This is a genomic window from Haloimpatiens lingqiaonensis (assembly GCF_901447495.1).
GTDB lineage: Bacteria > Bacillota > Clostridia > Clostridiales > Clostridiaceae > Haloimpatiens > Haloimpatiens lingqiaonensis.
Genome location: NZ_CABDWS010000017.1, coordinates 1 through 46648, shown reverse-complemented (window position 1 = coordinate 46648; position 46648 = coordinate 1). Strand labels below are relative to the sequence as shown.

The 46648-nt window shown below is 30.4% G+C and carries 42 protein-coding genes and 1 other annotated feature; of the genes, 9 read left to right on the top strand and 33 right to left on the bottom strand.

Annotation, left to right across the window (positions count from 1 at the left end):
* Nucleotides 1-267: 267 nt before the first annotated feature.
* A complete protein-coding gene (locus FGK85_RS05190; RefSeq protein ID WP_138204395.1) occupies nucleotides 268-1335 on the bottom strand; it encodes a CPBP family intramembrane glutamic endopeptidase in 1068 nt (355 codons plus the stop codon).
* 308 nt (nucleotides 1336-1643) lie between these two features.
* Here FGK85_RS05190 and FGK85_RS05185 point away from each other — a divergent pair, with 308 nt between their 5' ends.
* Nucleotides 1644-2138 carry a spore coat protein gene (locus FGK85_RS05185; RefSeq protein ID WP_138204393.1) on the top strand — a complete coding sequence of 165 codons (495 nt, stop codon included), beginning with the start codon at nucleotides 1644-1646 and terminating at the stop codon, nucleotides 2136-2138.
* 76 nt (nucleotides 2139-2214) lie between these two features.
* On the opposite strand, the gene FGK85_RS05180 is transcribed toward FGK85_RS05185, so the two are convergent.
* The 5 genes from FGK85_RS05180 to FGK85_RS05160 all read right to left on the bottom strand — a co-directional run bounded on the left by FGK85_RS05180 (nucleotide 2215) and on the right by FGK85_RS05160 (nucleotide 9152).
* The gene (locus FGK85_RS05180; RefSeq protein WP_138204391.1) at nucleotides 2215-2556 is read right to left on the bottom strand and encodes a PqqD family protein; all 342 of its coding nucleotides are present in this window, start codon (nucleotides 2554-2556) and stop codon (nucleotides 2215-2217) included.
* Between the two features lie 425 nt (nucleotides 2557-2981).
* Nucleotides 2982-4898 (bottom strand): OPT family oligopeptide transporter, encoded by a 1917-nt coding sequence (locus tag FGK85_RS05175; RefSeq protein ID WP_138204389.1) that lies wholly within the window; start codon nucleotides 4896-4898, stop codon nucleotides 2982-2984.
* A 616-nt stretch (nucleotides 4899-5514) separates the two neighbouring features.
* Nucleotides 5515-5874 (bottom strand): hypothetical protein, encoded by a 360-nt coding sequence (locus tag FGK85_RS05170; protein ID WP_138204387.1) that lies wholly within the window; start codon nucleotides 5872-5874, stop codon nucleotides 5515-5517.
* Nucleotides 5875-6137: 263 nt separating this feature from the next.
* Nucleotides 6138-6632, bottom strand: a complete 495-nt coding sequence (nrdG, locus tag FGK85_RS05165) for an anaerobic ribonucleoside-triphosphate reductase activating protein (protein ID WP_138204403.1) — start codon at nucleotides 6630-6632, stop codon at nucleotides 6138-6140.
* Nucleotides 6633-6995: 363 nt separating this feature from the next.
* Nucleotides 6996-9152 (bottom strand): anaerobic ribonucleoside triphosphate reductase, encoded by a 2157-nt coding sequence (locus FGK85_RS05160; protein WP_138204385.1) that lies wholly within the window; start codon nucleotides 9150-9152, stop codon nucleotides 6996-6998.
* Nucleotides 9153-9565: 413 nt separating this feature from the next.
* Here FGK85_RS05160 and FGK85_RS05155 point away from each other — a divergent pair, with 413 nt between their 5' ends.
* Complete coding sequence (locus FGK85_RS05155) at nucleotides 9566-10408, top strand: DegV family protein (RefSeq protein ID WP_138204383.1); 843 nt, start codon at nucleotides 9566-9568, stop codon at nucleotides 10406-10408.
* Nucleotides 10409-10463: 55 nt separating this feature from the next.
* Nucleotides 10464-10652: a hypothetical protein gene (locus FGK85_RS05150; RefSeq protein WP_138204381.1), complete on the top strand. Its 189-nt coding sequence runs from the start codon at nucleotides 10464-10466 to the stop codon at nucleotides 10650-10652.
* 174 nt (nucleotides 10653-10826) lie between these two features.
* Here FGK85_RS05150 and FGK85_RS15280 read toward each other — a convergent pair whose 3' ends face one another.
* From FGK85_RS15280 to FGK85_RS05080, 15 genes are all read right to left on the bottom strand, one after another.
* The gene (locus FGK85_RS15280; RefSeq protein WP_171011333.1) at nucleotides 10827-10973 is read right to left on the bottom strand and encodes a hypothetical protein; all 147 of its coding nucleotides are present in this window, start codon (nucleotides 10971-10973) and stop codon (nucleotides 10827-10829) included.
* A 124-nt stretch (nucleotides 10974-11097) separates the two neighbouring features.
* Nucleotides 11098-12501 (bottom strand): chloride channel protein, encoded by a 1404-nt coding sequence (locus FGK85_RS05145; protein WP_138204379.1) that lies wholly within the window; start codon nucleotides 12499-12501, stop codon nucleotides 11098-11100.
* Between the two features lie 234 nt (nucleotides 12502-12735).
* Complete coding sequence (locus tag FGK85_RS05140) at nucleotides 12736-13587, bottom strand: Mrp/NBP35 family ATP-binding protein (RefSeq protein ID WP_138204377.1); 852 nt, start codon at nucleotides 13585-13587, stop codon at nucleotides 12736-12738.
* A gap of 236 nt (nucleotides 13588-13823) precedes the next feature.
* Nucleotides 13824-15014, bottom strand: a complete 1191-nt coding sequence (locus FGK85_RS05135) for an ABC transporter permease (RefSeq protein WP_138204401.1) — start codon at nucleotides 15012-15014, stop codon at nucleotides 13824-13826.
* 62 nt (nucleotides 15015-15076) lie between these two features.
* Entirely contained in the window at nucleotides 15077-15769 is a 693-nt protein-coding gene (locus FGK85_RS05130) for an ABC transporter ATP-binding protein (RefSeq protein ID WP_138204375.1), read from the bottom strand.
* A 10-nt stretch (nucleotides 15770-15779) separates the two neighbouring features.
* Nucleotides 15780-16934: an efflux RND transporter periplasmic adaptor subunit gene (locus FGK85_RS05125; protein ID WP_171011332.1), complete on the bottom strand. Its 1155-nt coding sequence runs from the start codon at nucleotides 16932-16934 to the stop codon at nucleotides 15780-15782.
* 264 nt (nucleotides 16935-17198) lie between these two features.
* A complete protein-coding gene (locus tag FGK85_RS05120) occupies nucleotides 17199-18053 on the bottom strand; it encodes a YhfM domain-containing protein (protein WP_243122807.1) in 855 nt (284 codons plus the stop codon).
* Nucleotides 18054-18071: 18 nt separating this feature from the next.
* On the bottom strand, nucleotides 18072-18836 hold the full coding sequence (locus tag FGK85_RS05115) for a prolipoprotein diacylglyceryl transferase (RefSeq protein WP_138204370.1): 765 nt from the start codon (nucleotides 18834-18836) through the stop codon (nucleotides 18072-18074).
* 81 nt (nucleotides 18837-18917) lie between these two features.
* A complete protein-coding gene (locus FGK85_RS05110) occupies nucleotides 18918-19523 on the bottom strand; it encodes a hypothetical protein (protein WP_138204368.1) in 606 nt (201 codons plus the stop codon).
* Between the two features lie 58 nt (nucleotides 19524-19581).
* Nucleotides 19582-20943, bottom strand: a complete 1362-nt coding sequence (locus tag FGK85_RS05105) for a hypothetical protein (protein ID WP_138204366.1) — start codon at nucleotides 20941-20943, stop codon at nucleotides 19582-19584.
* A gap of 73 nt (nucleotides 20944-21016) precedes the next feature.
* On the bottom strand, nucleotides 21017-21856 hold the full coding sequence (gene rsmA, locus FGK85_RS05100) for a 16S rRNA (adenine(1518)-N(6)/adenine(1519)-N(6))-dimethyltransferase RsmA (RefSeq protein WP_138204364.1): 840 nt from the start codon (nucleotides 21854-21856) through the stop codon (nucleotides 21017-21019).
* Nucleotides 21849-22400, bottom strand: a complete 552-nt coding sequence (gene rnmV / locus FGK85_RS05095; protein WP_138204362.1) for a ribonuclease M5 — start codon at nucleotides 22398-22400, stop codon at nucleotides 21849-21851. Before rnmV ends, rsmA begins: the two co-directional genes overlap by 8 nt.
* Before the next feature lie 93 nt (nucleotides 22401-22493).
* On the bottom strand, nucleotides 22494-23537 hold the full coding sequence (locus FGK85_RS05090; RefSeq protein ID WP_138204360.1) for a 3D domain-containing protein: 1044 nt from the start codon (nucleotides 23535-23537) through the stop codon (nucleotides 22494-22496).
* A 204-nt stretch (nucleotides 23538-23741) separates the two neighbouring features.
* A complete protein-coding gene (locus FGK85_RS05085; RefSeq protein WP_138204358.1) occupies nucleotides 23742-24503 on the bottom strand; it encodes a TatD family hydrolase in 762 nt (253 codons plus the stop codon).
* A 91-nt stretch (nucleotides 24504-24594) separates the two neighbouring features.
* On the bottom strand, nucleotides 24595-25707 hold the full coding sequence (locus FGK85_RS05080) for a DUF362 domain-containing protein (protein WP_138204399.1): 1113 nt from the start codon (nucleotides 25705-25707) through the stop codon (nucleotides 24595-24597).
* Between the two features lie 684 nt (nucleotides 25708-26391).
* Here FGK85_RS05080 and FGK85_RS05075 point away from each other — a divergent pair.
* From FGK85_RS05075 to FGK85_RS05065, 3 genes are all read left to right on the top strand, one after another.
* On the top strand, nucleotides 26392-26808 hold the full coding sequence (locus FGK85_RS05075) for an NUDIX hydrolase (protein WP_138204356.1): 417 nt from the start codon (nucleotides 26392-26394) through the stop codon (nucleotides 26806-26808).
* Nucleotides 26809-27055: 247 nt separating this feature from the next.
* Nucleotides 27056-28183, top strand: coding sequence for an RNA-guided endonuclease InsQ/TnpB family protein (locus FGK85_RS05070; protein ID WP_138204354.1), 1128 nt, complete (start codon nucleotides 27056-27058; stop codon nucleotides 28181-28183).
* A 222-nt stretch (nucleotides 28184-28405) separates the two neighbouring features.
* Nucleotides 28406-28681: a GNAT family N-acetyltransferase gene (locus FGK85_RS05065; RefSeq protein ID WP_138204352.1), complete on the top strand. Its 276-nt coding sequence runs from the start codon at nucleotides 28406-28408 to the stop codon at nucleotides 28679-28681.
* A 514-nt stretch (nucleotides 28682-29195) separates the two neighbouring features.
* Here FGK85_RS05065 and FGK85_RS05060 read toward each other — a convergent pair.
* From FGK85_RS05060 to yedE, 4 genes are all read right to left on the bottom strand, one after another.
* Nucleotides 29196-30713 (bottom strand): DUF445 family protein, encoded by a 1518-nt coding sequence (locus FGK85_RS05060; protein WP_138204350.1) that lies wholly within the window; start codon nucleotides 30711-30713, stop codon nucleotides 29196-29198.
* Between the two features lie 246 nt (nucleotides 30714-30959).
* Nucleotides 30960-31196 (bottom strand): putative Se/S carrier protein, encoded by a 237-nt coding sequence (locus FGK85_RS05055; RefSeq protein WP_138204348.1) that lies wholly within the window; start codon nucleotides 31194-31196, stop codon nucleotides 30960-30962.
* Nucleotides 31197-31199: 3 nt separating this feature from the next.
* Nucleotides 31200-31403 (bottom strand): sulfurtransferase TusA family protein, encoded by a 204-nt coding sequence (locus tag FGK85_RS05050; protein ID WP_102401644.1) that lies wholly within the window; start codon nucleotides 31401-31403, stop codon nucleotides 31200-31202.
* Nucleotides 31393-32481, bottom strand: a complete 1089-nt coding sequence (yedE, locus tag FGK85_RS05045) for a YedE family putative selenium transporter (protein WP_138204346.1) — start codon at nucleotides 32479-32481, stop codon at nucleotides 31393-31395. The genes FGK85_RS05050 and yedE overlap by 11 nt, the downstream gene beginning before the upstream one ends.
* Nucleotides 32482-32866: 385 nt before the next feature.
* On the opposite strand from yedE, the gene FGK85_RS05040 reads away from it, so the two are divergent.
* The gene (locus FGK85_RS05040; protein ID WP_138204344.1) at nucleotides 32867-34021 is read left to right on the top strand and encodes an aminotransferase class V-fold PLP-dependent enzyme; all 1155 of its coding nucleotides are present in this window, start codon (nucleotides 32867-32869) and stop codon (nucleotides 34019-34021) included.
* 347 nt (nucleotides 34022-34368) lie between these two features.
* Here FGK85_RS05040 and metG read toward each other — a convergent pair whose 3' ends face one another.
* Complete coding sequence (gene metG, locus FGK85_RS05035; RefSeq protein WP_138204342.1) at nucleotides 34369-36318, bottom strand: methionine--tRNA ligase; 1950 nt, start codon at nucleotides 36316-36318, stop codon at nucleotides 34369-34371.
* A 218-nt stretch (nucleotides 36319-36536) separates the two neighbouring features.
* Nucleotides 36537-36773: a binding site (T-box leader), on the bottom strand.
* Nucleotides 36774-36954: 181 nt separating this feature from the next.
* Nucleotides 36955-37569, bottom strand: coding sequence for a hypothetical protein (locus FGK85_RS05030; RefSeq protein ID WP_138204340.1), 615 nt, complete (start codon nucleotides 37567-37569; stop codon nucleotides 36955-36957).
* Between the two features lie 370 nt (nucleotides 37570-37939).
* Here FGK85_RS05030 and FGK85_RS05025 point away from each other — a divergent pair, with 370 nt between their 5' ends.
* A complete protein-coding gene (locus tag FGK85_RS05025) occupies nucleotides 37940-39292 on the top strand; it encodes an MATE family efflux transporter (RefSeq protein ID WP_279232904.1) in 1353 nt (450 codons plus the stop codon).
* A gap of 327 nt (nucleotides 39293-39619) precedes the next feature.
* Here the strand turns inward: FGK85_RS05025 and FGK85_RS05020 are convergent, their stop codons facing one another.
* From FGK85_RS05020 to FGK85_RS04995, 6 genes are all read right to left on the bottom strand, one after another.
* The gene (locus tag FGK85_RS05020) at nucleotides 39620-40267 is read right to left on the bottom strand and encodes a lactate utilization protein (RefSeq protein WP_138204338.1); all 648 of its coding nucleotides are present in this window, start codon (nucleotides 40265-40267) and stop codon (nucleotides 39620-39622) included.
* Between the two features lie 86 nt (nucleotides 40268-40353).
* Nucleotides 40354-42030 (bottom strand): putative ABC transporter permease subunit, encoded by a 1677-nt coding sequence (locus FGK85_RS05015; RefSeq protein WP_138204336.1) that lies wholly within the window; start codon nucleotides 42028-42030, stop codon nucleotides 40354-40356.
* A complete protein-coding gene (locus FGK85_RS05010; protein ID WP_138204334.1) occupies nucleotides 42023-42748 on the bottom strand; it encodes an ABC transporter ATP-binding protein in 726 nt (241 codons plus the stop codon). Before FGK85_RS05010 ends, FGK85_RS05015 begins: the two co-directional genes overlap by 8 nt.
* A gap of 210 nt (nucleotides 42749-42958) precedes the next feature.
* Nucleotides 42959-43477: a spore maturation protein gene (locus FGK85_RS05005; protein WP_138204332.1), complete on the bottom strand. Its 519-nt coding sequence runs from the start codon at nucleotides 43475-43477 to the stop codon at nucleotides 42959-42961.
* A 105-nt stretch (nucleotides 43478-43582) separates the two neighbouring features.
* The gene (locus tag FGK85_RS05000; RefSeq protein ID WP_138204330.1) at nucleotides 43583-44158 is read right to left on the bottom strand and encodes a nucleoside recognition domain-containing protein; all 576 of its coding nucleotides are present in this window, start codon (nucleotides 44156-44158) and stop codon (nucleotides 43583-43585) included.
* A gap of 850 nt (nucleotides 44159-45008) precedes the next feature.
* Nucleotides 45009-46106: an iron-containing alcohol dehydrogenase family protein gene (locus tag FGK85_RS04995; RefSeq protein ID WP_138204328.1), complete on the bottom strand. Its 1098-nt coding sequence runs from the start codon at nucleotides 46104-46106 to the stop codon at nucleotides 45009-45011.
* A 343-nt stretch (nucleotides 46107-46449) separates the two neighbouring features.
* Between FGK85_RS04995 and FGK85_RS04990 the strand changes: the two genes are divergently transcribed.
* On the top strand, nucleotides 46450-46635 hold the full coding sequence (locus FGK85_RS04990; RefSeq protein ID WP_138204326.1) for an H-type small acid-soluble spore protein: 186 nt from the start codon (nucleotides 46450-46452) through the stop codon (nucleotides 46633-46635).
* Nucleotides 46636-46648 lie beyond the last annotated feature (13 nt).

The window sequence follows — 46648 nt, the reverse complement described above, 5'->3', positions numbered from 1 at the left end:
GTATACCTTATTAATATAAGTAAGTAATTGTTTTAAATAACTTTTACTCATTTTATCAGCATCCTTTTTAAGTTGGTTTCTTGTCAAAACTATTATAAAAAGGATGCTTTTATTATGCAAATTTTTTCTCTAAAATTTCCAGCAAAAATCAGAATTTATGGTTTTTAACCTAACCCTCAATCATTCATTATAAATCAGCGGGCTCACGCCCCAAAAATTTTTAAGCGCTAAACTTCTGTTAAAATTTTCAAATTTCTTTTCATGTATCTAACTAAATATTTTATATAAACTTATTGAATTAACTATAATATATATAGCAATAGTAATTATAAATGGTACATCCATTATTTTTTCTTTATTTTCTTTAGTGGAACTCATCTCCTGCTTTGAATAAAAATCCTCGGTACAACCATCATTATTATTTTCATATATTTTTTCAATGCTTTGAGCACTTCCAAATTCATCATTATTGAATTCAACATTACAGCATTTAGTTTCATTAATATTATCAAGATTTTTTAAATCCATTCCATGACTTTCTGCTAATTTTGTCATAAGTATTTTTACTATTATAAAGGATATAATAGCCACTATACCTAAACCAAGTACAAAACCTATTTTCATAGCCACAGATCCATTAAGTATATCAGCTGATGACGAAACACTTTGTCCAGCTTCCATAGCCTTTTTAATAGCTCTATCTGCCATGATAATTTGAGTTCCATTAACTATAAAATGGCTTAGCATTGAAGAAAATATTGATCCTGTTATATGCACTAAATATGCAAATAAAATACCCATAACAAAAGTGTATAAGAACATTTGAATACTCATGTGTAAAATAGCAAACAATAATCCTGTTAATATGGCCGACTTTTTAAGTCCTATATGCTTATAATTAGATAAAACCACTCCTCTAACAGAAAATTCCTCTAAAACAGCTGGCATGACAGCTATAACAAAAAGTCTAATCCATATTGACACATCACCACTTCCAGAAAGCAATGCTGATACATTATTAGGAAGTATTAATGCCACCACTCCAGATAAAAAATTAAGCAGCGGCTGAATAAATATAGATATTAAAATTACAAATAATAAATCCTTTCCGCCTAAAAACTTTATCCTTAAAACATCTTTCGCTGATTCTCTGTTTACTATAAAGTATACTGTCAGTGGTATTGCTAAAAATACCAAATTAGCTATAAACATTAATGTATAATTGCTAAGTTTAAATACTTTGTTTAAAGGACCTGCTAAAATGGAAAAAACTATATTTAAAATTACCAAGCTCAGTATAAATAAGTTTCCTTTATGCACTCTATTTTCCACCATATTCACCCCATTATATCATATTTATTTAATTTTTTTATTTTTCATTATAATACATATTAGGTATTAATTCAAATTAGTATGATTTAGTATAAAAAAACTTTTTTAACACAAAATATTAATAACTCAACTTTCGCATATAAATTTTAAGTTCTACACTATACAAGGTAAGAAATAAGATATTAGGTTCTAGGTTCTAGGTAATAAGTAAGAAGTACTACTTACCTACAAATTTTATATTTTTATTTTATAACTGCGAAAGTTGGATTAATAAATATATAAAATATGTACTTATTGAAAGGAGAATTCTCATGAATTTATCTCAAAAGGAAAGAATGCTTTTACAAGATCAAAAATCTCATGAACAATTATGCATTGAAAAATACACAAATTATGCAAACATGGCTACAGATCCTCAATTAAAGCAGCTTTTTTCTAACCATGCATCTCAAGAACAGCAACACTTAAATACCATAAATCAAATGCTAAATGGTCAAGTACCTAACCTAAATCAACAAAGCAGTGGTAATGCTCAAAATTCTGCAAGTAGTCCTATGCAAAATAATACTACCTCTACAGCTAATGCAACTTCTGCAGCTGGAATGGGTAATGTTTCAGATGCTAAATTATGTGAAGACCTTCTAATGACAGAAAAATATGTCTCTAATACTTATGATACTACAATTTTTGAATTTAAAGATTCCCACGCTAGGGAAGTATTAAATCATATACAAAAGGAAGAACAAAAACACGGAGAAAATTTGTTTAACTATATGAATTCTAGAGGTCTATATAATGCTCAATAAATTTCACCCTGTATAGTTTTCAATTTTTAAAGGGGCTTCAGAACCAAACACCACAGCCCCTTTATTTCAATACTACCTACGTTATTTTTATTAAATTATTATTAATAAGTATTTTTATGTACGTAAGTAGCCTTTCCATTGCTGGTTCTGCACCTTTACCAAATTTTTCTTTTAGCGATTCACATATATCCTTAATATTACTTATACCATCACATTTTTCCCAAACAAAAGACCCCAATTCATCCAATTGAATATTTACTGATTTAGGAGTTCTAAATATTTTTTGCATAATCCTATCAATAAGCTTGTCTCTATTAATAATTAATATTATTGAATTCTCCCTCTTTTCCCACTGTATTTCAGGATTTTTATATGGAACCATTAGTATAGCATTTTTCTTTAATTTTTTATTTTTCAAAATTACACCTCCAAAATTATTGCATGCTTACTGAACTTTAACACATAATTTTGAAATTCACATTAAATTAATAAATGAAATACAAATACGGTTTTAATTTATAATTTTATAACTGCCAAAGTAAATTACTTACAAAAATTCATAATATAATTCCAATATTTAATTATTAAAGTAATTTGTACTATTTTTTTATATAACTAGATGCTAGGAATTTCTAGTACCCAGCATCTAGTATTTAATTAGGTACATGAAAATAAATAACAAGTTAAAGATGCTGGTATATTTTGTGTCAGACAAGGAAGCAGGTTCCGCCGCTAGTAGAACTATCGGTGGGTTCTGCTGACGCAGTATGACTCAAAATAGACTAGCATACTGACTTGTTATTTATTTGAATGTGCCTTAGGTTTCATTTATAAATAAAATCACTATTTAGAATTATTTACTACTTTTTTCTTTTTCCAAAATACTTGATACAATAGCGTTAGAGTAACTAATAAGAAGAAGATTATAGAAACCCATTGACCTAATATAGGCTCTTCAGGTCCAAAGCTACCCCTAACTGCAACTATAGCTGCTATTATAACGCCCATCAAGCCTTCACCAGCTATAAGTCCTGATGAATACAATACTCCTCTTTCTGACTTTTCTTTTAATGTTACTTCATCTTTAACTTTCTTATCTAATATACCTTTTATAGCTCCACCAACCATTATTGGAGTTGAAAGATGTATTGGTAAATATAATCCTATAGCTACTGGAAGTGATGGTATTCCAAATATCTCTATCATTATAGAAGATGCTATTCCAACAAACACCAAATTCCATGGTAAGCTTCCTTTCATTATACCCTCTATAACCATTTTCATTAAACTAGCTTGAGGTGCAGAAAGATCCTTAGAACCAAAGGTATACGCTTTATTAAGAGTAATCAATATAAATCCGATAAATGCTGCTGATGCTATTACTCCTATAAGCTCTCCTATTTGTTGTTTCTTTGGTGTTGATCCTACTAAATAACCAGTCTTTAAGTCTTGAGAAGTATCTCCAGCTATAGCTGAAGCAGTACATATTATTGCACCTACGCAAAGAGCTGCTACCATTCCTTTTGTATTAGACCATCCTGCAGCTTTCATTATAATTGCTGTGAATAATAATGTAGCTATGGTCATACCTGATACTGGATTAGATGAACTTCCTACAAGTCCTACTATTCTAGAAGATACAGTTACAAAGAAGAATCCAAATATAACTACAAGTATAGCTCCAAGCCATCCAACCTTTATTTGAGGAAGTGCTACCATTAAAACTATAGCTACTATTATAACTATTATTATAAACTTTGAACTTAATTCTTGATCTGTTCTTAAAACAGAAGCCTTTCCTTTATTCTTATATCCCTGAATAGCTTGCTTAAATGATGATACTATAGTTGGAAGTGACTTAATTAAGCTTATTATTCCTCCTGCTGCCACTGCTCCTGCACCTATATACTTAATGTAGCTTCCCCATATGCCCCAATAATCCATTGATGCAATAGCTTTAGTAGCTGGTGCTACTATATTGGCTCCTCCAAATAAAGCAATTAAAGGCATAAAACAGAACCATCCTAAAATAGCTCCTACTAGCATATAAGCTGAAATCTTAGGTCCTATTATAAATCCTACACCAAGTAATGCAGGATATACATCCATACCTATAGCGGCTCCATTTAAATTTCCTTTAAATCCATAACTAATTTCTGTTGGGAATAATTTTATTCCATCGCCTATAAACTTATATACTAGTCCTATCAATCCACCAGCAAATACTAGTTTTGCACTAGCTCCTCCCTCTTCACCAGCAACTAAAACCTCTGCACAAGCTGCTCCTTCTGGATAAGGAAGTTTTCCATGTTCTTGAACTATTAAATATCTTCTTATAGGAACCATAAATACAACTCCAAGTACACCACCAATTAAAGTTATAAGTCCCATATCTAAAGCACTTGGACTTTCTCCCCATAAAAACAAAGCTGGAAGTGTAAATATAGCCCCTGCAGCCAAAGATTCTCCTGCTGATGCTATAGTTTGAACCATATTGTTTTCAAGTATAGACTTTCTTCTCAATATGACTCTTACAATTGCCATAGAAATAACCGCTGCTGGAATTGAAGCAGATACCGTCATTCCCACTTTAAGTCCTAAATATGCATTTGCTGCACCAAATACAACGGAAAGAATAATACCTATAATTACAGAAAGCACAGTGAATTCGGGCATCACCTTATCACTTGGTACATAAGGAATATATTCTTGTCCTTCCTTTAAGCCGTATGCTCCATCGGGCAACCCCTTTTTACTCATATAAATCCTCCCTTTTATTTTTGCTTATACTCAAATATATTCAATTATATTTATAAAAATACCAAAAATAAGAAAATTGTGACGGAGGTGCATAGGAAAAATCTGCTTTTAATTCCGTGATAAATGTGAAATTTTGGACTGTGAACAATACGCCAAGAACTTCTAATATTTGTCCATTTAAAGCCCCTAAAGTTTTCAAACTCACTCGTGCCTCGTTCAGGCAATGAAAACTTCTTAACGGTTCTTTAAATGGACAAATAAAGAAGTTATAAGGCTAGTTCAATAGTCCTAAATTTCACATTTATCACTCCATTAAAAGCAGATTTTTCAGATCATGCGTATATCATCACGGGGAGAGAACAGCCTACTAAAGGATGATTTTCCGCCGCTTCGCTATGGAAAATCTTTAATTTATAAAAAAAAGCGCTCATAATATTTTTTAGGCGTAGCCTTTCGAAAAGTTATATGATACTTATCAAAATAAGATAATAGCTAAAATTGAATTCATTTTGCCGTGAGACATAGGGTTGTATAAATTTTAGTTTTAGTATTTTCGCTGGCTATCGCCAATAAAAGATTTAAGTTAAGCCAAAAATTGCGGCATTTCTGCCGCAATTTATGCTTTCTGTGGATTTTGTTTTAGGGTAAAAACTTGTTCATTCTTTCTCATTTGTATAGAAATCTTTCCTTCCTTGTATAACTTGTCCGTTACTATTCTAGAAAACTGTAATGGATTTTCCACTTGAACTCTCTTTCTGCTCCAAAATACAGACGTAGAAACTCCTTTTATTAAATTTTGTACATCATTTAAACTAGCATATTCATTTTTATTTAAATATTTAAGAACTTTTTCTGAACACTTTGTACAAAGCTTATTAGTAAGTCCTGCTGCTAGATTTCCTTCTTTTATGGTTCCTATGTACACCATAATCATTGTTATCACTATAACGCAAATAAAATATATAAAATACCTCATAGAAGCTCCCCCCATATTTTATAATTGTTAATTTAATATTATGCGGGAACATGTAAATTTATTATTGGTACTATATAAAAAAGCATATATATTGCTGAACATTCAACAATATATATGCTTCTAATTAAGATTTTCACTTTTTTAAATTTAGAGTTTTATTCTTAATTTCCCATTATCATCGTTCAATAACAATTACTGTAACACTCCACATTTATAAGCAAATAAAAAAATAAATTTAAGACTTTGTGCTTTAAAAATTAAAATTACTTAAGTATTACCTTTTTCTGCATTAAGCTAGCTTTAACATCTATAATTCTTTGATTTTTAGAACCAGCATACTTAGGCGCATCCTCTGTAAGATTTATATCAAATTTTCCATCTATCAATACATCAATTGATTTTAATAAATTTATTTTGTCTTCATCCTTACCTTCAAATATTTCTTCGAAAGTATATCCTGTATAACACCATATATTTAATTCTAATTCCTTAATGCTCCTTGCTAATTCTGTTAATGCTTTAGCCTTTTCAAAAGGTTCTCCCCCTGAAAAGGTAACACCTTTTATTATAGGCACATTATTCTTTATACGGCTTAATATCTCTTCTTTGCTTACATCTTCTCCATAATTAAAATCCTGCATAACTTCATTATGACATCCAACACACTTATGATTACAGCCAGATACAAATAAAACGCTTCTTATCCCTTCACCATTAACTAATGAATTATCTAAAAAACCTGCCACTCTAATATTCATATTATCAATCCTTTTCATAGAATTGTGGCAATAAAGCCACCCTTGCATGTCTCTATAGTAATTGAAATAGTCAAAGGAGATTTATCTTTAATTAGAAAAATCTCCTTAAGTTATATACATTCTATTTTTACTATATTAAATATTAATTATTAACTCAACTTTCACATATAAATTTTAAGTTCTAGACTATACAAGATAAGAAATAAGGAGTATTACTTACAAATTAATTATAAAAAACTCCTAGAGTTTTATCCTTAACTCTTACTTCTTACTTTTTACTTCTTAGCTAATCCGATTACTTAACTGCAAATTTTATATTTTTATTTTATAACTTCGAAAGTTGAATTATTAATGTTTTATACACTATACATTATAAAATGCTCTATGAGCTTCTGTATGAGAAGTTCTATCAGCTCTCTCAGCTACTTTACCACTGCCGAATCTTTCATCTAAACTTAGGTATCCTGTAACCCTTGATATACCTTGTATATTTAAGCTTCCACATTTAGTACATTTATGCTCACCGTTATTTAAATAAGTTCCACAATCTCTGCAGTATTTAATATGGAAATTTATACCCATATAGCTTATATTAGTATTCTTGTACGCATAATCTATGATGCTCTTAACATCTTCTGGTTGTGGATAATCATCTAGTTCTATGTAAGTTATATGTCCACCATTACATAGTTTATGATAAGGTGCTTCTATATCTATCTTTTCCTTTATGGATATAGGGAAATATACAGGTACATGGTAACTATTAGTATAATAATCCTTATCTGTAACCCCAGGTACTTCTCCGAATATAGCTTTATCTTGAAGTATAAACTTACCTGATAATCCTTCTGCTGGAGTTGCATAACAAGAATAATTTAACCTATCTATTTCTTTATACTTATCGCAAAATTCTCTTATGGTACTTATAATTTTTATACCTAATTCTTGAGCTTCATTACTTTCTCCGTGATGTTTTCCTATTAAAGCAGTTAATGTTTCAGTAAGACCTATAAATCCTATTCCCCAAGTTCCTTGTTTTAAAATAGGTTCTATAAAGTCGTTATCTCCTAAGTTTTCAGATCCTTTCATTAAGCGCTGTCCTGCCACAAATGGAAGGTCTTTAACTCTTAAAGTTTTAAGTACACCATATCTATGTAATAAAGCTTCCCTTGCCATCTCTAATCTTAAATTTAAAATATCAAAAAACTTATTCAAGTCCCCTTTTGCTAATATACCAATTCTAGGTAAATTCATTGTTACTGGTGCTATATTTCCTCTTCCTTGAGGTCCTTCTTCACCGTTTATGTTAGAACATACATAGGTTCTACAACCCATAGTTGCTGGCATTATTCCTCTATCATAATAAGCCTTATTAAAGTCAGCATCTATATTCATAAACATAGGATTCATTCTCTTAGCTGCAACCCTGCAAGCTAATTGATATAAATAGTAGTAAGGATCACTTTCTTCTCTATTTACCCCTGCTTTTACTCTGAATATTATATTAGGGAATATAGGTTGTTCTCCTTTTCCTAATCCATTTTCATATTCCTCTAAGAAAATTCTACATATAAGTGCTGCATCATCATTTTTAGGAATTCCAATATTAATAGATGAAAATGGTACCTGAGAACCAGCTCTAGAATGCATTGTATTCAAATTATAAACTATACCTTGCATAGCTTGATGAATTCTTTTTTCTAGTTTTTTATTAACTAATTCCTTAATACGAGGATTTTTATCTATATTCTCTTCTGTTACACCCTCATATTCCGGTACATCCCTAAGTACTGCTAATACTTCTTCTATAACTTCTTCTCTTGTGCTAGGTATAAAATCAGCCATATCATTATCAAAATTCACATGAGCCTGACCACCAAACATATCATTTTGAGTGCTTTGAAGAAGTATACATGAAAGTTCTGCAGCAGTTTCTATTCTTTTAGGTGGATTTATAGTACCGTATCCTGTGTTAAAACCTCTTTTTAACACTTTACCCGTTTCTATGTTTAGACAATTAGTAGTTAAATTATAACTATCTAAATCATGATAATATAAATCTCCATTCTCATGGGCTTTTGCTAATTTCTTAGGCATCATGGCTAAATTATGCCACTTATTAGATTCAGAAGCTATTCTTAAAAGCTTAGATGAAAAATTATTGCCAACATTAGCATTATCCCTATCTGTTTCCACTCCAATTTTCTCTATAGCTCTCATCAAATCAGACTTTATGTCTCTAATTTTTGTTCTCTCTCTTCTGTAGTTAAAATACGCTGCCCCAATGTCCTTATAACCTTGTGCTATTAAAGTATCTTCTACTAAATCTTGAATTTGTTCTACATTTACCTTTTGATCTTTTATCTGTTCTACCCTTTCTATACACTTTTGTGTAAGCTCTATTATTTCACTTTCTTTAAGTTTAGAACCTATTTCATCTGCAGCTCCTCTTATAGCTCCAGCTATCTTAGAAGCATTAAACTCAACGGTTCTCCCGTCTCTTTTAACAACATGTAGCATTATTTAACCCCTCCGACCACTATATATTGTACTGTGCTATTATACTGCACTTACACATTTATATCAATCTTAAAATTAACTTAAAATATATATAAAGTTAATTTAGAACTTCGTAGCTAATTTTTATACTGTTTCTTGTACCTATTTGGCAATTGAAAATATATAATAACACGTTACTTATTGATTTAAAAGGGATAAAGGCATGTTTTTTGAATAACTATTTAATTTAACACAAAAATAAATTGAACTTAACTATTAGAATTTCTCCATACTCCATAAATACCTTATAACTGATTAAAAATACTACGTAGTCATTTACCTTTAGTAACTACATGGGTTTTTTAACTAAAGTATTGCCATTAATGTAAATTAATTTTATAATTAAAGCATCAACAGGTTAGGAGGAAAATATTTTGAATAAAATAGCTTTGATAACTGATAGCATTTCTGATTTAAATAAAGAAATTGTTGATAATTATAATATAAAGGTTTTACCTTTAAAAATAATATACAAAGGAAAAGAATTTTTAGATAGAATAAATATAACTCCTAAAGATGTTTATGATAGAATGCCAGAAGAAGTCCCTACCACTTCACTACCATCTATGGATGAAATCAATAATCTGTATATAGATCTAGAAAAAGAGGACTACACTCATGCTATAGCAATACCTGTATCTTCAAATTTATCTGGTACATTTAATGCTATAAAATTAATAAGTGATGATCATCCAAAAATAAATACTCATGTATTTGATTCAAAACTCATAAGTATCGGTGAGGGAATTATTGTTGAACAATGTGCAAAACTTATATCTGGCGGCAATCCCTTTGATAAAATAATAGAACTTTTGCCTAGTATAAGGGATAAAGTGCACTTATACTATTTAGTAGACACCCTTGAATATTTGAAAAAGGGTGGGAGAATAGGAAAGGTTTCCGGTGCAATTGGGCAACTTCTTAATATTAAACCTATAATATCTCTTGATGAAGAAGGTACGTACTACACCGTTGCAAAAACTAGAGGAAAAAAACAAGCTATAAATAAGCTATTGTCCATAGTTCAAGAAATTGTAGAAAAATGCAAATGTAAAGTGTACGTTATGCATGGTGGAGCAGAAGAGGAATGTAAAAAATTATTTAATGTTGTTTCTAAATTTCCTAATATAACCTCCTTGTATACAGGAGAAATAAGTCCTGCCGCTGGTGTGCATACTGGACCTGGTTTATTGGGTATAGCTTTATTTGAAGAATAAAAAATGGTAAACTACATAAAATATCATTAAATATATTTAAGAAAGGTGATATTTTATGATTGGTAAAATAATAGATATGAACGAAACAGATGCCTTTATAAATTTTGAAGATGGTACCACTATGGATATTTCTGTTACCAGACTACCTAAAGACTCAAAAATAGGAGATAATGTTGATATTTCTATGGGCAGTTCCCTATCCTCATCTTCAACTTCAAACAAAGTAATTGATTTCTTTATATAATTTAAGTGACACTCTAAATCTTAATTTGTAGGAAGAAAAGGGAAGATATAAGTAAGATATAAAAAGTAAGAAGTAAGATTGACGGATAAAACTCCTGAGGGAGTTTTAAGAAAATATAAATTTAAGAAATTCCATAGGAATTTCAACATTATTTGATATTTTATATTTTATATTTTATATTTGATGTTTGATATTTAATATTTCTATATTTTCGCTAGCTATCGCCAATAAAAGATTTTTAAACCCTAAAAGAAAAGATATAACTGCTTTGTTTAATGAAACAGTTATATCTTTTCTTTCTATACCGTTATTCATATTCAATTAAAGATTTTCCATAACACAGTGGAGGAAAATCATCCTTTCCTAGCACCTAGTACCTGACACCCAGTACCTAATCTTTTCACTCTTACCTCTTACTTAATTCTTAATTCTACATTGTCCATTGTCAATTGTCCATTGTCAATTGTCCATTGTCACTTCCTACTTCCTCCACAAACTCCAATTTATCCAATTCCATAACCTTTCCTAAAATATTCTTACGAGAATTATTTATTTTAAATTCTCCTCCTAATCCTATCTCACAATCTTCCTTCATACAAATAGATGGAGTTTTAGATATCTTTAATACTTGTGTTGGATAAATACTCTTATGTCCTACTATTAAATAACCTATAACACATACTATGGAAGAATAAGTGCCAACCTCGGCTCCAAATAATTCCATACTCATTATTATACCTGCCAAAGGTGTATTGGAACATGTTGCTAAAAAACATACCATTCCCATAGCTGCATAAAAGGATGCATGTCCATGTATCAAAGCTGCCCAAGTACTACCTGCTGTAGCCCCTATATACGCCATAGGGGTTAGTATTCCACCATTTCCTCCAGAAGCTAAGGTTACAGATGAGGTAATCATTTTACCTATAAATGCAAACCTACCAACACTTTCTCCTGTTACAGCCTTATTTATTATTTCTTCTCCCATGCCAATGGAATCCGTGCTTCCACTTATAATTACAATTGCTATTAAAATTATTCCTCCTATGATACCTTTCACAGGTTTATATATCTTTAATTTCTTAAAAAATGCTTCAATTGAATTTACTATAATTATAAATATATTAGCTAGTATCCCAATGAACACTCCAAATGCTACCATTTTAATAAACATCATGCTTGGATTAGATCTTTTAAAATCAACTAAATATATTAAAAGTGGTTTAGTTCCTAAAAATCTTCCCACAGAATAGCTTACATAAGATGAAATTAAAGCTGGCAAAAGGGATAAATAAGAAAATCTACCTATATATAAAACCTCCGCAGCAAAAACTGCAGCACCTACAGGAGATCCAAATACTCCCACAAATCCCGCACTAATTCCACATATAACAAATCTCTTTCTATCTATATCATTCATATTTAAGAATCTGGAGAAAAATGATGCTATACCTGCTCCTATCTGAGTAGCCGGTCCTTCCTCACCTACAGAACCTCCAAATATTATAGTTAAAAATGTAGTGAATAATTTTACTGGCATAGCCTTTACATCCATCTTGCCAGCTCTTTTATGTATAGATTCTATAGCCTTTTCCGTACCATGTCCTTCTGCATCCGGAGCTAATTTTAAAACTATTAAGCTACATATGAAAAATATAACAGGTAATAGCAGATAATAATATTTAAATCCCTGTTGTACAATACCTTCTCCTGCTGCTACTATTTTTACAAAAATGCCAATGGCAAATCCCACAGTTAAACCTACAAATATAGATAACAAAATCCATTTTATAGTGCTTCCAATCATTATAGATTCTTCTACCATGTCTTTCTTAAGAAATTTCTTCATTTTATTCCCCCTTATCGCATTTATTTACTATTTTCATCATTAAATTCCCCTTTTTTATTATAAACCTCTTTTAACGTCATTTTAAATATTGTAAGAAAATTTTTTCAATATTTTTTTCAAATAAAAAAGAGCCCCATCCTCTGCAGCTCTTTTTTACATCTACTATTTTTTATTTATTTTTTTACCTCTTACCTCTTACTTAATTGTCCATTGTCAATTGTCAATTGTCAATTTTTACTTCCCATATTGCTCTAACATATTTTCTACTAATTCATCATAGTTTTTATTATCCCCTATGTATTCCTCCGCATTTCCACTTTCCATGTTTTCTACCAAATCTAAATCCACAGGCATCTCTGCAAGTAATGGTATATTTAAATACTTTGCATGTTCTTCCCCTGATTTTTTACTAAATATTCTTGTCTTTTCTCCGCATTTTCCACAAACTACATAAGCCATATTCTCAACTACACCTAAAAGATTTATGTTAAGTTTTTCAGCCATAGTTACAACTTTCTTAACTATCATAGATACCATGTTTTGTGGAGTGGATACTATTACCATTCCAGTTACAGGCATAGTTTGCATTACTGTTAATGCCACATCTCCTGTGCCTGGAGGCATATCTATTAAAAGGTAGTCTAATTCCTCCCACATAGTATCCCTGTACATTTGGTTTAGCACGCCAGTAATTACAGGTCCTCTCCATATAACCGGCTCATCCTCTTGTTCTGTTAACAAATTCAAAGAATTTACCTTTATACCTAACTTTGTAGTAACTGGCTCAAATTTAACCTCATTGCCATCCCCTGCAGGATACATAGCAGCTCTTTTATTATTTATTCCAAAAAATCTTGGCATAGATGGTCCTGTAATATCTGCATCCAAAACCCCTACTTTATAACCTTTTTTAGCAAGTTTTGTAGCAAGTATTCCTGTTACTGTAGATTTACCAACGCCGCCTTTTCCACTTATAACCCCTATAACGTTCTTTATTTTACCGTACTTAGGTAGCAACTTAGCTTCTTCACATTTATTTTTAGTATTGCAATTTCCTTTACTTGGACATGTATCACATGTACTCATACCTTCCGCCTCCTTTTCTTAGTACCACTAACCCCTCAAAATGCCTAATATACCAATTCCGTATATTTAAAATTATACCACCATAGGCACTAAACTTTCCAGTATCTATTTACTCCTACTTGAGCTTTTACACTAATAAAGTAAAATTTTTAAATTTAAAATCAAAAAATTCCTTAGGAATTTTAACCTTCATTCTATATTTTACATTCTAAATTTTACATTTCAAATTAAAATAATTACTCATATCTAAGTGCGTCTATAGGATTTAATTTAGCAGCTTTTTTTGCTGGATATATTCCAAAGAAAATCCCAACAGCTGAAGAGAATAATATGGTGCCCAATATTACTTTTAAAGAAATATTAGGAGAAATTTTCGCTGCCATACCTATTAATTCTGCTCCACCGATTCCCACTAGCATTCCTATTATTCCACCTATAAGGGATATTATCACAGATTCTGTTAAAAACTGCATTAATATGTCCTTAGTGGTAGCTCCTATTGCCTTTCTTATACCAATTTCCCTTGTTCTTTCCGTAACTGAAACAAGCATTATATTCATAACTCCTATACCGCCAACTAATAAAGATATAGCAGCTACAGCTCCTATAAATGCTGTAAATATACCTAAAACCTTATTTACCTGTTCTAATTGCTTTAATACATTTTCTGCATTGTATACATTTTTGCTTCTATTGCCATGTCTACTATATAATATGTTCATGGCAGCATTTCCAGCGTATTCACTTGTCTCTTTTGAGTTTGCCATTATAAATAAACTATCTATATAAAAATCATTAGGATAAATAGTTTGAATAAAAGTTATTGGAGTATATATAAATAATGTCATTTCTTCTTCCTGTTCTTCACCCACAAATGGGCTTTCAAAGCCTTTTATTACACCTACTATTTTAGCTTTTTTCATAGAAGTTTTTTCTCCTACCTTTATGCTTTTCCCAACTACATCTTCATATCCAAACAGTGATCTTGCAGACATTTTATCTATAACTACCACCGGTTCCCCCTGAACATACTCTCTTTCATTAAAAAACCTTCCGTACAAAACCTCTACATTTTGAACATATGCTAAATCAGTATTTCCACCAGTAAGAATAGCAAATCTATTCTTTTTATCCGAAGCAGCCTTTCCTCTCTTTTGTATCACTGGGGTTACATATTTTATTGAGTCAACCCTATCCTTTAATACTTTTACATCTTTTAATTGTATATAATCATTTCTATCCGCCTTAGAACTATCCACTTTAATATTTACTATAGAGGCCCCTATCTTTTCAAATTCTCCCGTTATGCTCTCTCTAGCTCCATCTCCTAGGGAAATAATAGTTATTACAGAACTTATGCCTATTATTATCCCCAGCATTGTAAGAAAGGATCTTAACTTATTAGCTTTTATACTTTCTATAGCCATTTTTAAGTTTTCATATAAATTAAAATTCACCAGAAATACCTCCTTTCTCTACCCGAATTTATTTACAAAATTATCCTATTTCCCACCATTTTATCTAAAACTATCTCTCCATCCTTAAATTTAACAATTCTTTTGGTATATCTAGCAATATCCTCCTCATGGGTAACCATAACCACTGTGGCTCCCTCTTCATTTAGATTTTGAAATATCTTCATTATTTCAACAGAGGACTTAGTATCTAAGTTACCTGTAGGTTCATCTGCCATTATTACTTTAGGATTATTTACTATGGCCCTTGCTATAGCTACTCTTTGCTTTTGTCCTCCAGATATTTCATTAGACTTGTGTTTAATTCTATCTCCTAATCCTACCTTTTCCAATGCCTCTACAGCTTTTTTTCTTCGTTCCTTAAGTGGTACACCTGCATATATCATGGGAAGCTCCACATTTTCCAATAATGTCATTCTAGGTAGCAAATTAAAAGCCTGAAACACAAATCCTATATCTTTATTTCTTATATGGGCTAAATCATCATCTTTTAAATTTGATATATCGTTTCCATTTAATATATACTCACCTTTATATTGATTATCTAAGCATCCAAGTATATTCATAAAAGTAGACTTTCCAGAGCCAGATGGACCCATTATAGAAGTAAATTCACCCTTTTCTATTGTTAAATTTATACCTTTTAATGCTGTAAAATCCAATTCACCTGTAACATATGTTTTTACTATATTTCTTACCTCTAACATATTTCCCCTCCTAAACTTCCTCTACCAAAACACCATTTTTAATAGATTCATTAGGATTTAATATAACTTTTTCCCCATTGCTTAATCCACTTAAAACTTCTGTTTCTGTATCAGATTGAATACCTACCTTTACTTTTATTTCTTCCGCCTTGCCATCCTTTACTATATATACAAAGCTAGTTCCCTTTTTATCAAATTTTATAGCTTCTGTAGGTACCTTTAAAGTTTTTTCTGTTTTTTCTACTAATATATCTACATCCACATCAAATCCTATTTTTAAATCACTACCTTTATCTAAAATATCTAAATAAACCCCAAGAGAATTTTCTCTTCCGGCAGCAGATATTTCCTCCTTTGCCACTGGATCCATAGATGATATTTTTCCCTTATACTTATTTCCTCCACTTATTACTATAGCCTCTTGACCTACCTTTACCCTTAAAGAATCATATTTATTTAAAGACATAACTACTTCTAGATCACTAATATCTTGTACCACTACCACTGGCTGAGCTCCGCTATCCATAGCTCCCTCTTTTGCATTTAAGGCCGTAACTATACCATCTTTTTCACATACTATGCTACTTTTACTTTTGTTTTCATTCTCTTTTGCATTATTTAAAGCTATCTTAGCCAATTCTACTGCATTATCCGCTTGTTTCATTTTTTCATCTGAAATATCTTGAAGTTTACTTTTGGTAATCTTCAATTCTTCAATAGCTTGTAAATCTTGTGGTTTTGTACTTCCTTGAAGGTTGGATATTTTATCATCAATATCTGCTTTATTATTTTTTATACTATCCCTTTGTGATATTAACTCTTTTCTTTGAAGAACTGCATTATCATATTGAATTTCTGCCTGTCTTACGGCTAAATTTAAATTAGGCACATCATATTTTATAAGTACTTGGCCCTTCTTAACCTGTTGCCCTACTTTAACATTAACTGCCTTAACCTTTCCCTGAGTACCAAAGTACTCCTTTATACTTTTAGATCTTATTTTTCCACTGGTAGATAAATAAGCTTCCAAATTTCCTGTAGTTGCCTTTACTGTTTTAACCTTGTTATGCTTGTTTCTGTTCTTATTAGCCATTCCCATATAAATGAAAATACCTATAATTACAACAGGTATAAGCCATAAAATAACTTTCTTTTTCTTAGCCATATTATTCCCTCCATAAAATCTCATTATAATCATTTGAGCATAAACAGAACTCTTAGCTTCAGATGGAGTTTTTACTCCAACTGAAGGTTAGAGATCGTTATCCAGGGACGTAGCTGCCGTTATCTCCCACTTTGTTAGAAGTGGGAGTGTTACGGCAGGTAGTCATCGGATAAAATAATTGTAATATTAAATTATATACCAGTCAACTTACACACCTATTTCTAAAGCTCTCTACATATAGAAAAAACCAGATTTGCATCTGGTTTAAAATTCTTTATCATCTATAACAGGCGCTTTATCTTGGAAAATTCTTATTTCCCAGTCTCCTTTATCATATACATTCCATATATAGTATTTTTTATTTTGATTTTTAGTATTATCCTCAAATTGTACTATTCCCTTGTATAAGAAGGACTTATAGCCTTCTGTACTTATCTTCATAACTATATCATATTTCTTATTTTCATCTTCTACTATTTCTGCATTTATTTTTTTACTTTTTATATCTTCTTTAAATTGTTCTATATCTGAAGATAATAAAAACTTTCTAGCTTCCACATCATCATTTAATTCTATTCCAATAGTTGAATTAGGACTATAGGTATCACTATATTTTTTCAGTGTTTGAATTAATGATCCATAATATACTTTAGAAAATTTCTCTGGAACTCTTATGTTCCAAAAATTCTTTATTATATCATTATCAAGTCTTCCTGAAACTATGTATACATTATTATCCTCATCATATAAATTTCCGCCACTGCTTTTTCTATCTATACCAACTATATATTTAAATTGATGCACACTTTCATCATTTTCATACATTTCAAATATATAATCTGGCTTTAATGTAGTTTTGGTATTTACTTTCTTAGCTGAAGATAAAATATCATACATGCCACTTATGGCTTTTTTATCCTCTACTATAAATCTAAAACCTTTATCTCTAGTACTTTGAATTACTATTTTATTGATTCTTCCATCCTTAATATACTGAAAATCTTCATTCATAAGCCCCATTTTAACTTTTAATTTATCTATTTTATTACACCCAGTGAACGCAAAAGGCAATGTTAGCACTATAATGGTTGCAATGACTTTTCTCCACTTTTTTAACAATTTTAGTTCCTCCTAGTACTAAATTTCTTCCTTTTTTCTTTTTAAAATCTTATCTATATTAAACACCAAAATCGCAACTATAACCATAATTATGCTAATAAATTGTGAAGTTGAAAGTATTCCTACATTTCCTCTTGGGTCATCTCTTAAAAACTCCACTAAAAATCTTCCTATGCCATATAATATAAAATACATAGCAAAAACTCTTCCCTCTTTTTTATTTTTCTTGTCATACCACAATAAAAAAATACAAAGAGCAAAATCAAAAATTGAAGAATATATTTGAGTTGGATGTACATGTATTCCTGCTGGTGCAAAATCAGAATTCATAAACTCCACACCCAAACAACTATCTGTGGCTCTTCCATAGCAGCATCCTGCTAAAAAACATCCTATTCTTCCAAAACCTTGAGCCAATGGTATTGTTGGTATTACTAAATCGAATACATCTAATATTCTCCATTTATTTTTTTTGCAATAAATATATACCCCTAGAGTTCCCCCTAATATGGCACCATATATAACAAAACCATATTGTAAATCTTTAAGTATGGATATATCCTTTATAATGTTCTTAAATTCAGTAATTACAAATAATAGCTTTCCACCTAATACACCAGATATTATTGCTATAATAGTCATGTTGCTTATCTTGTCCTCATTATACTCTCTTTTTTTCACCCTGTAATTCAATAGTATAATTGCCGCTAATATTCCTATAGCTATCATAGTTCCATAGCCATATACTTTTATACCAAACACTTCAAATAATATAGGTCTCATGATGCCATCCTCCTATTAAATAAATAAAGAGAAGTTAAACTTCTCTTTTCCATTATATAAATTATAATACTTTACTAAAATTTAATCAAATGTTTTATTCATACCTGTATTTTCTAAAGTGCTTACTATTGTTCTAAATACAGAAAGCATGCTATCTTTAAATTTATCATTATTCACAAAGAAAGAAAACCTAACAAATCCACCTTTTCTAGGAATAAAATACTCAAAGGACCTATATATATTCTTTTCTTTATCCTGTATTAGATATGTTACTTCATATGCTTTATTTCCGCCTAAATCTATGCTTTGTATCTTGTAGTCTTTAATAATGTTTTGTTTTAAAGATACTTCTTTACTATTTTCTAAAAACTTTTCTAAACTAATATTTATATTCCAAACCTGAACTAATCCCTTTATAACATTATCTTGTGAAATAAATTCATTATGATATATTATTTCCTCACCAGGAAATTCTCTTAGTCTTGTATGCCAATTTTCTGGGAGTTTATAAAGGTACGTATTAAGCATATGGTATTCCTTTAAAGATTTTATATCATTATGAATTAATGCCGTAAGCTTAAGTCTCCCATATAAATTCTTTTGAAAAACCACTAGAATAAATATAAGTCCTATTAAAATTAAAGATATTCCAACCCTTTTTCTATTTATTTTTATGACCTTAATCATAAACTTCCCCCTGCATATATTCCTGTAATAGTACTATATGCATAGATGATTTTATATATTACTTGTTTTTCTTTACAGGTATCAATATGTTATAATTTTTAAAGTCATAAAACATTATCCAATATCCTTGATTTTCATCTAAATTATAACTCTTCATCCATGTAACAAAGCCTGTTTTCCCTTTAAATGGCTGACAATTTGGAGATTTGCTTCCCGGTATAGCATACATTATATATTTAATTTTACAATTCTCATCATACTTGTATCCAACTAAATAATGTTTATAATCTTTTATATAAGAATAGTAATTTATCATAGGATAATACATAATCACATATTTATCATAATCTGACATATCACACATATGCTCTATATCTTCTGCAGGTATTTTATACCACACACTTTTATGGATTTTAGGGAAGATATCACAGTATTTTTCAAATCCATTACCTAAATCCTCAAAGAAATTTTCCATGGATTTCATAGGATATTGATTTTTTTCTATACAATCACACTTATTATCCCTAATATCTTGATTTTTTTGTGTGATTTTTTGGCTATTTTTCTTACCATTTTCGTTTATCTCTTCTATATTTTCTACATGGTGTTGATTTTCACTAATATCATTTATTTCATCTTCTATATCTTTATTCCTCTCTTTATTAATATCTATATTTTCATTGTTTATTTCCAATTGCTCATTTTGATTATTTTCATTAATCTGTACTTTATTTTCTATTTCTTCATATTCTTTTCTGTCTTCATTTTCAACTGCCTTTTTATTTTCCCCTGTACATTCCTTTTTAGCTTCTTCAGTTTTTTCTCTATTATCTTTTTCGTTGAAATTCTTATTTTCTGGTGCCTTGGTGTATTTTGCCTTTGACTTTTCACTAGCCTTTAATTCTTTGTGGTTATCCTCTATTGTTTCCTTACTTCTCTCTATTTCCGCTTCATAGCTATCAAATATGTTACCTAACTCCCTATTATCATTTATATTTATCATATTGTAGGTTTTCCAATCCTTAGGTATATCCGTAGTAATAAATCCACTCATTAAGGATATGACATTATTGTCCATTATTCTAGCTATAGCTGCACCTATTATCTTATCTACTGATGTATTGCTTCCACCTATGTTTTCTTCATCGTACTCATAACTTACATCAGCTCTACCCTGCTCATCTAACCTCATATTACCTATATTTATTAAGCTTTTGCACCCCTTCTTACCACATATAAGTAACATAGAATACTTATCATCAGGCTTTAAATTTTGAACATAATAGGATATTTTGCACTTTGAGTTTTTTGTCTCTATTTTAGCGTATCCTGTAGGAGCCTTACCTGAAGATAATCCAAATCCTCTTTCATCTTCTTGAAGTATAATAAAATATCTACTATAACTTTTTTTAGAAGCCAAAACTAGTCCCTCCATTAATATTATTCATTATAATATATGTGAGACTTTTGTAAAAGTGAACCTACTTATAAAATTATTTACTTTGCATGTATATATGGTTAGATAAATTAGCAAATTCCTCTAAGCTTAAAGTTTCTCCTCTTCTCTTAGGATCTATATTTGCCATTTTAAATGCCTCTTCTAATTTTTCCTTAGATATTCCTATATTTTTTAGTCCATTCCATAAAGTTTTTCTTCTCATAGCAAAAGCATCTCTTACCACCCTAAAAAATAGTTTTTCATCCTCCACCTGAACTTTTGGCACCTCTGTTCTATCCAATCTTATTACCATAGAATCAACTTTAGGACTTGGTATAAAGCATCCTGGTGAAACTTTTCTTAAAATTTTTGTATTGCAAAAATATTGAACTAACAAAGTAAGTGCACCATAATCTTTACATCCAGGATTTGCATCTATTCTTTCTGCTACTTCCTTTTGTATCATTATAGTTAATGACTTAAATTTATATCCGCCAGTAAGTAAATTAGATATTATTGGAGTGGTAACATAATAAGGTAAATTTGCTACAACCTTTACGCTTTTTTCCTCTCCAATTATTTTATTAAAATCAACCTTTAGTGCATCCTCATGTATCAATTGAAAGTTTTCATAATCTTTCAGCTCCTCTGAAAGTATTGGTATAAGTCTAGAATCTAATTCTATAGAGCATACCTTTTTAGCCCTATCTAACAATACTCTAGTTAATGTTCCTACCCCTGGTCCTATTTCTATTACTAAATCCTCTTGATTTACCTGTGCCCCATTCACTATATCATAAAGAACCGTATCATCAATTAAGAAATTTTGCCCTAAACTTTTGCTAAATTTAAACCCATATTTTTCAACTATATTTTTAGTTTTAAAATTATCCATTGTTACTCTCCTTATCAACCTTTTCCATGGCCTTAATAAACTCTTCCTTAGATATTCCATAATTATTTAATCTAGATAAAAACTGATTAGCATTACCGTAACCTATACCTAGTTCTTTACCTAATTTATCTCTTCTATCCTTTGAATTATTATATCCACTTAATTTAAAATAAAGCATATCTTCTATGGTAAATTCCTGTCTTTTCTCCTTTTGCTCACATTTTGCCTGTGCTAAAGCCCTTCTTATAACTTCTGGTGATGCATTTTCCACCCCAATGTCCCCATCTTTAATTCCATCAACTTTTGATATGTACGCATGTTTAATGCCTTCTACTCTTTTAGATATTATTTTTCTAATTTTCTCTCCTGCAAAATCTGGGTCCGTTAAAACTATAACTCCCTGTCTCTTCTGAGCTTCTTTTATTTTATCTATTACCTTTTTATTTATACCAAATCCACCTACAGCTATAACCTCCGCTTCTACAGCATTTTTTACTGCTGTAATATCATCTCTGCCTTCTACAACAATAACTTCTTTAATCATAATATATTCCTCCAAAAATTCTTTTCAAATAATATTTTCTTTCTTTTTACTACATATGTCAATGAAAAAAAGGAGCTAACTAGCTCCTTTTAACTATTTTAGAATGTATACATTCACCCATCTTACGCCCCAGCCATTTGCTTCGGCATTGCTATTTAAAAATACGTCAATTATATTTCCCTTTATAGCACCACCTACATCCTCAGCTATGGCCAAACCATAACCTTCTACATAAACCTTTGTTCCTAAAGGTATAACTCTTGGATCTACTGCTATAGTGCTATAACCACTAGGATTTCTCCTAGCTCTTGTTCCTGTAGCTGTTATCCCTTGATAAGGGTCACCTGAACCTTTTCCTGTACAGGCTTCACTGGCAGTGTATGCTGTAGCTTTCATTTTTATAACTCTATTGTAGTTTAAACTTGAACTTCCACGAGATGGTCTTACCACTCCCATGGTTCCTACTGCAACCAACTGCTCCACTGGCTTTTTAGTTACGCTTTCACTTACTACCCTGCGAGAAATTTCCTTCCCATCTTCATATACTACTCTTGTGGCTATAACTTTTTCACCCTTTTGTCCTGCCTGAATAACTTTCTTTTTTCCTTCTTCTAGGTTACTATCCTTTTTAACCACTGTAGTAAAATCCAATTCCTTGTTCTCTTTAACAACTTTAGAAGTAACTCTTGTGATAGAAACATCCATTCCTTTGGTGATTTTTTCATCCATAGATGGCTCTATTCTGTCCTCATCCTTAACTTTAATGCCTTCATTATCTAGCATGTCCTCAACAGTATTTTCAGCTGTTACCACAGACAAAGTCTTTCCATCTACACTAACTTTAATATTTACTGCCTTCTTTATATTTATTTCGTCTCCATCTTTTACCTTACTGTCCAAACTAACATTAATTTTGTCCTTATTTTCTATCCGTATATTATTGTCTGCTAGAATTCTCTTTAAGTCACTTCTATAGGTAACTATTTTTTGCTCTTTTCCGTCAATTACTACTGAAACTGTCTTTTTTATGGTAGCAATCCCTAAGGTCACTCCTATAAATAACAGGATTACTACTAGTACAGCTACTGGACCCTTGGGAAAATATTTATTAGATAGGTCCCTTGCTTTCTGTTTCATAGTAAACTACCTCCCTTTGGCATAGACAAAATTTATTATATAGGTTTTCGCATATTTTGTCAAATTCCTATGCCTTTTGTCATATTAACCAATGCATCCCATGCATAAATATATATAAAATTATTAAAATAATAATAGCCTTTAGCAAAAAATAGATGCCTTTTTATTCCAAATTAATAATATTAAATACATTGTACACTAAAATCATATTTTAAACAAGTTTTTTGTGTTTCCTATTGTGATTATTTCTACCTGTTCTGTTGGTATTTCCTTGATTTCTGATATTTTTTCTATTATGAATTTAATATAGTCAGATCTGTTCCTTTTTCCTCTATAAGGAACAGGTGCCATATATGGGCAATCAGTCTCAACTAATATTCTATCCATTGGAACCACTTTTAATACATCTATAACCTTTTTTGCGTTTTTAAAAGTAACTACTCCAGTAAATCCCACGTAGTATCCCATTTTTAAACACTCTTTCGCAAATTCCGGACTTCCTGAAAAACAGTGTACAACTCCCTTAACTTCAGGGAAATCCTTAATTATTTCTAGTGTATCCCCATGAGCATCCCTATCATGTATAACTACAGGCAATCCAAGTTCCCTGGCTAATTCCATCTGCCTTCTAAATGCTTCTCTTTGAACTTGCCTTTCAGGATTTTCTTCATAATAATAGTCTAATCCTATTTCCCCTATAGCCTTTACTTTTGGATTTTTAGCTAACTGCCTTAATTCTTCTACAGCAGCCTCATCTAATTTATCCGCATATTCTGGATGTAATCCTACAGCAGCATAGAAAAAATCATATTTATCAGCTAACTTAACTGAATCCCTAGCCCCTTCCATTGCTGCTCCACAATTCAAAATACCAACTATACCATTTTCCTTAAGTTCTTTAATAACCTGCTCTCTATCCTCATTAAATGATTCATCGTCATAATGAGCATGTGAATCAAAAATCATACCTTTCCTCCTGAGTTTATCAATATTTTTAAGCTCTAAAATTAATATATAGTTTTTATTGTTTTACACTTTAATTATATTACTTCTAATTTTAATTAATTACTACTAAATCATAATTTCTATTTCCTAAACCAATTTCCTCTCCATGTTCTACACTACATTTCCAATCAGTATTTACATATAATCCATTAAATTTATCTTCACCTGCATGTATATGCTTTTCCTCTAATTCACTTCCCTTTGCTACTGGTGAATTATTCACCATATCCACTGAAGCCATATCTAAAGCCACAGGATCAAAAGATGCTGCAATACCTATATCAGGTACTATTGGTACATCATTGTGTGACCAACAATCACAGTTAGGTGATACATTCATTATAAAATTTATATGAAAATTAGGCTTATCTTTAACCACAGCCAATGCATATTCCGCTATCTTTTCATTAGCAATATCTGCAGCCTCATCCCATTTTACCAATGCCGCTCCAAATTTGCATACTGCAACACATTGACCACAACCTATACATTTATCATAATTTATATCTGCGCTCTTTTGTTCATCAAGACTTATAGCTTCAACTGGACAATGTTTTATACATGCTCTACAAGCCACACATTCGTCTTTTTTAATCCATGGCTTAGAAGCTGAATGCATTTCCATTTTGCCGCCTCTTGAACCTGAACCCATTCCCAAATTTTTAAGGGCTCCTCCAAATCCCGTCATATCATGTCCCTTAAAGTGATTCATAGAAATAACTATATCTGAATCCGCTATAGCCGTTCCTATTTTTGCAGTTTTACAATGTTTGCCGTTTATCTCTATTTCCCTGTAACTGCTTCCCTTTATTCCATCTGCTATTATAATATGACATCCCACTGTTAATGGATTAAATCCATGTACATAAGCTGTTTCTAAATGATCTAATGCATTTGCTCTTTTACCAGTATAAAGTGTATTTGAATCTGTTAAAAAAGGTTTTCCACCTAATTCTTTTATTAATTTAACTACTTCGGCAGCATAATTAGGTCTTATATAGGCTAAGTTTCCTGGCTCACCAAAATGTATCTTAATAGCTGTAAATTTATCCTTAAAATCTATATCCTTTATACCTGCCTTTATTAATAAGCTGTTGAATTTGTCTATTAAATTTCTCCCAGACTTTGTCCTCAAATCCATAAAATAAACCTTTGACTTTTCCACACTCATCACCCTCACCCTTTAAATATTAATACAATTATACACCACTTTACAGCTATTTCAAAATAGGAAAATTGTGACGGAAGTCACAATTTTCAGTGGGCTAGTTTGCCAGTGTGCTAGAGGACCAAAATTAGTGTGCTAGTGTGCTAGAGGACCAGAGGGCTAGGGAATGATAATTTTTCTTCATTGCATTACAAAAAATTTTAGAATGTAAAAAAGATAGCTAACACAATTTCACAACGTGAAATTGTGTTAGCTATCTTTAGGGCTTAAATTAAATCTTTTATTGGCGATAGCCAGGCTAAATATATAAATATCAGATATCAAATATCAAATAATGTGGATTTTCTTCATTTTATTTAGAAAATCTTTAAGTTATAAAAAAAGAAAACGCTCATAATATCTTTTAGGCGGAGCCTTTCGAAAAGTTATATGATACTTATTAAAATAAAATAGTAATTAAAATTCGATTCATTTTGCCGTAAGGCAGTTGTTTGTATAAATCTTAGTTTTAGTATTTAATACGGCTATCGCCAATAAAAGACTCGTGAAAAGCAAAATATAGAATTCAACTTTAAGTGTAGAGTAAACACTTTTATGATATTTTCTCCCAAAAGTATGATATAATTGAAAAATAAGTTAATTCATAATAGTAAATTTAATTCAAATGACGGAGGATAATTAATGGATATAGAATTTAATGTAATCGCTACATTTGATAGTATGTGCAGAAATATTCTTATGTGTAAGAGAAGAAAGAACCCATATAAAGGGCTGTACAATTTAGTCGGAGGAAAGATTAAAAGTGGAGAGGATGGATTAAGTGCGGCTTATCGTGAATTGGAAGAAGAAACTGGCATTTCCAAAAATGATATTACACTAACACACTTGATGGATTTTACATATTATTTACCCAGTATTAAGGTCGAAGTATATGTTGGGCGTGTAAATAAAGAAGTTTCTGTATATGGAGATGAAAATGATTTAGAATGGATAGAAATAAATCAGAATTTCTTTGACATTTCAAAATTTGCTGGAGAAGGCGATATTGGGCATATAATAAAACATATATTTTTATATAAAGAGATACTTTTAAAATAGATTCAAAAAATAAAGCAAGTACAACCTATAGTTGATAATTTACAATTTTCTTTTTTGCGACGCAATGGTAATTAATAGTATATTCAAAAGAGGCTTGTTAACAGTTAAAGAAAGACTATAAAACTATATAAAAGTCTACTATTTTTTAATAGGCTTCAAAATTATCTAGTAGAATCACCTCAAAATATTATAAAAAATAAGTTATTGAACATAATGATATATAAATAGCAAAGTGAGGTGATAAAACATGATAAAGGCATTAAATATACGGCTATATCCAACACAAGAGCAAATAATTTTAATGCATAAGCATATAGGCTGTATGAGATTTGTTTACAATTGGGCGTTAGCCAAGCAAATAGATAGCTATAAACTTAATAGTAAAAAGCTATCAGTTGCAGATTTAGGTAAACAATTAACTGTTTTGAAGAATACCGCAGGTTACGAGTGGTTATATGAAGTATCTAATGCAACACTTAAAGAGAGTATTAGAGATTTAGATAAAGCATATACTAATTTCTTTAATGGAAGTGGCTTTCCTAAATTTAAAAGCAAGAAAAAATCAGAACCTAGATTTTATAGTAGATATGAAAGAATTTATTTTAAAGATAACTTTGTTAATCTTGAAAAGATAGGTAAAGTTAAATATAAATCAGATTATGATATAGATTTAACTACTATAACAAAGTTTAAAAATCCTAGGGTGCATTTTAATGGCAGGGTATGGGTACTTTCAGTAGGCATCGAAGATAATATTAAAACTGTTAAATTAAATGATTTTAGCTTAGGAATTGATTTAGGAATATCTCAATTAGCAATAACAAATATAGATAATTTAGACACTAGGAATGTTAATAAAACAAACAAAGTTAAAAAACTAAGTAAAAAATTAAAAAGAATTCAAAGACAATGTTCAAGAAAATATATTATGAATAAGAAAGGAGAGAGTTACCAAAAAACCAGGAACATTGCAAAACTTGAAAAGAAGATTAAAAAACTTCATAGTAAACTTAAAAATATTAGATTAAATCATATACACCAAACTACTTCCAAAATGGTGAAAGCCAAACCATATAGAATAGTTATGGAGGATTTAAAAGTATCTAATATGATGAAGAATAAGCACTTATCAAAGGCAATAGCAGAGCAGGGATTTAATATTTTTATCAATCAGATAAAATATAAATGTGAAAAGTATGGTATTAAGTTTGTTCAAGTACCTACATTTTATCCTTCAAGTAAAACCTGTAGTCATTGTGGCAATATCAAGAAAGACTTAAAACTTTCAGATAGAGTTTATAAATGCAAATGTGGATTTACTTGTGATAGAGATAAAAATGCTTCATATAACCTTGCAAACTATGGTTTAGTATAATCATATAAAGGATTTACTAAACTGGGTAATCGTTACAACCCACTATACTAATAAAGTATAGCAAAGCCTATGGAGTGTTACACAAACGAAAGTAGCCGCAATTTAACCTTTTGCAGAAGGTTATAAAATGGGTAAAATCGGACATTATGAAGTAGGAAAGAAACAAAACTATATACTTATATAATCTTTTTATAAAGTTTTATAAAGTTTTGGTAACGGCTTTTGGGTGATTTCTCAAAAAGATATATCATAATTGCACATGACCAAAATGAGGCAATAGGTATTTTAATAGGCATAGTAAAGGATGAGTGGTTATTACACATTTACTCTCTACATGTATCTCCAAACTATCGGAGTAAAGGAGTTGGCTCAGCACTATTATCTAAGTGCATAAATGATATGTACTTTAATAATATAAAGGAAATAATTTTAGATGTGCATATTGATAATAAACCAGCCTATAATTTATATAAAAAGTTTGGTTTTAAAGAAGTATAAATCTTTCATTATAAATCAGCTGGCTACGCCAAAAAAACTTTTCAAGTGCTCAATTTGTGATTTTTTACCTGTTGACTTGTTTTATTATTACATTTATTTAATTAAAGATTTTAAATAACGCAGTGGAGGAAAATCTCCCTTAACCCTTACTTCTTACTTACTTCTTACCTCTTACTTAATTCTCACTTCCTCCACAAATTCTAATTTAAGAAATTCCATAGGAATTTCAACATTAATTGATATTTGATATTTAATATTTGATATTTAATATTTCTATATTTAATATTTCTATATTTTTGCTGGCTACGCCAATAAAAGATTTTTTAAGCCCTTAAAATAAAAGATATAACCACTTCATTTAATGAATCAGTTATACCTTTTCCCACTATACCATTGTTTATATTCAATTAAAGATTTTCCGTAACGCAGTGGAGGAAAATCTTCCTTTACTAGCCCTCTAGCACACTGGCCCACTAGCACACTATAAGCCATAAATTGCGTCGCAATTTATGGCTTATAGTGATGCAATTAAGGATGAAACTAATCCCATAATTCCTCCCAAAAGTCCGCCTAACCAAGTAATAGCACTAAGTTCCTTACTTGAAATTTCTAAAATTATCTTTTCAGCAAAAGCCACATCAAAAGAATTTATCCTCTCTTCAGTAATGGCTGCTATATCCAAAGCTTCTATAACAGATTCTGCTTCTCTTTCAATAAATCTATTATAAAGACTTATTGCAATAGCATAAGAGTATTTTTTAATAGCTTCTTCACGTCCTTTGAATATATCCTTCATTGGCTTATCAAAGACAGACTTTATAAAATTTTCAATAATATTCAGAAGTTTTCCACAGAAAACTTCTCCAAATAGAAATTCATCTAACTTTTTGTGGATAAGTTTGTTTAAATCTTCACTATATTTTTTATTTAATTTAATAATAATATCTCTTAAATTATTATTGTTGTTAATTTTATCTTTAAAAACATTCTCTAAAGACTTTACATTTTCTTCTGATACAAATTTATCAGAAATTAATCTTGATATTACTTTTATAGTCTCCTCTTTTCCCTCTTCAGAAGAATTTACAAGTATATCACTTACATCCTTTTCTAATATTTTATCTACTATCTCTCCTAAAAGCACTATAACTTCTTGCTTATTTTCTTCTTTTTCCATAAAATCATTTAAAATAACCATAGCCTTTTCATATAGTGACTCTTTGTTTAAAAACATAGCTATCATAGGATTTAAATTTTTGCTTATAGCCTCTTCTATTATATCTCTTACCTTTATTTGAGCTTTTTCACTATTTAATATTTCTTCTATTGCAGCACAAATATTATCTTTTTTATTGTACATATATACTTTTAAATTATTAACTGCACTTTGAGGAATAATATCTTTTATTTTTTTAGAACTGCCTTCTAAATTTTTAATTTCTTCCATGAATACACTATTTAATTTTTCCTCTATTTTGCCTTCATTTTTATATTCTAAGGCTACACATAATAACTTTTCATTTATTTTATTATAAATGCTACTTTCTGTTAAAACTTTTGGACTCTTATTTAAACTTTCTTCTATGTATTCTTCTATATATTTAACCATAGCATTTTTAGACTTTTCATTTCTAATGCTATTTAATATATAATTATTCAAATTTACACTTAAATACTTGTATAATTCATGTTGCTTTCCTTCTGAAAATTCTTCAACCAAATTACCCAATGAATTTTCAGATTCTTTCAAGCTATCTATTTTATTAAAAACCCACTGTTCTAATTTTTTATTAATTTTTTCACTGCATAAAGATTTAACCATGGTTTCCTTAGTAAGCAAATGATTGCCAATAGCTTCTCCTACGCTTTTAGCTATCCTGCCTTTCTCCTTAGGTATCAAACCTGGAGTAAACGGTATTTTAAATCCTAAAAACCTTTTTTCTTCATAAGGTCTAAAAAGCATCTTTATAGCTAACCAATTAGTTATATATCCTATTATAGCTCCTGTTACTGTAGTTATAAAAACCTTCATATTTTAATGTCTCCCCTTTACCTTTGTATATTTTACATGCTACTCATTTAACATATTAAGTTTTACCACAGTAAATAATTTTATTACATATAGTCGTTTTAGTAAATGCCTTAACTAAAATAAATTAAGGATAAGTTCCCCATTTTAACTTATCCTTAATCATCTATAATATTTATTTTTATAAAGTGAAAAGCTTATATGTATAAAACATACACAGGTTAAGCTTTATTTCAATATTAATACAATCTAATCACAGGCATATATTTCCTTGTGACTATCTCCTTGCATCAAAAATATCTTTTCTATTTCTTCACTTATTATAGAACTTATATCTCCATCATATGTGAATTTTACCCCTATACCACAGTTAGAGCTTAACTTTCTTGGTACAGGCATCATTTCACTTTTTATTTCGTTTTTAACTAAAAACCTGTTGTATTTTACTGCTCCTGAATGAGTAAAAAATACTGCAATATATTCCATAAATTATTTCCTCGCTGTGATTACAAAATCCTCTTCTTTTTCTTTTACGTCAACATTATATCCAGCATTTTTTAAGAATCTTTGAACATTTCCCTTAGCTGTATTGTTATCTACAATTATTTCTATTCCTTTAGGACTTTGTTCTATTCCTTTTTTAGCCATTAAAACTGGTTGTGGACATGACATTCCTCTAGCATCAATCTGCATTTACATTCACATCTCCTTTTGCCTTAAAATTCATGGATTTTTCCATATTGAAATAAGACACTGCAAGAACTACTATAAATCCTATAATTACTGCAACTTTACCATTTAAAGTAGGTCCCTTTCCACTAGAAGCTAATGAGAAGTTATGGCAGAAAGCTGCTCCAACTAACATTCCTAGTACTGCCATTACAGAATCTATATTTCCTTCAGCAGATAAAATTAATTGTCTTAAAGGACATCCTCCTAAAAGCACTGAACCCCATCCTGCTAGTACCATTCCTAAAAAGTTCCATAAAGCATCATTATGTGCAACTGGTTGTCCAACAAAACCTAATTTAAATTTTCCAAATATTAAGTTTCCTATTAAAGTAAATACAAATATAGATAAGAATCCTGTTAATAGATAACTATCTTTAAACATTATTAAATCTCTTATACCGCCAACCATACAAAGTCTTGTCTTTTGAGCCGCAACTCCTACTATTAACCCAGCTCCTAAAGCTAACCATATTGGTGCATGTAATGAACCTGGTGCTTTTTTACTGAAGAATATAAAAGCTGGTGCTGCAAGTAATAAACCTAATAACGCTACATTTACTACTGGGAATAAATATCCCTCAAAATTTGATAATTTATAATTTCTTTTTAAAGTAAATCCTTTATTTAAGAAGAATATACCAACTACTATACCAACAGCAAATCCTGCTATTCCAAATATAGCATTTAAATCTCCTCCAGCAAGTCTTAATACCATTCTTAAAGGACATCCTAAGAACATTAAAGCTCCTACCATTACTACAAATCCTAGGATAAATCTTATAAATGGAGAAGATCCTCCCTTTGTACTGAATTCCTTGCTTCCTATAGCCATTAAAAAAGCTCCCAATACAATACCTATAACCTCTGGTCTTATATATTGTACTACTGGTGCTCTATGCATTCCTACCGCTCCTGCTATGTCTCTTATGAAGCAAGCAATACACACACCCATGTTACCTGGGTTTCCGAATTTAACTAATATTGCTGAAAGTATTCCAACTAAGGCTCCAGCAAATATTATGCCCTTTTTACCTGACATATTATACCTCCTTCAATTTTTTAATTCTTAATTTATTAATTTAATAATTATTTCCATATTGATTGTAACAATTATATTAATATAAGTTAAATAGTTTATTTCTATAGATATTCTTTCATCTATAGTTATTTTCCATAGCATTGATAAATTTAATTTGAAATTGCATTTTATGATTATTCAAAACTCTATTTTATGTTAAACTTAATATGTATTTATATTTTGATATGAAATAAATGATAAAACTCATTCCGTAGTTTTAAAAAAGGTAAGAAGTAAAAGCTAAAAAGTACGGAGTATTACTTACCTGTAAATTTTATATTTTTATTTTATAACTGCGAAAGTTGAGTTAAATATTAATAAAAAATCCTATTAGGGGGGATTCTAAATGAACAATCTATACTTAGACAATGCAGCTACTTCTTTTCCTAAACCAAAACCAGTGGCTGACAGCATATACAATTACATATTAAATATAGGATGCAATGTAAATAGGGGTGCCTATTCCTCTGCATATACTGCAGAAAATACCCTATTTGAAACAAGAGAGCTATTATGCAATTTATTTAATTTTTCCATTGAAGAAAACGTTATATTCACTAAAAATATAACAGAAAGTTTAAATATTTTAATAAAAGGTTTTATTAAATCTGGAGATCACATAATAGTTTCTTCTATGGAACATAACGCTGTAATGCGCCCTATTACCTCTCTTTCTAAATTAGGGGTTAGTTTTTCTAGAGTTCCTTGTGATAATGAAAGCAATTTAAGATTAGATGAAATAGAAAATTTAATAAAGCCAAATACTAAAGCCATAGTAATGACTCATGCATCTAACGTCTGTGGAACTATTCTTCCTTTAGAAATAGTAGGTGATATTTGCAAAAAACATAATTTGTTTTTTATTATAGATTCAGCTCAAACTGCCGGATTTATAGATGTAGACTTTGAAAAGTTTAATGCAGATGCTATAGCTTTTACAGGACATAAAAGCCTTATGGGTCCTCAAGGTATAGGTGGTTTTTTAATAAGTGATAGGCTTAACTGCATCACTACACCCCTTATAGAAGGCGGCACTGGAAGTCTTTCAGAATCCGAATCTCAACCAGATTATATGCCTGATAAATTCGAAAGCGGCACCATGAATTTACCTGGAATCTTTGGGTTGAATGCTGCACTTAAATATATAAATAATGTTGGTTTAAGCTCCATAAGGGAAAAAGAATTGGAACTTACAAAGAAATTTATAGAAGAAATTAAAAATATAAAAGAAATCAACTTAATAGGTAAGCAAAACATAGAAGGTAGAACTGCTGTGGTTTCTTTGGATTTCACTTCTTTTGATAATGGTGAAATTTCTCACCTTCTAAACAGGGATTTTAATATTATGACTAGATGTGGACTTCACTGTGCTCCATCTGCCCACAAAACCCTAGGTACTTTCCCAAGAGGCACTGTACGTTTCAGCTTTAGCCATTTTAACACACTTGAAGAAGTTAAATATGCTGTTAATTCTATTAATGACTTGGTTAAACGCCAATAAAAAATTAATGATCAATTATTAATTTAATCAACCGTAAAACATTTGTATGTTAATGAGATGATATTTTTTATTTATTTCACTGAAAAAATTTCAAAACATATAAAAAGAACCGCAATTTGCGTATAGCACAAATTTGCGGTTCTCATTTTTATTTTATTTAAGTCTTTTAATCTTTTAATAATTCTAGAATCAAAGTCAATTTCCCTAAATATACTTCAAAGATTTTCCGCCGCACAGCGAAGGAAAATCCCCCTTAACTAGCCCTCTAGCCCTCTAGCAAACTGGCACCCTATCTTTCCTAGCCAACTATCTTATCTGGCCCACTAGCACTCTAGCAAACTGGCAAACTATCTTACCTGGCTTCCTGTTGGAAGATCTCCTGGAATGCTAACAGTAAACAATTTGCTATCATCATCAGTAGATGCTGCAAGTATCATTCCTTGTGAAAGCTCTCCTCTTAATTTAACAGGTTTTAAATTAGCAACTAATACTACATATTTTCCTATTAAGTCTTCTGGTTTATAGTACTTTGCTATACCTGATATAACCTGTCTTTCCTCTCCGTCTAAGTCAACTTTTAATTTTAAAAGTTTGTTAGCTTTTTTCACTGGTTCACACTCTAACACCTTAACTACTCTTAAATCAATCTTATCAAAATCATCTATAGTTATTTCTGGTTTTAATGGCTGCATAGGCTGTACATTTTGCTCTTCCACCTTTGCAAGCTGTTCTTGTCTTATTTTTTCTAATTCTTCTAATTTCTTTTTCACATCAATTCTTGGGAATAAGTTTTCTCCTTTTTCTACCTTTGTACCAGCTTTAGTACCATCAAAAGATGCTAATGTATCCCAAGAAGTAAGTTCAACATTTAACTTACCATTTATTTTTTCGCTAGTTTCTGGTAAAAAAGAAGATACAAGTACTGATACAAATCTTATAGTTTCTGATAAATTATAAAGTACTGTTCCCAATCTTTCCTTTTTATCCTCTTCCTTAGCAAGTGCCCAAGGCATAGTTTCATCTATATACTTATTTGCTCTCTTTATAAGATCCCATATGTTATCTAGTGCCTCTGGTAATTTATACTTATCAATAGCCTCTTCTACTTTTTTAGGAGTAGCTATGGCTAGAGAAATTAGTTCATTGTCTATCTCCTCTTTAGCTGTTGGTGCTGGAATTACTGAATCAAAATACTTCTGAATCATAGCCACAGTTCTTGAAACTAAATTTCCAAGGTCATTAGCTAAATCTGAATTAGTCTTATTTATAAACTTTTCATTTGTAAATATTCCATCAGATCCAAATGGTATTTCATGAAGCAAATAATATCTAACTGCATCTGTTCCAAATTCTTTTACAAGAATTTCTGGATCCACTACATTTCCTTTTGATTTTGACATCTTTCCACCATCAACTAAAAGCCATCCATGTCCAAATACCTGCTTAGGTAATGGTAAATCTAAAGCCATCAACATAATTGGCCAATAAATTGTATGGAATCTTATAATATCTTTTCCCACAAGATGTACATCTGCAGGCCAATATTTTTCCATTAAATTTTCCTTAGAATTTTCATATCCAAGGGTAGATATATAGTTTGAAAGAGCATCTATCCAAACATATACTACATGTCCCTTGTCGAACTCTACAGGTATTCCCCAATTAAATGAAGTTCTTGATACGCAAAGATCTTGAAGTCCTGGTCTTAAGAAATTATTTAACATTTCATTTTTTCTTGACTCTGGTTGTATAAAGTCAGGGTGAGTTTCTATATATTCTATAAGTTTATCTGCGTATTTAGACATTTTAAAGAAATATGCCTCTTCCTTTGCCTTTTCCACTGGCCTTCCGCAATCTGGACACTTTCCATCTACCAATTGAGTTTCTGTCCAAAAGGATTCGCATGGAGTACAATACCATCCCTCATAACTATCCTTGTATATATCTCCCTTTTCATACAACTTGTTAAATATTTTCTTAACAGTTTCCTTATGATAATCATCAGTAGTTCTTATATACTTATCATAGCTTATATTCATTATCTTCCAAAGATGTTTTATAGTTTCTACAATTTCATCTACATAAGCTTTAGGATTAATTCCCTTTTCTTCTGCTATCCTTTGAATCTTTTGTCCATGCTCATCAGACCCTGTTAAAAACATTACATCATATCCTGTAAGTCGTTTAAATCTAGCCACTGCATCTGCAGCAACAGTTGTATATGTGTTTCCTATATGAAGCTTTGCTGATGGATAATAAATTGGTGTAGTTATATAAAATGTCTTCTTATTTTCCATTTTTATACCTCCCTGTTATAGTATTTTTCAAATATTCATTATTGAATTTATCCGATGACTACCTGCCGTAACACTCCCACTTCTAACAAAGTGGGAGATAACGGCAGCTACGTCCCTGGATAACGAGCTCTAACCTTCAGTTGGAGTAAAAACTCCATCTGAAGCTAAGAGCTCTGTTTATAAAATTTAAAACGCCTCTATATGGATTTTTATTTCCACATAGAGGCGTAAATATACGCGGTACCACTCTAATTCATCACTAATTTTGTAAAAGTGACCTCCAACAGATGACCAACATCATCCTGCAGTATAACGTCTGCTTCCGTACTGTCCTACTAAAAATTCAAACAGTCTGTTCCGGGACCATGTTCATAAGCTTCTATATTACTGGCTTTCACCTAATCCAGCTCTCTTTAAATACTTTCACTTACTACTCTTCCCATCATAACATTTAAATAGATATAATTAACAGTTAAAATTGCCCTGTAGCCACAATAGCTACATAAGCACCTTGAAATTTAAATTTAATTTAATGATATAATATACTAATTATTATGTCAATACTATATTACCTAATTTCTGCAATTGGTAATTTACATTATATATAATGCACTCTTTAATGTTAAATATATTCCATCACTTTATAGTATCATACTTAAAATATATGCTGGCTCCAGCTAATCTTTCATAGGTTTTTATATCATGTACTATTTTTCTCCTCTTAAAAAATACAAAGGATATGGATTCCCATAAAAAAACCCATCCCCCAATATTAACTCCTTGGGATAAAGTCACATACACAATTTCATTTTGAGCAAAATTAGCCATAATATATGAAAGAGCTAGAAATATAAAAGATACAATTATGTAGCCTAAATATTTTTTATAAGACTCCTTGAGAAACTTTCTTTCCGTATGAGAATAAAATGAATAATATGTTTTTAAGCCTGAAACTATTATTCTCTCTCTAGTTTTATCTTGTATCTCCTTTGGAAGATAAAAACATATATCCATACCGTATTTTAATGGTATATCCTCAGAACAGCTTTCTAAAAAAAATACTAAGTCCGGGTCTATGTCCCTCTTTTTAAAGGAGGCATGATCCCAATCGTTAAAAACATCTGTGTATTTATCTAAGGAAATCTCTATAATATAATTCCCTGTTGTAGCATCTACTTCATATATCTTACTTAAATAATTTGCTTTCTTTTTATAAAACTTCTTTATATCCAGACGATTCTCTCCTTCCAAACTTTAAACTGTAAATCATAAATTAATTACTGATTAATTCATTTACTATGTGTTCTATCTTTATTATACATCTATTTCTATTATACATTTATATAGTATTTCCCTTTTTTATTTATTTAATTTATTACCAATTTAATATAGTGAATTCTCCAACCACTTGCCCACGCTGAAGTGGGACTTCTTGGTTAAAAATTTAACCTATTAAGATTATTTTATAAAAAAGCTATTTTTTAGTCAATTGTCTTTTAAATCCATATAAAAAATATTATAAACTGCTGAAAAGAGCAAAAATATTGTTTTATTACAAAAAATATATTAACATGGTACTGTAATTGAAAATAAATTACTTAGGTTAAAAGGGGGAATTTTTATTTTAAAATCACTAAATAAAAAAGACATAAAAGACGTTTTAAAGTTGGCATTACCTGCTGTAGGGGAAATGACACTTTATATGATGATTTGGGTATTAGATACTATGATGGTAGGTTGGTATGCGGGTGATGTAGGCGTAAGTTCTGTGGGACTGAGTTCCGAAATACTCTACACCTTTGTAAACATATTTATTGCCGTGGGAATATCTGTGGGAATAACATCCTTAATAGCCAGAAAATACGGTGCAAAGGATCTTAAGGCAGCCGAAGAATATGCCTCTTTAGGCTTTTTCACAGGTTCCATTATAGCATTATTTATATTAATAATTTGCTTCACTTTTTCCAAAAATATATTAGTTATAGCTGGCGCTAAAGGAGAAATTTTAAATCTAGGCGTTAATTATATGAAAATAGCTTCTATAGCTTTATTTTTCAACATGTTAACTAACCTTTTAAATAGCATATTACGTGGATATGGCAATACTAAAACACCTCTTTTTATTTCAGCATTAATAAATGTAATAAATTTAGTATTAGACTATATGATGATATTTGGAGTAAAGCCCTTTCCTGAATTAGGTGTAAAGGGAGCTGCCCTAGCTACACTTATAGCCCAATTCTGTGGATTTATATGTGCTATTACATATACAATAAAAAAATCTAAAATAAAACCACACTTTAAGTACATAAAGGATATGAATTTTGCTAGATTTGTAAAACTAATAAAATTATCTATACCTTCTTCCCTTCAGGAAGGTGCCTTTGATATTTCAAGATTAATAAGCACTTTTATGATAATGCATTTAGGCAGTATTTCCTTTGCTGCAAATCAAATAACCACTACTATAGAATCTCTCTCCTTTATGCCCGGATGGGGCTTTGCAGTAGCTGCCACTACTTTAGTTGGTCATAAAGTTGGAGAGAAAAACTATGAAAAAGCTAAAGCTTATGCTGACACCTGCGCTATATTAGGAGCTTTAATAATGGGTTTATGTGGATTAGGTTTCTTATTATTTCCGAAATTCTTAATATCCCTTTTCATTCATTCCAGTGCTAAGGATGTTATAAATTTAGGTTCCATCTGCATAATGATAGCTTCAGTAGAGCAACCTGTAATGGCATTTTCCATGATTTACGGTGGAGCTCTAAAAGGTATGGGGGATACAAAAACTCCATTTATAGTCTCTCTTATATCCAGCTGGCTTATAAGACTACCTTTAATGTACTATATAGTTTATGTTTTAAAATTACCTGTAACATATGTATGGTGGGTTACAGCTGTACAGTGGACTTTTGATGGAATTCTTATAATAATTTTATTTAGAAGGAAATTTAATAAAACCACAGTATAAGAATTGTTGCGACGCAACATTCTTATAATTGACAATGGAGAATTGACAATGGACAATGAAGGAAGTTTTTCTTACAGAAAAACTAAAATTTTAAAAGACCTAAACATAGAATTTATCTATATTTAGGTCTTTTTCTGCTTTTAATTTTAGTTTTGCATTAGCAAAACATCTATCAATGACAACTGTCAATTGTCTATTATCAATTGTCAATTGTTCCTAGCCCTCTAGCACACTAGCCAACTAGCCCACTAATTTCTAGCCCTCTAGCCCTCTGGCCCACTAGCCCTCTTAAGCCATAAATTGCGGCACTTGTGCCGCAATTTACGCTTAATATCCTAGTTCTTTGTTTACAATAATAACTTTAATTCTTCCCTTATTCCCAAGATTCTGTCTTCCCATCACCACATAATGGCTGCAGATCCTTCCAGTTGCACTGCAATCTACACAATGTCCAATCTTTGTACATGGATTGTCCTTATTAAGCCTTTTAGCATTTATAGGAGCTGCATAATTTTTGACTCTATCTTCAGCTTCCTTTAAATCCCTAACTATTTTGTTTGTCCCTACTATAACTATTACCTGATCTGGTCCATAAATCATAGCAGCTACTCTGTTTCCATTACCATCTATATTAAATAATTCTCCTGATTCAGTTAAAGCATTAGTAGATGAAAAATATGCATCTGCAAAAAAACTTTCTCTATAAATTTTCTTTATATCTTCACCCTTTAATCCTTCTTCATACCTATCTAAAAATTTATATTTTCCATTCCTTAAAAAATCTATAATGCCTGTTTCAAATAATGTCATAGAACCACCCACTGATACTGTGGAACCCTCATTTACAATTTCTTTTACTTTTTCTATAAGTTCTTTTTCATCTTGAACAAAATAGCCTTCCATGTTGTTCTTTTGTAAGTTTTCTATGGTTTTTGCTACCCGTTGCTCCATAAACCACTTTACATTTTTATCCATAATTCCATGCCCCCTATAATTCATATACTATAATATATATAGTTTAACTTTGGAAGTTATAAAATAAATTATAAAATTTTAATAGACTACTCACCTAATTTGGAAAATCTCTTTACACCCTTTGAACTTATTATAACATATAGAATTAAATCTATTATGCCAAAAAGTCCTATTATTAATAATATAGTATATAATAAATCTAATTCAAATTTTATTACTAAAAACATTAAGACCCCTATACTTACCCAGGAAATTACCATTTCAAATAACGCATTTAAATTTTGTTTTACTGCTTGCTGCTCATTTTCCCAGTTTAATTTAGGGTGATATAAATCAATTAATATACCTAGCATATTCACATAGGCTATAGCTAAAAATGAAAGAAGTAATATTATTATAATAATTTTTATAGGTGCTTTAACTACCACACCTACAATTATAAGCATCATAATTTCTGATACAAGTCCCATAATAGCTCCAGATAAAATTTTAGCCATTATTTGAGTTTTAAAAGAAACTGGAATATATTTAGAAACATATATGTCCTTTCCTTCTCTTGATATAGCTGTAGAAGTTATACCATTACTTCCTGACACAAATATTATTACTGAAAAAGCTACTGCTATTACTATTCCACTAATAGATGGATCATTAAGGTATTTACCTAAACCAGAAAATTGTTTCAATTCCTTGCCTGAATTTACCGCCATTGGAATTATAAAAAACACTGGCCATAGGAAATTCATTAATATACAGTTATAAAAATATATTGGAGTTCTAAATAATATCCTTAATTCTTTTTTAGTATAGGACATTAAAGTTGATTGTTTTATTGTAGTTTTACTAAACTCTTTAGAACTTAATTTTTTTCTTTTTGAAGAGGTTTCTGAAATACCTATAGCCCCTTTAAAGTATAATTTTTCCGCTATAATGTTGAATATAAACATTGAAAGTATGCTTATACAAAGGAATATAAGTAAATTTAAAAGCCCGCTTAACTTATCACTATTTATAGCACTAAAAGCTGCAAATTTAGTAGAAGGGAATAACTTAGTTACTATGTTTACAAACCCATTATTTCTTTCCATTATCATTTGGTTTAACTTATTTGGATCTAGGGAATTTTGACTAATCTTTTGCATATATGAATTCATGAATACTATTAATAATAATCCAAAAATGCCACCAAATTTTCTAAACCTATCCTTATTTTTTGCTAAACCAGTAAAACTCATAATTAACATTACTATTATTGAGGAAATAACTAATGGAACTATAGGCAATGTTAAAAATACAATTGTACTATACAGGTAATATAAAACCGTTGCTCCACTTTTTATTCCATATACTACTACTATTGGAATCATGAATATAGCTTCTGTTAAATACTCATATATTAAGATTGTTACAAACTTAGCTGTTACTATTTCCCAAGGCTTAAAAGGTAGTGGCAAAATATTTTCCACATCCTTAGCAAAATACATGGTATTTATACAATAGATTATTCCAAAGAAAAATATTAACAAGCTAGATATTGCAAAGCCTATTCCTAATATCATGCCCTGCTGATTAATCACCTCTAAGCCCTCATAGAAATTAGATACCATATCTCCTATCATAAATGCTAAAGGTAAAAATGCTATTATAAGAATTAAATACATAAGTTTCTCATTTAATTTAAATTTACTTTTTTTCTTATTCTGCTGAAATCCCTCTTTATTAGTTTTTAAAAATATTTTTATTAAAAGCCAACATTTACTCATTTTCAGTCATCTCCAAGAACATTTTTTCAAGAGATTCATTTTCTTTAAAGTGTTCTCTCATTTCTTCTAATGTACCGCAGAATAAGATTTTACCTTTGTTTATTATAGCTACTCTATCACAGATTTTTTCTGCTACCTCTAAAACGTGGGTAGAGAAAAATACTGTTTTACCGGAATTTGCATGTTCCCTCATCATCTCTTTTAATAAATAAGAAGACTTTGGATCTAAACCTGTCATAGGCTCGTCTAATATCCACACCTCTGGATTATGTATTAGAACACCCATTATAACTATTTTTTGTCTCATACCATGGGAATAACTTTGAATTTGGTCATTTAAAGCAGCTTCCATTTGAAATCTTTCACTTAAATTCTTTATTCTCTCTTTTCTCTCCTCTGCAGAAACATCATATGCATCCGCCATAAAATTAAGATATTCTATTCCCTTTAATCTTAAAAATATATCTGGGTTATCAGGTACAAAACCAAATATCTTTTTAGCCTTTAATGGCTCCTTCACTATGTCTATACCATTTATTTTTATGTTTCCATCAGTAGATGACAATATACCTGTTATCATCTTTATTGTAGTAGTTTTTCCTGCACCATTAGGACCTAAAAATCCAAATATTTCACCATCTCTTATGTTTAAATTTAAGTCCTTTACAGCATAAGCGCTGCCATTATAAGTTTTATTTACCCCCATTAATTCTATCATTTCTTAAGCGCCTCCTTTTATTTAAATTATTGCTTTGTTAAGAATTTATAAACATTATATTAAAAAACTGGAACAAAATCAAGTGCAATTTACGTTTAAAAGAGTTATTTAATACCTTTTAATTCTTTGATGCCATTCTATCTAATGATTTCTCCATTTTCCTTCACAACCCTAGTATATTTAAAAATCCTATTAAATCTATATAATCTATCAAAACATCAATCTTACTAAAGTTACTGCCATGATTATTGCTGTTAAATCAGCAAATATTGCTGCCCACAGTGTGTGTCTTATGTTTTTTATTTTTACTGCACCATAATAAACTGTAAGTGTATAAAATATGGTTTCTGTTGATCCCATAACTATGGAAGCTACTAATCCTATATAACTATCTGCTCCATACCTTTTTAAAATGTCTGTGAACACGCCTAAAGCCCCACTGCCAGAAAGAGGTTTCACCATTACCAGTGGCACTACTTCTGGTGGAAGACCTATGATTTTAACAACTGGCCTTACAAGATTAATAAAAGCATCTAAAAGCCTTGAATCTGTAAAAACCCCCACTGCTATTAGCATTGCCAATAAATATGGAAATATCTTCACACATATGCCTATGCCATCTTTAGCACCCTCCACAAAACATTCATAAACCTTAACCCCATTTTTCATACCATATATAACTATAAGACCTATAACTATAGGAATTATCGATTTTATAACATAATCCACTTTTACACCCCCAAATATAGGGGGCTAGGGGATTAGAGGGCTAGAGAGCTAGCATTATTGCTCCCTATCCCCTATAATTAACTCCCTAGTCCCTCATTTTACATTCTAAAAATATTTCTGAAGCACTTTGCAGCAAATACATCCCACCACTGCGGCAGTGCCTGTGGCTATTATGGCTGGTATCATTATGCTGGCGGGATTTTGAGAGTTAGCTGCAGCTCTTATGGAGATTACTGAGGTAGGAACTATTTGAATACATGCTGCATTTAGTACTAAAAAGAGAGCCATATCGTCACTAGCTCTGTGTTTGTCTGGATTTAACCTTTGCATATCTTCCATAGCTTTAATTCCAAAAGGAGTAGCTGCATTGGAAAGTCCCATCATATTTGCAGTTAAATTCATAATTATATTTCCTAAAGCTTTTTCATCCCTCCCTGCACTTTTAAATAATTTTTTAAGTATAGGCCTTAACCCTTTTGCCAGCTTATCCGTGAGCCCACTTTCCTGAGCTATTCTCATAACTCCACACCAAAGGCACATCATACCTACTAGTCTAATCATAAGCTCTACTGTGGAATATGTAGTTTTTACAATGGATTTTGATATAACTTCTCCATTTCCCGTGACTATTCCAAACACTATACTTGAAACTAAAATAATAAACCAAATTATATTTATCAAAACTTACACTCCCCGTATATTCTTTGCATAATAATGTATATTCCAGTTCCTATGATTTGAGAATTGAAATTAAATAGTTTTCATTTTGCCGGAAGGCCGTTGTTTGTATAAATCTTAATAAATCCTTTATTATAAATCAGCGGGCTACGCCAAAATAAATTTTTAAGTGCTCAACTTCTGATTTTTTACCTATTGGCTTGTTTTATTATTATATTTATTTAATTAGGGATTTTCCAGAACATAGTGGAGGAAAATCTCCCTTAACCCTTACTTCTTACTTTTTACCTATTACTTAATTCTTACTTCCTATACAAATTCTAATTTAAGAAATTCCATAGGAATTTCAACATTATTTGATATTTGATATTTAATATTTAATATTTAATATTTCTATATTTTCGCTGGCTACCGCCAATAAAAGATTTTTTAAGCCCTTAAAAGAAAAGGTATAACCACTTCATTTAATGAATCAGTTATACCTTTTCCCACTATACCATTCTTCATATTCAATTAAAGATTTTCCGCAACGCAGTGGAGGAAAATCATCCTTTAGTAGGCCTTCTTCCCCCTCAAAGTAAGTACTCTGTAACTGAAAAATCTGCTTTTAATGGAGTGATAAATGTGAAATTTAGGACTATTGAACTAGCCTTAGAACTTCTTTATTTGTCCATTTAAAGCACCGTTAAGAAGTTTTCATTGCCTGAGCGAGGAACGAGTGAGTTTGAAAACTTTAGGGGCTTTAAATGGACAAATATTAGAAGTTCTTGGCGTATTGTTCAAGTCCAAAATTTCACATTTATCACGGAATTAAAAGCAGATTTTTCCTATAGCACTTACTTCACAATCTATTCTATCTAAGACTATTTTTATATATATTGTACACATCTTCCCTAGTAACTTCATAAGGATGATTTTTAAGCTTACCTTTATTACTTATCATACTTTCTGTATAATCATTTATCTCTTGGTCACTTATAGAAATTTCACAAGGTAAAAGAGCTCTTAAATAATCTCCAAATTCATTTAAATCCCTCATACCTATTAAATTAAGTATAGTGTCAACTTTTTCTTTATCTTCACAGAAGCCTAAGTACTCTTTAAGTAAAAGTCCATTAGCCTTGCCATGAGGTATATTGTGGAAATATGTAAGTGCATATCCCATACCATGAGGAAGAGATGTACCTGATTGAGCTATAACTATTCCGCCTAAAGTGGACATTAGCATAAGTTTTTCTCTTATTTCATAAGAAAACTCCTTTTTATATAATGCATCTTTGCAATTTTTAAATAATCTAAGTCCTTCTTTTGCTAAAGCATCACTTATTATATTAGAATTAGCAGATAAATATCCCTCTATAATGTGAGATAAAGCATCTATTCCAGTATTTATAGTAACATTATCTGGTGTTTCCATAAGATATTTAGCATCCAATAGAGCAACCTTAGGGAATATCTTATGTGAAAAACACATCTTTGTTTTTTCTTTATGATTTGTAAAAATAGCGTATTGTGTAACCTCTGAACCTGTTCCAGCAGTAGTTGGTATAGCTATTACAGGAATGGACTCCATTGGTGTTTTGGAATACAAGTCTTCTTTTTTAGCCTGTGGGTTATTTATTAAAACTCCAATACCCTTAGCTGAATCCAGTGGAGAACCCCCACCTATACCTATTATAAAATCCACCTTTTCCTCTTTTCCTATTTTAGCTCCTTCTTCAGCTAGTTCCATTGGAGGATTTTCTTCTATTTTATCAAAAATACAGTATTCTATATTTTCTTCTTTTAACACCTTGGTTATGTCCTCTAAAGAACCATTTATTTTTGCAGAATTTTTTCCTGTTACAATAAGAGCCTTTTTACCAAACTCCTTAAATATGTCACTTTTTTTCCCTACTATATTTTCTCCATAAAAAATTTTTGTAGGCATAAAATAATTAAAATCCTTCATCACATATTCCCCCTTGTATTAATTTAATATGTGTCAATTACTACCGACACAAACACTGATGTTTTCCTTGCCACACCTCTATAAAAATTATAACATTTGTAAATCCACGCTACCACATAAATAAAATTAAAAATAAATAATTACAATAAAGTTTAAAACTATTATATAATTTTTCAAGTTAATATCTTCTAAAAAACTCCCAAATAAGTTTCATGCTTCAATTTTAAAATTTACTTATGCATAACTGGTGAAATTAAATTATTAATTTTAATTTTAAAAATATAGGTATAAAATAATTGTTTTTGTTAAAAATAATATCGAAATGACTTGGGAGGTGGAAATTTTGGATTACTCTAGAGCGAAACAAATTATAGATACTAAAAATAATATACCTGTATATTATAAAAATACTCCTATATGGATAGAGGAATTAGATAAAGATAAGGGCACAGCAGAAGTGAAAAATTTAAATACAGATAATTACATGGTAGTTCCCATAAAAACTCTAAACGAATTAAATTTAAAGTAAATTGTCCTTCCAG

Excerpts from the sequence above, each read along its gene's own strand:
- FGK85_RS05190 (WP_138204395.1), bottom strand. The coding sequence starts at position 1,335 with ATGGTGGAAAATAGAGTGCATAAAGGAAACTTATTTATACTGAGCTTG.
- FGK85_RS05185 (WP_138204393.1), top strand. The coding sequence starts at position 1,644 with ATGAATTTATCTCAAAAGGAAAGAATGCTTTTACAAGATCAAAAATCT.
- FGK85_RS05175 (WP_138204389.1), bottom strand. The coding sequence starts at position 4,898 with ATGAGTAAAAAGGGGTTGCCCGATGGAGCATACGGCTTAAAGGAAGGA.
- FGK85_RS05170 (WP_138204387.1), bottom strand. The coding sequence starts at position 5,874 with ATGAGGTATTTTATATATTTTATTTGCGTTATAGTGATAACAATGATT.
- nrdG (WP_138204403.1), bottom strand. The coding sequence starts at position 6,632 with ATGAATATTAGAGTGGCAGGTTTTTTAGATAATTCATTAGTTAATGGT.
- FGK85_RS05160 (WP_138204385.1), bottom strand. The coding sequence starts at position 9,152 with ATGCTACATGTTGTTAAAAGAGACGGGAGAACCGTTGAGTTTAATGCT.
- FGK85_RS05150 (WP_138204381.1), top strand. The coding sequence starts at position 10,464 with ATGATTGGTAAAATAATAGATATGAACGAAACAGATGCCTTTATAAAT.
- FGK85_RS05145 (WP_138204379.1), bottom strand. The coding sequence starts at position 12,501 with ATGAAGAAATTTCTTAAGAAAGACATGGTAGAAGAATCTATAATGATT.
- FGK85_RS05140 (WP_138204377.1), bottom strand. The coding sequence starts at position 13,587 with ATGAGTACATGTGATACATGTCCAAGTAAAGGAAATTGCAATACTAAA.
- FGK85_RS05135 (WP_138204401.1), bottom strand. The coding sequence starts at position 15,014 with ATGGCTATAGAAAGTATAAAAGCTAATAAGTTAAGATCCTTTCTTACA.
- FGK85_RS05130 (WP_138204375.1), bottom strand. The coding sequence starts at position 15,769 with ATGTTAGAGGTAAGAAATATAGTAAAAACATATGTTACAGGTGAATTG.
- FGK85_RS05125 (WP_171011332.1), bottom strand. The coding sequence starts at position 16,934 with ATGGCTAAGAAAAAGAAAGTTATTTTATGGCTTATACCTGTTGTAATT.
- FGK85_RS05115 (WP_138204370.1), bottom strand. The coding sequence starts at position 18,836 with ATGAGACCTATATTATTTGAAGTGTTTGGTATAAAAGTATATGGCTAT.
- FGK85_RS05110 (WP_138204368.1), bottom strand. The coding sequence starts at position 19,523 with ATGATTAAGGTCATAAAAATAAATAGAAAAAGGGTTGGAATATCTTTA.
- rsmA (WP_138204364.1), bottom strand. The coding sequence starts at position 21,856 with ATGGATAATTTTAAAACTAAAAATATAGTTGAAAAATATGGGTTTAAA.
- rnmV (WP_138204362.1), bottom strand. The coding sequence starts at position 22,400 with ATGATTAAAGAAGTTATTGTTGTAGAAGGCAGAGATGATATTACAGCA.
- FGK85_RS05090 (WP_138204360.1), bottom strand. The coding sequence starts at position 23,537 with ATGAAACAGAAAGCAAGGGACCTATCTAATAAATATTTTCCCAAGGGT.
- FGK85_RS05085 (WP_138204358.1), bottom strand. The coding sequence starts at position 24,503 with ATGATTTTTGATTCACATGCTCATTATGACGATGAATCATTTAATGAG.
- FGK85_RS05075 (WP_138204356.1), top strand. The coding sequence starts at position 26,392 with ATGGATATAGAATTTAATGTAATCGCTACATTTGATAGTATGTGCAGA.
- FGK85_RS05070 (WP_138204354.1), top strand. The coding sequence starts at position 27,056 with ATGATAAAGGCATTAAATATACGGCTATATCCAACACAAGAGCAAATA.
- FGK85_RS05060 (WP_138204350.1), bottom strand. The coding sequence starts at position 30,713 with ATGAAGGTTTTTATAACTACAGTAACAGGAGCTATAATAGGATATATA.
- FGK85_RS05055 (WP_138204348.1), bottom strand. The coding sequence starts at position 31,196 with ATGGAATATATTGCAGTATTTTTTACTCATTCAGGAGCAGTAAAATAC.
- FGK85_RS05050 (WP_102401644.1), bottom strand. The coding sequence starts at position 31,403 with ATGCAGATTGATGCTAGAGGAATGTCATGTCCACAACCAGTTTTAATG.
- yedE (WP_138204346.1), bottom strand. The coding sequence starts at position 32,481 with ATGTCAGGTAAAAAGGGCATAATATTTGCTGGAGCCTTAGTTGGAATA.
- FGK85_RS05040 (WP_138204344.1), top strand. The coding sequence starts at position 32,867 with ATGAACAATCTATACTTAGACAATGCAGCTACTTCTTTTCCTAAACCA.
- metG (WP_138204342.1), bottom strand. The coding sequence starts at position 36,318 with ATGGAAAATAAGAAGACATTTTATATAACTACACCAATTTATTATCCA.
- FGK85_RS05020 (WP_138204338.1), bottom strand. The coding sequence starts at position 40,267 with ATGGATAAAAATGTAAAGTGGTTTATGGAGCAACGGGTAGCAAAAACC.
- FGK85_RS05015 (WP_138204336.1), bottom strand. The coding sequence starts at position 42,030 with ATGAGTAAATGTTGGCTTTTAATAAAAATATTTTTAAAAACTAATAAA.
- FGK85_RS05010 (WP_138204334.1), bottom strand. The coding sequence starts at position 42,748 with ATGATAGAATTAATGGGGGTAAATAAAACTTATAATGGCAGCGCTTAT.
- FGK85_RS04995 (WP_138204328.1), bottom strand. The coding sequence starts at position 46,106 with ATGAAGGATTTTAATTATTTTATGCCTACAAAAATTTTTTATGGAGAA.